This is a genomic window from Variovorax sp. NFACC27 (assembly GCF_048301545.1).
In the GTDB taxonomy this organism is placed as follows: domain Bacteria; phylum Pseudomonadota; class Gammaproteobacteria; order Burkholderiales; family Burkholderiaceae_C; genus Variovorax; species Variovorax gossypii.
Genome location: NZ_CP157613.1, coordinates 220001 through 276975, shown reverse-complemented (window position 1 = coordinate 276975; position 56975 = coordinate 220001). Strand labels below are relative to the sequence as shown.

Below are 56975 nucleotides of genomic sequence, written 5' to 3'. Positions count from 1 at the left end.
GCGCGTTGATCACCGGGATGACTTCGTTGCCGCCCTTCACCGCGAGCGTGCCGCCGTCGAGAAAACAGTTCTGCACGTCGACCACGATCAGCGCCGCCTTGGCGCCGGGCTTGATCTTGCCGGCCGCGAAGGCGTTGAAAGCGACACTGCCGAGGCCACCGGCCAGCCCGAGGGCGGCGGCGGATTTCACGAGGGTTCTGCGATGCATGGCGTGGACTCCTGGTAGGAACTGGAAGAGGAACTTGAATCAGGACAAGGGAAACTTTCCAGGAACACCACGGAACCGGCTTTGCCGGGCCGTCGGTGTTGCCCCCTGCAAGGGGGTTGGCGAAGCGACACGAAGTGCGCGAAGACTGGGGGTGTGCTTCATGCTAGACGCTGAGGTAGGCGCGGCGCACCTCGTCGTTGGCCGCAAGTTCGGCCATCGTTGCGTGATAGCGGATCTGGCCCTTCTCGAGCACATAGGCGCGGTCGGACACCAGCTCGGCGAAGTGCATGTTCTGCTCCGACAGCAGGATGCTCACGCCCTGCGCCTTGAGCTCCAGGATCATGTTGGCCATCTGCTCGACGATCACCGGCGCCACGCCTTCGGAAGGCTCGTCGAGCAGCACGAGGTACGGATTGCCCATGAGCGTGCGCGCGACCGTGAGCATCTGCTGCTCGCCGCCGCTCATGCGCCCGCCGGGACGGTTCGGCATCTCGCCGAGGTTGGGGAAGAGCTTGAACAGGCGTTCGGGCGTCCACAGCGGCGCGTCGCTGCCGTCGGCCCAGCGGCGCGCGGCCTGCTTGCCGACCTCGAGGTTCTCCATCACCGTGAGGTCGGTGAACACGCGGCGGTCTTCGGGCACGAAGCCCAGGCCCAGGCGCGCCGCATGGTGCGGCTCGCTCTTCGAGATGTCGTGGCCCAGGAAGCGCACCGCGCCGCGGCGCTTGGCCAGCATGCCGATCAGCGCCTTCAGCGTGGTCGACTTGCCCGCGCCGTTGCGGCCCATGAGCGCGACCACTTCGCCGCGACGCACTTCGAGGTCCACGTCGTAGAGGATCTGCGCAGCGCCGTACCAGGCGCACAGGGCCTTGGCCTGAAGCAGGGGTTCATGCGTGCTCATGCGGCTTCTCCTACGGCTGCGGCCTTCTTCTCGAATGTCTTGCCCGTGCCGAAGTACACCTCCTGCACCTTCGGATGGTCGCGGATCTCCAGCGGCTTGCCCTGCGCGATGAGGCGCCCGCGCGCCAGCACGATCATGCGGTCGGCGTACGCGAACACCACGTCCATGCTGTGCTCGGTGAAGAGCACGGCCATGCCGCGCTGGATGACGAGCTCCTTGGTCAGCGCCATGAGCGAGTTGCGCTCCTTGGGCGCCATGCCGGCGGTGGGCTCGTCCATCAGCAGCAGCTTGGGCGAGTTGGCCATCGCGATGGCGAGTTCGACGCGCTTCACGTCGCCGTAGGCCAGCACGCTGCAGGGCCGGTCGGCCTGCGACTTCATGCCGACCTGGTCGAGCAGGGCCAGCGCCTCGTCGCGCTTGTGGTCGGCGGCGCGGCGCCATGTGGAAAACAGCTTGCGGTCGTGCGAGAGCAGCGCCATCTGCACGTTCTCGACCACGGTGAGCGAAGCGAAGGTCTCGGCGATCTGGAAGGTGCGGCCCACGCCCATGCGCCAGATCTCGCGCGGCTTGCGGCCCACGAGTTCCTGGCCGTCGAGCGTGATGGAGCCCTGGTCGGCCTTGAGCTGGCCGTTGACCATGTTGAAAGTGGTGGACTTGCCGGCGCCGTTCGGCCCGATGAGCGCGAGCAGTTCGCCGGGCGGCAGCTCGAAGCTGATGCCGTCCACGGCCTTCACGCCGCCGAAGGACTTGCCGAGGTTCTCGACCTTGAGGAGCGTTCCGGTCATGCCTTCACCTCCTCGAGCTTGGCCTTGGCTTCGGTCTTTGCAACTTCGTCTTCCTTCGGCGCGCGCCACCGGTCGGCCAGCTGCTTGATGGAGCCCGCGATGCCCTGCGGGAACAGCAGCACCAGGATCAGGATGATGGCGCCCAGCATCGCGCGCCAGTAGTCGGTGTTGCGCGCCACGGTGTCATGCAGCCAGGTGAAGGTGACGGCGCCGACCACCGGGCCCGCGAGCGTCTGGATGCCGCCGAGCAGCACCATCACGAGGCCGTCGACCGACCGGCCGACCGACAGCGTCTCCGGCGAGATGCTGCCCTTGGAGAAGGCGAAGAGCGCACCCGCCAGGCCGGCCACAGTGCCGGCGATGACGAAGGCAGCCCACTGCATGCGCTTAACGTCGATGCCGATGGCGTCGGCGCGAAGCACCGAGTCGCGGCCCGCGCGCAGCGCATAGCCGAAGGGCGAGAACAGCACGCGCCGCAGCCACCACACGCCCGCGCCCACGAGCACCAGCGTGAGCCAGTAGTAGGCCCGCTTGTCGGAAAGCCACTCGGAGGGCCACACGCCGGTCAGGCCGTTGCTGCCACCGGTGAAGCTGTCCCACTGGTAGGTGACGGCCCAGGTGATCTGCGCGAAGGCCAGCGTGAGCATCGCGAGGTACACGCCCGACAGCCGTACCGCGAACCAGCCGTAGACGAAGGCGCCGAGCGCGGCGATCAGCGGTGCGACGACCAGCGCGAGCTCCATCGGCAGGTGCAGCGCGCGCACCAGCAGCGCCGCGCCGTAGGCGCCGAGGCCGAAGTACGCGGCATGGCCGAAGGAATGCATGCCGGCCGGTCCCATGATGAAGTGCAGGCTGGTGGCGAAGAGGGCCGCGATCATCAGGTCGATCATCAGCACCGTGGTGTAGGGCGAGTTCACCGTCAGGAACGGCACCACGGCCAGCAGCAGCGCGAGCACGGCTGCGGCCACCATGTAGGCGTTGCTCGGGCGGCGCAGCGGTTCTTCCTGCATGCCGACGTAGCGGCTCGGCGCCTGCGGGCGGCCGAACAGGCCCCAGGGGCGCCACACCAGCACGATGGCCATCACCAGGAAGTCGACCATCAGCGTGAGCTTGGAAAACGACACGTCGATGCCGAAGATCTGCACCACGCCGAGCCAGATGCAAACCGCCTTGATCTCGGCGATGAGCAGCGCGGCCATGTAGGCGCCGGGCAGCGAGCCCATGCCGCCCACCACCACGACCACGAAGGCGGCGCCGATGGTGTTCAGGTCCATCTCGAGCGTTGCGGGCTCGCGCGGCAGCTGCAGAGCGCCGCCGAGGCCGGCGAGCAGCGCACCGAGCGCGAACACGGCCGTGAAGAGCCAGGCCTGGTTGACGCCCAGCGCGCTGACCATCTCGCGGTCTTGCGTGGCGGCGCGCACCAGCGTGCCGAAGCGCGTGCGGGTGAGCAGCAGCCACACGAGGCCGAGCACCACCGGGCCGATCACGATCAGGAACAGGTCATAGGAAGGAAACTGCCGCCCGAGGATCTCGACCGAGCCCTTGAGGCCGGGCGCGCGCGGGCCGAGCAGTTCGTCGGGACCCCACAGCCACAGCACCGCGTCCTTGATGACGAGCACCAGCGCGAAGGTGGCGAGCAGCTGGAACAGCTCCGGCGCCTTGTAGATGCGGCGCAGCAGCAGCACCTCGATCAGCGCGCCGAGCACGCCGACCGCCAGTGCCGCGATCAGCAGCGCGGGCCAGAAGCCCAGGCTCGAACCCAGCTTGTCGACGAGCGTGTACGCGAGGTAGATGCCCACCATGAAGAACGATCCATGGGCGAAATTGACGATGCGCGTCACGCCGAAGATCAACGAGAGACCGGCCGCCACGAAGAAGAGCGAGGACGCGCCGGCCAACCCGTTGAGCAACTGAACAACGAAGCCTGAGAAACTCATAAGGACCCTGAGGAAACTGGAGACATCCGCATCCGCGCCTTGGTGCAAGGGCTGCGGATGCAGTGCAGGAGCCGCGCGATCAGTCGGCGGGGCGCATCTTCTTCACTTCGTCATCGCTCGGCTGGAACTTGGCGCCGTCGAGGTAGACATAGTCGACCATCACGCCCTTGCCACCGTCGTTCTTGGTCTTGCCCACGTACGCGCCCATGGTGGACTGGTTGTCCTGCGCGCGGTAGCTGATCTTGCCGAAGGGCGTGTCGACCTGCAGGCCCTTGAAGGCGGCCACGAGTTTTTCAGTGTCAGTGCCGCCGGCCTTCTTGATACCGGCCGCGATCGAGTGGATGGCGCTATAGCCGACCACCGAGCCCAGGCGCGGGTAGTCCTTGAACTTGGCCTGGTAGGCGTCGAGGAAGGCCTTGTGCTCGGGCGTCTTCACGCCGTTCCAGGGATAGCCGGTGACGATCCAGCCGTTGGGCGCTTCGTCTTTCAGCGGGTCGAGGTACTCGGGCTCGCCGGTCAGCACGCTCACCACCTCGCGGTCCTTGAACAGGCCGCGCGTGTTGCCCTCGCGCACGAACTTGGAAAGGTCGGCGCCGAACAGCACGTTGAAGATGGCATCGGGCTTGGCATCGGCCAGGGCCTGCACCACGCTGCCCGAATCGACCTTGCCCAGCGGCGGCGCCTGCTCGGCGACGAACTCGACGTCGGGCTGCGCGGCCTTCAGCAGCGTCTTGAAGGTGGCGACCGACGACTGGCCGTATTCGTAGTTGGGATACACGAGCGCCCAGCGCTTCTTCTTGAGCTTGGCGGCCTCGGGCACCAGCATCGCGACCTGCATGTAGGTCGAGGGACGCAGGCGGTAGGTGTACTTGTTGCCGTTGCTCCAGACGATCTTGTCGGTGAGCGGCTCGGCGGCGAGATAGAAGAACTTCTTCTGCTTGGCGAAGTCGGTCAGCGCCAGGCCGGTGTTCGACAGGAAGGCGCCGGCCAGCACGTCGATCTTCTCGCGCGAGATGAGTTCTTCGGCCACGCGCACGGCGTCGCCGGGGTTGGCGTTGTCGTCGCGGCTGATGAGCTCGATCTTCTTTCCGTTGATGCCACCCTTGGCGTTGATCTCGTCGACCGCGAGTTCCATGCCCTTCTTGTAGGGCTCGAGGAAGGCGGGTTGCGCCTTGTAGCTGTTGATTTCACCGATCTTGATCACGCCCTGCGCGTGCGCGGGAACGAGGGCCGTGGCCAGCGTGACGACGGACGCGGCGCAGAAAACATGGCGCAATGGATTCATCGAGAAGCTCCTAGGGGTTAAGGCAGAAAGAATTCGAGTTGTTAGGGCGCGGGACTATGGCTGGACGATGCGGCGCGTCTCAGCGCAGGCCGTCTTCGCCCTTGATCTCGCTGACCTGCAGGCCGCCGATGCGCGGCAGCGGACGGCCGCTGTCGGTGACGGCCACAGCCACCACGATCTCGTTGGCGCGCGGCGCGTCGCTCACGCGGGCTTCCACTGCGTCGAAGTGGCTGCGCACGAAGGCGGCGTCCTTGTGGCCCAGCGGCACGTCGATGGCGGTGCCCAGCGTGCCCTGCTTCTTGGCCGAGGGCACGAGCGCCGCGCCCTTCTCCACTGCCACGCGCAGCGGCGCGCCGAGCTTGGGATGCAGGATGGCGGCGGCATGCTCGAGCTCGCCGCGCTCGCCGACGATGGCAGCCTTGCCGTAGCTCTGTGCCTGGCCGGGCTCGATGCCCAGCGCCTTCACGGCCTTCTGGCCCAGCAGCGCGCCGAGCTCCTCGCCGATGGCGATGAGTTCGTCGAGGCTCTCGCTGTAGCGGCCCGCGTAGGGGTTCTCGATGACGGCGATGGCGACGGCGCGGCGCGTGGGCGGCGCGATGTCCTTGCCCATTTCCTTGCGGGTTTCGTCGACCTGGATGACGAGCTTGCGGATGTTGGCGGTCATGTTCTGTGTGTTCCTTGTCTGTCTTGTCTCTTTGCGGGTCAGCGCAGGCCGTCCCACTTGCTGATGTCCTTCGCGAGCAGCCCGCCCACGCGGGCATGCACGCGGTAGCCCGTGCTCATCGCGAGGATGAAGACGATCTCGTCGGCCGCCGGCGCGCCGGGCACGCGCACCTCGATGGCGTCGAACTGGCCGCGCACGTAGCTGGCGTTGATGTTGGTGAGCGGCACGTCGAGCGCGGCGCCGGGTGGGCCGACCTTCTTGGTCGAAGGCACGATCGAGAGCGCGTTGCCGGGCTGGCCTGTCTTCTCCTCGGCCTTGCCCGCGGTGTAGGCGGCGCGGCTGCCCTTCCAGCCGAGCAGTTCGCGCATGGCGTAGCCGCCGGGCACGTGCCAGAGCGCTCCATGCTCCAGCTCGCCGTCAGCGCCGACGATGGCGCCCTTGCCGTAGGTAGCGATCTGCTCCAGCGGCACATCCATCGCGGCGTGCAGCTTGTGCGCCATGTCTACGCCCACGGGGTCGAGCAGCGCCATCATCGGCAGGATGTCGGGTTCGTAGCGGCCCGCGAACGGATTGGTCAGCACCGCGCCGATGGCACCGCGCACCAGCGGGGTGTCGGCGCGCGGTCCGAACTCGTGGTGGATGTGCTCGACATGGGTGAAGACGCGGCGGATTTCGATCATGAAAAAGAACCTTGCTTTTCGTTAAGCAAATACTGAACCAACGGATTTCGGCAGCTCTGTGTCGAGCGCCTTCGAGCATAAGGGCTCGACAAGTCTCCACTGCCCCTGACAAACGAGTAGAGCGGCCCAGACGAGCCCTCCTTTTTGCAGGACCTTGGCGCACACCACGCCCGTATCGAGTGCGCTGCGCACCTGCGCGGGGGCCAGCGTCGGCACGTCGACGGTGACGAGCGTGTCGCCGAGATCGCTGTCGTCCTTGCACTCGTTCGCGGGGCGGCGCGCGATGGCATCGTCGTCCACGTCGACGGCATTGGCGATCACTGTCGCGGCGGCATCGGCCTGCGCTGCCGTGGCGGCCAGCACCGTCACGCTGTCGGCGATGCCCAGCGAGAAACTGCGCCCGCGCCAGCCGCTGGTGGCGACGCCGCGCACGGGCTGGTCGGCGCGCAGCTCGAACTGGCCATCCGTCGTGAGGATGCCGCTACTATCTCGCCAGTCGAAACGCGCGATGTCGGCGAACACCCCCACGCGCGCGGACTGCCCGGGCGCGAGGTGCAGCGCGATGTCGCCGCCGTTGTTGATCCACGCGCGCTCGATGCCGGGGCGCTCGTAGAAGGCGATGAGCTCCTGCGCGACCGAACCGGCCACCGCCGCCATCGGCGTGATGAACATCGGAGAGAACGCGGCGCAGGCATCCCACATGCGACGGGCCACCACGTTGCGCGGCCGCATCTTTTCAGTGACGGGCAGACGCAGCAGCGGCAGTTCGCGCACCAGTTCGTCGAGCACGTGGACGAAGCGCGCCCAGGCAGCGTCGTGCGCAGCGGCCACGGCGTACGGGTCGCCGTACGCCTCGGCCACGATGTCGATCGGGCCGTGGTTGAAGTGCCAGCGGCTCTTGTCGAGCGCACTGCGTTGGGCGGACATGATCAGCCCAGCATCGGGGCGTGGCCGAGCGGCCACGGGTTGGCGTCGTCCACCGCGAGCCATTGGCGCGCAAGCGGTGCGCCGTCTTCCTGCCATGCACCACGCGCGAGCGCCTGTTCGAGCGGGAAGATGTGTTCGACGTGGCCGCCGAGCGCCTCGTAGTCGTCGCGCCGCATGCTGAACTCGATGGGCGCGACGATGGCCGGAGTGGGCACGGTGCCGAAGCTGTTGTCGGGCATGCGCATGACGTCGGCCATCACCGTGATGCCGCCGCCCGGCCACACGTAGGCCGGCGCACCGCCGCAGGTGACGTTGACCAGCGCGCGCTTGATGGCGCGCGTGAGCAGCACCGGGTTCTCGGTGACCCCCGCGCGCAGGCTGCCGCCTGCACCGCCGAGGAACAGCACGGTGCACAGCGAGGGTTCGCAGTTCTCGCCGATGCGATCGACGATGCGCTTCACCTCGGGCGGCATGGGCTGCTCGACGGGCTTGAGCGCGTCGTCGAGCACGTACCACTGCGCATGCTCACCGGTGGTCGAAGTCATGAGCAGGCGCAGGCCGGGGCGCGCGACGCCCTCTTCCCAGCCTTCGATGATCGCGAGCGGATCGGCGATGTCGGTGCCGCCCCAGCCGTTGCCCGGGTTCGCCACCTGGAAGTAGCGCCCCGGCGTGGACTTGCGCCCCAGCATCTGGATGCCCGAGGGCGCCATGTCGAGGCAGCGGCCGGCCTGGTGCTCGGTGAGCACGCCGGTGATGTGGTCGTCGACCACCACCACCTCGTCGGCCACGCCGGCGAACTGGCGCGCGAAGATGCCGACCGCCGCCGAGCCGCAGCCCACGCGCATGCGCTGCTCTTCCACGCCGTTGACGATGGGCGCCTTGCCCGCCTGGATGACGAGGGTGGAGCCGCCGTCGATGGTGCACTCCACCGCCTTCTTGTTGCCCAGCAACTGCATCAGCTCGGCCGTCATGCGGCCTTCCTTCTTGCTGCCGCCGGTGAGGTGATGAACGCCGCCGAGCGAGAGCATCTGCGAGCCGTATTCGGCCGTGGTCACGTGGCCCACGACCTCGCCGCGGTAGCGCACGTTGGCCTGCTCGGGGCCCAGGAAGCGGTCGGTGTCGATCTTCACCTTGAAGCTGCAGTAGCTGAAGATGCCTTCGGTGACGACGGTGACCATGTCCACGCCCCGGGCCTTGGAGGCCACGATGAAGGGGGCGGGCTTGTAGTCGGGGTAGGTGGTGGAGGAGCCCACGCCGGTGACGAAGACTTCGTCGGAGTGCAGCAGGTCGCCGTTCCAGTCGGGGGCGGCATCGGCCGACTCGGCAGCTTCGGCGCCCGGGCGGTCGAAGGGCACCAGCACGGGCGCTTCGCTCTCTATCGTGCGGCGCAGCAGCACCACGGGATCGACGCGCACCAGCACGCCCTCTTTATTGGCATAGCGGTCGCAGGCGCCGGTGCGGCCGTCGGAGATCTGGCACAGCACCGGGCAGGCGTTGCACTCGACCTTGGCGGAGCTCATGCGCTCGTTGCGCAGCGGTGCCTTGCCGAAGGCGCTGCTGCCGGCTTCGGCCACCACGGGCATGTCCATGCCCGGGAGGCCGTCTGTCTTGGTGTGTTCTGTCATCGGGGCGATCTCTTGGCGTTCGGTCGTGTGCGAAGGTGCAATTGCAGGCTGCCGGGGTTTGCAACAAACGTGCCGTCCGCCCGCTTGTGCATCGACTTCCGTTTGTGTAGCATTCCCTACACTTTCATGTTGCATTCACTACATCAAAGGTCAATGTAGCAAACGGGCCCGATGCTTGCAATGGTGTTTTCTCGCGGTGTTCATCGGGGTTTCTCCGACCAACGACAATGGAGGGTTCGGAGCCGGCCGGCGGCTTTCGCCCCAAAGGCGTGCACGCAGGCTAAGCCAACCTCCCTAGTTACCAACCAACTCTTGAGTTCCGTATGAGTGCATTCAGCGAAGAACGCGTCCTGAGCGTCCACCACTGGACCGACCGCCTGTTCACCTTCACCACCACGCGCGACCCGGCGCTGCGCTTCTCGAACGGTCATTTCACGATGATCGGCCTGAAGGTCAACAACAAGCCCCTGCTGCGCGCCTACAGCATCGTGAGCCCGAACTACGAGGAGCATCTCGAGTTCCTGAGCATCAAGGTGGAAGAAGGCCCGCTGACCTCGAAGCTGCAGCACATCCAGGTGGGCGACACCATCATCGTGGGCCGCAAGCCCACCGGCACGCTGCTGATCGACTACACGCTGCCGGCCAAGCGCCTGTACCTGTTCGGCACCGGCACCGGCCTCGCACCGTTCATGAGCATCATCCGCGACCCGGACACCTACGAGAAGTTCGAGCAGGTCATCCTGGTGCACGGCGTGCGCCAGGTCGACGAGCTGGCCTATCACGACCTCGTGACCGACCACCTGCCCAAGCACGAGTTCCTGGGCGAGATGATCGCCAAGCAGCTGCTGTACTACCCGACGGTCACGCGCGAGGAGTTCCGCAACCAGGGCCGCATCACCGACCTGATCGAGAGCAACAAGCTCACCGACGACCTCGGCCTGCCGCCGCTGAACGTCGAGGAAGACCGCGTCATGCTGTGCGGCAGCCCCGGCCTGCTGGTCGACCTGAAGCACATCCTCGAGAAGCGCGGCTTCAAGGAAGGCAACACCAGCACGCCGGGCGACTTCGTCGTCGAGCGCGCCTTCGCCGAGAAGTAAAGAAGCACGGCATCGCGCGCGCAGACAGATAGATGGCCGACAACAGCCGCTCCGCCTCCCACAAGCCCAAGCCGCAGCGCCGCACGGGCGTGCGCGAGGCGGCTGCCCAGGCCACGCGCGACAGCATCCTGAAGGCGGCGACCAAGGTCTTCGCCAGATACGGCTACGACGGCGGCAGCGTGGAGAAGATCTCCAAGGCCGCGAAGTCGTACGACCGGATGATCTACTACTACTTCGGCAGCAAGGAAGGCCTCTTCATTGCAGTGCTCGAAGGCATCTACCAGCGCATGGACGACGCCGAAGCGGCCATCGCGCTCGACGCCTCGCGGCCGGTGGACGCGCTCACCGAAGTCATCCGCTTCGTGCTGGGCTACTACCGCAAGAACCCCGAGTTCGTCACGCTGCTGAACACCGAGAACCTGCACAAGGGCCGGCACATTTCGAAGTCGCTGCGCGCCCGCGAGTACTCGTCGCGCGCGGTGGCGATCATTGCGGAGATCCTGGCGAGCGGCGCCTCGCAGGGCCTGTTCCGCAAGGATCTGGTGGCACGCGACATCTACCTGCTGATCGCGTCCACGGGCTACTTCTACACATCCAACCGGCACACGCTCACCGCCTTCCTCGGTGAACCGCTGGAGTCGCCCGAGGCCATCGCGCACTGGGAAGACTTCGTGATCGAGACGCTGCTGCGCACGGTGCGCGCGGACGCCGACGAGCCGCAGGACGACGAGAACAACTCCACCACATCCCACGAGGACACATCGAAATGGCAGAAATCGCAGCCGGCGGCAAGTCGGGCAAGGTCGTCATAAGGAACATCGGGCTGCTGCTCTCGGGCGACATCGACAAGCCCATCCTCGATGCCGACACCATCGTCGTGAACGACGGCCTGATCGTCGCGGTCGGCAAGGAAAAGGACTGCGACCTCGAAGGCGCGGTCACCGTCATCGACGCGAAGAAGACCTGCGTGGCGCCCGGCCTGATCGACAGCCACGTGCACCCGGTGTTCGGCGACTGGACCCCGCGCCAGGGCCAGCTCGGCTGGATCGACTCCACCATGCACGGCGGCGTGACGACGATGATTTCCGCCGGCGAAGTGCACCTGCCCGGCCGCCCCAAGGACATCGTGGGCCTGAAGGCCCTGGCCATCACCGCGCAGCGCGCCTTCGACAACTTCCGCCCCGGTGGCGTGAAGGTGCTGGCGGGCGCGCCCGTCATCGAGAAGGGCATGGTCGAGAGCGACTTCAAGGAACTGGCCGAGGCCGGCGTGGGGCTGCTGGGCGAAGTGGGCCTGGGCTCGGTCAAGGCCGGCTACGAGGCCAAGGAGATGGTGGCCTGGGCGCGCAAGTACGGCATCCAGAGCACGATTCATACGGGCGGCCCGTCGATCCCTGGCTCGGGCCTGATCGACAAGGACGTGGTGCTCGAGGCCGATGCCGACGTCATCGGCCACATCAACGGCGGCCACACCTCGCTGCCCGAGGCGCACGTGTGCGAGCTGTGCGAGAAGAGCTCGCGCGCCATCGAGATCGTGCACAACGGCAACGAGAAAGTCGCCATCGCGGCGGCAAAGGCGGCACTTGAACTCAAGTGCCCGCACCGCGTGATCCTCGGCACCGACGGCCCTGCCGGTTCGGGCGTGCAGCCGCTGGGCATCCTGCGCATGGTAGCGATGCTGTCGTCCATCGCGAACATCCCTGCCGAGCTGGTGTTCTGCTTCGCGACGGGCAACACCGCGAAGATCCGCAAGCTCAACTGCGGCCTGGTCGAGGTGGGGCGCGCCGCCGACTTCGTGTTCATGGACCGCGCCCAGCATTCGCCCGCGCCGGGGCTGCTCGAGAGCGTGCAGCTCGGCGACATCCCGGGCGTGGGCATGGTGATGATCGACGGCATCGTGCGCTGCGGCCGCAGCCGCAACACGCCGCCGGCGACCGAGATTCCGGTGGTCGTCTCGGGCGCGCACTGAGCACGATGCGGCGCAATGCGCCGCATCGCCGGCCTCAGCCGTTGCGGTGCGAGCGAAAGACCAGGTAGCGCGCCGACAGGAAGTTGGCGCTCATGCCCGCGAGGCTGCCGAGCGCCACGCCCAGGGCCGCGGCCCAGCGGCCTTCCACCCAGTGCAGCGTCAGCACATAGGCGCCGTAGTTGAGCACCGCGCCGGCCGCCATGGTCGCCAGGTAGCCCAGGTACTCGCGCCAGATCGAGCGGCTGGCGGCCGCGCTCGCCGCGAAGGTGTAGCGGCGGTTGAAGGCCCAGGTGGTGGTGGCCGCCGCGAGGAACGACACCACCCGCGCGACATACCAGCCCAGCAGCGGCGCCAGCAGGTACAGCACCACCACGTCGACCACGAGCCCGATCACGCCGACGGCGGCGAACGCGAGAAACTCGCGGCCGATCTTCATCGCGAGGCCTGCTCACGCACGCTGGGGATCGCGAGATAGCTCAGCCGCTTGGCCTCCCGCCGCCCCAGGGTGATGGCCTGCATGATGACGCCGCACACGAAGGACAGCATGGCCGCCAGCATCGCGCCGGTGGCCAGCACCGCCGTGGGGAGCCGGGGCACCAGGCCGGTCTGCATGTAGGTCATGAAGAGCGGCACGACCAGTGCCACCGACATCAGCACCAGCAGCCCGCCGATGATCGAGAAGAACTGCAGCGGCCGCTCGCTCACGAACAGCTTGCAGATGGTCTTGAGGATGCGCCAGCCGTCGCGATAGGTCGAGAGCTTGCTGACCGAGCCTTCGGGCCGCGTGCTGTAGGCGGTGGCTTCCTCGGCATAGGGCATGCGCAGCTCGAGCGCGTGCACGGTGAGCTCGGTCTCCGTCTCGAAGCCCCGCGACAGCGCCGGGAACGACTTGGCATAGCGCCGCGAGAACACGCGGTAGCCCGAGAGCATGTCGGTGAGGCCACCGCCGAAGAGCTGCGCCACCGCGCCCGTGAGCATGCGGTTGCCGAAGCGATGGCCGGCGCGGTAGGTGTGCGCGTCCTGGCCGTCGTCCACGCGGCTGCCGACCACCATGTCGAGGTTGTCGTGCACCAGCCGTTCGACGAGGCGCGGCGCGGCGCCGGCGTCGTAGGTGGCGTCGCCGTCGGTCATCACGTACACGTCGGCATCGACGTCGGCGAACATGCGCCGCACCACGTTGCCCTTGCCGCGCAGCGCCACGTGCGTGACGGTGGCGCCGGCCGCGCGCGCCACGGCGGCCGTGTCGTCGCTGGAGTTGTTGTCGAAGACGTGGATCTCGGCCCCGGGCAGCGCGGCACGAAAACCCTGCACCACCTGCGCGATAGCCAGCGCCTCGTTGTAGCAGGGGATGACCACGGCGATGCGCAGGCCGCTGCTGCTGCTGCTGCGGATCGGGCTGCTGGAGAGGTCTGCGTCGTCGGTCATGGTGCGACGGGAAGGATACGGTAGACGCGGCTGCCGTCCTTCTCGTATTCCACGGCGAAGTACTTGTCGAAGTCGATGCGCGCGCTGAACACCGGCGCCACCGAGTCGGGCAGCACGACCGCGACGAAGCCCATACCCGAGAGCTTTCGTGCGAGGTCGCCGCCCGACAGGCGCCCGAAGTCGGTATAGCGCCAGGGCCCGAGGGTGTCGCCCCAGATGGGGTTGGGGCCGTAGTAGATCGCCTCGTTCAACGCGACCTGGTAGACGCGGCCCTTGGCGGTCCGGCGCAGGTAGTCCATGACGGCATAGCCCGGCACATGCTTGCGCAGCACGGCCTCGCGGGCCTCGGGCGTGACCGCGACCATCGAGACCTTGACCGCGGTCTGGCGCACGGAGACGGCGGCCATCGCGGCCAGCAGCAGCACGAGCACCCAGTCGCCCACGCGGGCGCCGGAGCGCGCCACGGTGGGACCGGCATCCTGCGGCTGCGGCGCCTTCGCACCGAACAGCCGCTTCACGCCCGACGCCGCCCAGCCGAACAGCACCTGCCAGCCGATGGCCGCGATGGCCGCCAGCAGCGGGAACGAAGCCGTCAGGTAGCGCGGGTAGCGCGAGGTCGCGACCCACACCACCAGCGAGTACAGGCAGAACCAGCCGGCGGCGCGCACGGCCGCGGAGCGCTTCCAGAGCACGCTGAACGGCGCGAAGAACACGGACCAGATCAGCGCGTTGGGCAGCTCGGCATGCACGCGCACGTCGGCCACCTGCTGCACGTAGTCGGCCGGCGTCCATTCTGTGAAGCCGAACACCCGCGCGCCGATGGGGTTGAAGGGGTCGCCCGTCATGATGGCGTTGCGCGCATACCAGTACACGCAGGGAATCAGGAAGCAGACGAACACCAGCGCCCAGGCCTTGGGGCTGCGCTCGTGGCGGAAGACGAACGGCGCCACCAGCGGCAGGAAGACCAGCGCCTGGTACTTCGAGCCCGCGGCCACGCCGAGGCAGAACGCCGCCAGGCCGAGCCAGCGGATGCCGCCGTGCGTGGGCTTGCCGGGCTCCGATTCGCGCCACCACCACAGCGCCACGCAGGCCGACAGCACGAACAGCGCCACGCCCATGTCGATCAGCGCGTTGGAATAGTCGCCGAGCCCCAGCCAGATGGCCGCGCCGATGCATGCGGTGAGCCGGTTGGCGTGCAGCATGCCGAGGCGATAGATCATCACGACCGACAGCGCGCCGGCCAGGGCGTTCAGGAAGTGCGGCAGCACGTCGTCGCCCAGCTGCAGCGCGGCGGCGTACAGCAGGTTGTAGTTGTACGGGAACCAGGGGTAGCGCAGCCAGTCGTGGATGCCCAGCGAGCCCTGCTGCGCCACCTGGCGCGCGTAGGGCAGGTGGTACATCAGCTCGTCGAAGGCGATGGGCGGCGCGAGCGGCGCCACCAGCGCCGGCAGCACGACCAGGGCCAATGCGATCGCCGCGACGCGTTCCGGATAGCTCCAGGGCACGGCCTGCACGTTGGCGAGCAGCGCGCGCCGCTCGCGCAGCCACGCCGGCAGCTGCACCGCCGCAGCCAGCACGCCCACCACGACGAGGGCCACGGTCGCGCCGACCTTGAAGGCTCCGAAGATGGCCAGCGCCTGGAACGCGCAGATGAACAGGCCCACGCCAAGCGCCACGGCCATGGCGGCCTCGAGCCCCGCATCGCGGCGCGGCGGCGGCGCCAGGCGGCCCAGCAGCGCGCGTCCATAGCCCCAGCAGCCCACCACGAAGACCGCCAGTGCCGCGTACTGCGCGGCTGCAAACATCAGCTTCTGAATAACAACTCCCCGGGCCGGGCGGCCGCACCGGCCGGCAGGTTCAAAGATTGGGCGCGAGCAGGCGCTCGAGGTCGGCTTCGCTTTCCTTGCGCCGCGCGGCCTGGTCCTGCAACTGGTCGTGCCCGATCTTGCCGACGTTGAAGTACGTCGAATCGGGGTGGCTCAGGTAGAACCCGCTCACGCTGGCGGCGGGCATCATAGCGAGGCTTTCCGTCAGGCTCATGCCAATGTCCGCGCAGTTCAGAAGGTCGAACATGGGCTTCTTCACGCTGTGGTCGGGGCATGCCGGATAGCCGGGCGCGGGGCGGATGCCGCGGTACTTCTCCGCGATCATGTCGTCGTTGCTCAGGCTCTCGTCGCTCGCGTAGCCCCAGAGGTCGGTGCGCACGCGGTGGTGCAGCGCCTCGGCGAAGGCCTCGGCCAGCCGGTCGGCCAGGGCCTTGAGCATGATGGCCGAATAGTCGTCGAGGTCGTCGACGAAGTACTTTTCCTTCTTCTCCACGCCCAGGCCGGCCGTGACGGCGAACATGCCGACGTAGTCCTTCACGCCACTGTCCTTCGGCGCAACGAAGTCGGCCAGGCAGCGGCTCGGGCGCATCACGCCGTCGATCTCGTGCTTCTCGGTCTGCTGGCGCATGCCGTACCAGGTGAGCGCAACCTCGCTGCGCGACTCGGCGGTGTACAGCTCGATGTCGTCGTCGTTCACCGTATTGGCGGGCCAGAAGCCGACCACGCCGCTCGCGCTGAGCCAGCGGCCCTCGATGAGGCGCTTGAGCATGCGCTGGCCGTCGCCGTACACGCGCACGGCCTCGGTGCCGACGATCTCGTCCTTCAGGATGGCCGGGAACGGGCCCGCCAGGTCCCAAGTCTGGAAGAACGGGCCCCAGTCGATGTACTTCGCGAGCTCGGTCAGGTCGAAGTTCCTGAACACGCGCCGCCCGATGAACTTGGGCACCGGCGGCAGGTAGTTCGCGAAGTCGACGGGCGTCTTGTTGGCGCGCGCCTTGGCCAGCGGCCACAGCGGCACCTGCTTCTTGTTGGCGTGCTGCTCGCGCACCTTGTGGTAGTCGGCGTTGATCTCGTCGATGTACGCCGTGGCCTGGTCGCTCAGCAGGCTCTGCGCCACGCTCACGCTGCGCGAGGCGTCGGGCACGTAGACCACGGGGCCCTCGTAGTGCGGCGCGATCTTCACGGCCGTGTGCACGCGGCTGGTGGTGGCGCCGCCGATCAGCAGCGGAATCTTCTTGATGCGGAAGTGGTCGTCCTTCTGCATCTCGCCGGCCACGTACTGCATTTCTTCCAGGCTCGGCGTGATGAGGCCCGACAGGCCCACGATGTCCGCGCCCTCGACCTTCGCCTTGGCCAGGATTTCGTGGCAAGGGACCATCACGCCCATGTTCACCACTTCGAAGTTGTTGCACTGGAGCACGACGGTGACGATGTTCTTGCCGATGTCGTGCACGTCGCCCTTCACGGTGGCGATGATGATCTTGCCCTTGGTGCGCACGTCGCGGCCCGCGGCCTCGTCCTGGCGCTTTTCTTCCTCGATGTAGGGAATGAGGTGGGCCACGGCCGACTTCATCACGCGCGCCGACTTCACCACCTGCGGCAGGAACATCTTGCCCTGACCGAACAGGTCGCCCACGATGTTCATGCCGTCCATCAGCGGGCCTTCGATCACGTGCAGCGGACGGCCGCCGGTGGCGAGGATCGCGCGGTAGGCCTCTTCCGTGTCTTCGACGATGAAGTCGGTGATGCCGTGCACCATCGCGTGCGACAGGCGCTGGTTGACCGGCACCGGGTTTTCCGGCGTGCCGCGCCATTCGAGCTTCTTGCTGTCGTCCTTGGCGCCACTCTTGGCGGTCTCGGCCACTTCGACGAGGCGTTCGCCGGCATCGGGGCGGCGGTTGAGCACCACGTCTTCGACGCGCTCGCGCAGGCCGGGCTCGAGGTCGTCGTACACGCCCACCATGCCTGCGTTGACGATGCCCATGTCCATGCCCGCCTTGATCGCGTGGTACAGGAACACGGTGTGGATGGCCTCGCGCACCGGGTCGTTGCCGCGGAAGCTGAAGCTCACGTTCGACACGCCGCCCGACACCTTCGCACCCGGCAGGTTCTGCTTGATCCAGCGCACGGCCTCGATGAAGTCGACCGCGTAGTTGTCGTGCTCCTCGATGCCGGTGGCAATGGCGAAGATGTTCGGGTCGAAGATGATGTCCTCGGGCGGGAACCCCACCTCGTCCACCAGGATGCGGTAGGCGCGCTCGCAGATCTCGATCTTGCGCGCGTAGGTGTCGGCCTGGCCCTTCTCGTCGAAGGCCATCACCACGGCGGCGGCGCCGTAGCGCTTCACCAGCATGGCCTCGTGCTTGAACTTGTCGACGCCCTCCTTCATGGAGATGGAGTTGACGATGCCCTTGCCCTGGATGCAGCGCAGCCCCGCCTCGATGACCTCCCACTTCGAGCTGTCGACCATCACCGGCACACGCGCGATGTCGGGCTCGCTGGCGATGAGGTTGAGGAAGCGGACCATCGCGGCCTTGCTGTCGAGCATGGCCTCGTCCATGTTCACGTCGATCACCTGCGCGCCGTTCTCGACCTGCTGGCGCGCCACGGCCAGCGCTTCTTCGAACTGGCCGTTGAGGATCATGCGCGCGAAGGCCTTGGAGCCCGTGACGTTGGTGCGCTCGCCGATGTTGACGAACAGCGTGCCTTCGCCGATGGAGACCGGCTCCAGGCCTGAGAGCTTCATGGGAGGCGGCATTGGGGAAGACATGGTTGGACTCGGGGGCAAAAGCGGTTATTCGTGCGCGGGTTGGGGGAGTCTATCGCCCTCGCATGCGCTGCAGTTACTGCAGGAGTAAGTCCGAATCATGAAAGGGAAAGTCCGGATCGCTCCCACCCCCGTCTGTTTCGCAGAATGAAAAGTGCACGCTCGTTCTTTTTTGCGTGCCCCCAAACCGATCAACCCACAAAGGGAGTTCCGATGATTCGACTGAAGAGGATTGCGGCTTCGAGGACCAAGACGACGGGCAGGAAGAACGGCACGGCACGGCGGACGGCCGGCGCGCTGCTGGTGTGCGGCATGCTGGCGCTCGCGCCCATGACGCAGACGGCGCAGGCGGCCAACACCAGCGCGCAGACGGCCTATCCGATCGTGCTGGTGCACGGCATGCTGGGCTTCGACACCGTCGCGGGCATCGACTACTGGTACGGCATCCCCGGCGAGCTGCGCGCCCAGGGCGCCAAGGTCTTCGTCGCCGAGGTGGCGGCCACCAACAGCAGCGAGGTGCGCGGCGAGCAGCTGCTCAAGCAGGTCAAGGACGTGCTGGCGCTGACCGGCGCGAGCAAGGTCAACCTGATCGGCCATTCGCACGGCGGCCCGACGGCGCGCTACGTCTCGGGCGTGGCGCCGCAGCTGGTGGCCTCGGTCACGACGGTGGGCAGCCCGCACAAGGGCAGCAAGGTGGCCGACGTGCTCGGAGACACGCTGCCGGACGGCAGCATCAGCCGGGCCGTGGTGGTGAGCGTGGTCAACGCCTTCTCAAGCCTCATCGGCATCCTCTCGGGCAACAACACGCCGCAGAACGGGCTGGGCGCGCTGAACTCGCTCAACACCGCCGGCTCGGCGAAGTTCAACGCCAAGTTCCCCGACGGCGTGCCCACCACGGCCTGCGGCAACGGCTCCGAGCTGGTCAACGGCGTGCGCTACTTCTCCTGGTCGGGCAACCAGCCGCTGACCAACGTGTTCGACGCGTCCGACTACCCGCTGTCGCTGGCGGGCGTGGTGCACGGCGAAGCCAACGACGGCCTGGTGTCGACCTGCAGCGCGCGCCTGGGCACCTACCTCGGCAGCTACCGGCAAAACCACCTGGACGAGGTCAACCAGATGCTCGGGCTGCGCGACCTGTTCTCGGTGAGCCCGGTGACGCTCTACGCGAACCAGGCGGCGAAGCTGAAGCAGCTCGGCCTCTGAGGAAACGATGCCCCGCAAGCTCCTGCGGCCGCTCGCGGCGGCCGCGGTGGTGCTGGCAGCGGGCGCGGCGTGGTGGCTGGCCGGCGGCGAGGAGGCGCCGGCTCCCTCGGTCGCTTCGGCGGCGAGGCCGGCCGCCTCGTCCGCGCTGCCGGCCGTCTCCACCGCCGCATCCGGCACAAGCGTCCACGCTCCCGATCCTCTGCTGACGCCCGGCCTGCTGCGCACCTTCGAGCAGATGCTCAACGACAGCCAGGCCCGCGACAAGGAAGGCCTGATGGCCGAGATGCGCGCGAAGATCGACAAATACCTGCCGCCCGAGTGGCGAGTGCGCGCGTTGGGCCTGCTGGAGCGGTACATCGACTACCGCAACGCGCTCGAGGCGCTGCCGGCGGCCGACATCGGCGATCCGGCGGGGCTGCGCAGGATCCTCGATGCGCGCGCAGGCATCAGGGCGCGCTACTTCGCTCCCGAAGAGGTCGAGGGCCTGTTCGGCGCCGAGGAGAAATTCGACCGATTCAGCGTCGAGAAGCTGGAGATCGAGCGCAACAGGAGCCTCACGCCCGAGCAGAAGCGCGAGGCCCTCGCGAAGACCGAGGAAACCTGGCTCACGCCCGAGCAGCGGGCCGACCGCGTGGCCAGCACCGCGCAACTGGCCGTGGGCGAGCAGACCGCCGCGCTGGAGGCGCGCGGCGCGAGCCCGCAGGAACGCTTCGCGGAGCGCTCCCAGCAATACGGCCACGAGGCGGCGCAACGGCTCGCCGCACTCGACCAGCAGGAGCAGGACTGGCAGAGCCGCCTCTCGCGCTACGCCGCCGCCGACGAAGCCACGCGGACGCAGCTGCAGGCCGAGCTCTTCACGCCGCAGGAGGCGCTGCGCCTTCAGGCCGCGCTCGAAATGCGGGCGGCCGGCGAGAAAAGAAAAACGCCCTCCCCGCCATGACCGGCAGGGAGGGCGACAGGAAAGGCGGAAAGGTCCGGCCCGGCCTCAGGCCGTGACCGGCACCTTGGCGGCGGCCGAGGCCGGCAGGCCGAACACGCGGTCGAAGCCCCAGTTGAAGACGAAGGTGTAGACCAGGAAGAACACCACCAGCCCCAGGTCCATCACCAGCGCCTGCCAGAGCGTGACGCCCAGGCCCCAGGCGAACATCGGCACCAGGAAGGCGATCAGGCCGCCCTCGAAGCCGATGGCGTGCGCGATGCGGCGGCGCAGGCTGCGTCCGCGCACGACCTGGCGCGACTCCCAGCGCTCGAAGAGCGAGTTGAAGATCAGGTTCCAGATCACCGCGATGACCGATGCGGCCACCGCCATCACGCCCGAATGGCCCAGGCCGGCGTCCGTCATCAGGGCCAGTCCGGCGCTGGCGGCCACGATGGCGATGCCTTCGTAGAGGCTGATGTAGACGATGCGACGCTGAATCCCTTGCATGGCTTTCTCTCTGTGTTCGTTGATGCGATGACTGGACTTTATTTGTTGTTCGCTGATATAAAAAGTTAACTTGTTTCAGTTTTATTGAAAGATCGGCGCCATGGCCTTTTCCAGCGACAACGTCGAAGTCTTCCTGGCCGTGATCGACCACGGCTCTTTCTCGGCCGCCGCGCGGGCGCTGGGCAGGGTGCCGTCGGCCGTGAGCATGGCCATCGCCAACCTCGAGGCCGAACTCGACCTGCAGCTGTTCGACCGCAGCGGCCGCGAGCCCCAGCCCACCCCCGCCGCGCGTTCGCTGGAGCCTCAGGCGCGGCTGCTGGCGGCCCAGCTGAAGCAGCTGCAGGTGCAGGCGCTGGCGCTCACGCAGGGGCTGGAAGACCGGCTCACGCTGGCCATCGCGCCCGAGCTGCTGGCCGCGCCCTGGAGCGGCCCGCTGGCCGAGCTGGCGCGGGAGCATCCGCTGCTGCAGGTCGAGGTGCTGGCGGCCCCGCAGGCCGACGCGCTGGCGCTGCTGCACAGCGGGCGCGCGCAGCTGGCGCTGGTGTTCGAGCGCCCCAGCCTCGACGGGCGCGAAGGCTTCCAGGAAGTGGGCAGCGAGCTCATGGTGGCGGTGATGGCGCCCGACCACCCCGTGCTCGCGGCCAACGGCGGCCGGCTGCGCGAGGATCACCTGACCAACACCCGCCAGATCGTCGTGGCCGGCCGCGACCTCGCCACCAGCGACCCGCGCTTCGTGTTCGCGCGCCACGTCTGGCGCACCGACAACGCGCTGGCCGCGCTGAGCCTGATCACCGCCGGATTGGGCTGGGGCTGGCTGGCGCGCAACTTCGCCGGGCCGCACGTGGCGGCGGGTGCGCTGGTCGAGATCCCGTTCGAGAACCTCAGCAACGGGCTGGACCTGTGGGTGGACGTGGTGTGGTCACGTGAGCGCCCACTCGGCCTGGGAGCCCAGCATTTCGTGAATCTGATCGCCAAGGGCCGGGCACCGGCCGGTGAATGCAGCCCCAAGACAGGCGGAATCTGAGCGACTAGACGACTGGTCTAATTGCCGCTAGAGTGCGGTCCATGAACGCGATCGCCCCCATCACAGACGTCCGCCAGCACATCCTCGACGTGGCCCACCCGCTGCTGCTGCGGAAGGGCTTCACCGGCGTCGGGCTGGCCGAAGTACTGGCGGCGGCGAAGGTGCCGAAGGGCTCGTTCTATCACTACTTCGGCTCCAAGGAAGTCTTCGGCGAGGCGGTGCTGGAAGCCTATTTCACCGAGTACCTGGGGCGCACCGACACCCTCCTGACCGAGGGGCCCGGCACCGCCGCCCAACGGCTGATCGCCTATTTCGACGACTGGCTCGACTCGCAGACCGGCGACGAGGCGCAAAGCCGCTGCCTCGTCGTCAAGCTCGGCGCGGAGGTCTGCGACCTGTCCGAGAGCATGCGCTCGGCGCTCGCGCGCGGAACGCGCGGCATCACCGACCGGCTTGCAGGCTGCATCGAGGCCGGGCGGGCCGACGGCTCGATCGGGTCGTTGTCGCAGGGGCAGGACGCCCAGGGCGTCGCCATCGCGCTCTACCAGCGCTGGCTCGGCGCCAGCCTGCTGGCCAAGATCACGCGCGACCGCTCGTCGCTGGACGCAGCCATGCGCGACACCCGGCAGCAGTTGGGCCTGTCTTCGGACCACTGAAACCCCCGAAGCGGGAGGCGAGCGCGCTCCCGCTTTTTTTCGCCCATTCACTAGACGACTGGTCTATTCACCAAGGAGCCACGACCCATGTCCCAGAGCAACGTCAACCGCCGCATCGTCCTCGCCGCCCGGCCGCGCGGCCTTCCCACGCCGGAGAACTTCCGCCTCGAGGAAAGCCCCCTTCCCACGCCCGGCGACGGCCAGGTGCTGCTGCGCACGCTGCACCTGTCGCTCGATCCGTACATGCGCCAGCTGATGGACGAGATCCCGCCGCTCTACGCGCCCGCCTCGGTGCAGGTGGGCGAGGCGATGCCGGGCGGCACGGTCAACCGCGTCGTCGTTTCAAGGAATCCGCAGTTCCGGCCCGGCGATCTCGTGCTCGGCAACGCCGGCTGGCAGGACTACGCGCTGTCCGACGGCCAGGACCTGATGCCGCTCGGCGACATGGCGCGGCCCTCGCTGGCACTGGGCGGGCTGGGCATGCCGGCGTTCACCGCGCATGTGGGCCTGCTCGACATCGGCCAGCCGAAGCCCGGAGAGACCGTGGTGGTGGCCGCGGCGACCGGCGCGGTCGGCTCGGTGGTCGGGCAGATCGCCAGGCTCAAGGGCGCGCGCGTGGTCGGCATCGCGGGCGGGGCGGACAAGTGCCGGTACGCGGTCGAGACGCTGGGATTCGACGCCTGCCTCGACCGCCACGACCCGGAGTTCGCCGCACGCCTCGCCGCCGCCTGCCCCGAAGGCATCGACGTCTATTTCGAGAACGTCGGCGGCGCGGTGTTCGACGCGGTGCTGCCGCTGCTCAACGTCGGCGCGCGCGTGCCGGTGTGCGGGCACATCGCCGACTACAACAGCGAGGAACTGCCCTCCGGCCCGAACCGGCTGCCGCTGCTGACGGCGGCGCTGCTGCAGAAGCGCATCCGCATGCAGGGCTTCGTCATCCTCGACCACTACGGCGAGCGCTTCGACGCCTTCCGCCGCGAGATGGACGAATGGGTCGCCGCCGGCCGCGTCACGCTGCGCGAGGACCGCGTCGACGGCCTGGAGAACGCGCCGGCCGCATTCATCGGCCTGCTTCAGGGTCGCAATTTCGGCAAGCGCGTGGTGCACGTCGCCGGAGATTGAGGACGGTGGCGGCACTCAGTTCCGGTGCCCGCCTCCGTGGCCGCCGCCGCGACCCTCACCACGACCGTCACCGCGGCCATCGCCGTGACCGCCCCCGCGATGCCCGCCCCCACCCGGATGCGGATGCGGCATGCCCGGCGGCGGCCCCGGACGGAATCCCGGCTGCGGCCGTGGCGGCCTGACGCCCGGATCGACCGGCGGACGAACGCCGGGCGGATGCGGCGGCCGGACTCCCGGGCCGGGCGGCGGGCGGAAACCCGGACCCGGTGGACGGAAACCGGGCCCCGGCTGCCACGGATGCGGCTGCCACCCCGGCCGCACCGGCGGCGGCGGACGCCAGCCCGCCACGGGCGGCGGAGGCGGCCTGCTGCCCCACCAGCGCCGGTCGCCGTACCACGGCCGGTCGCGGTAGTAGTCGGCCCAGTAGCTGCCGATCGCGAAGCCGATGATCGGCACGCCGATCAGCGCGCCGTAGGTGACCAGCGGCACGCGCTGCTCCTGGTAGGCGTAGTCGAGGTTGCGCGCCCAGATCCAGCCGCGCCCGCCGTCGGGCAGCACCACGTCGCACCAGCCATAGCCGCTGGTGCAGCCGACCACCTCGAGCGGCTGGCCCGGTCCGAGCCGCGCCACCAGCGGATAGTCGCCCGAAGGCCCGGCGCGCAGGTTGACCGCGCCGCGCGTGAAGGCCTGCTGCGCCTGCGCCGCGAGCGGAAGCGCCAGGGCAAGCGCGCCGACGGCGGCCCAGCGTTGTGCGAGTGAGTTCATGGCAAGGCTCCTTGCGCCCAGCCTAGGCCGGGGGCCCCAGCCCGTCAATCAGCGCAGGCCTGATTCCAGGAACACCGTGGAACCGGCTTCGCCGGGCCGCAGGTGTTGCCCCCGGAAGGGGGTTGGCGCAGCGACGCGAAGTGCGCGAAGCCTGGGGGAGAGCCAGCTACGCAGCCTCTTTGTAGAAGCCGGCGGCGTTGCTGCTGCCGAGGGCACGGCCCGCAACAGGCGCCACTGCCTTGCCGATCGCCGCGATGTGATCCGGCGTCGTGCCGCAGCAGCCGCCCACGATGTTCACCAGCCCCTCGGCCGCGAACTCGTGCAGCAGCCGCGAGGTGACATCCGGCGTCTCGTCGAAGCCGGTGTCGCTCATCGGGTTGGGCAGGCCCGCGTTCGGATAGCAGCTGATGAAGGTGTCGCCGGCCACGCGCGCCAGCTCCTGGATGTACGGGCGCATCAGCGCCGCGCCCAGCGCGCAGTTCAGGCCGATGGCCAGCGGCTGCGCGTGGCGCACGCTGTGCCAGAAGGCGGTGACGGTCTGGCCGCTGAGGATGCGGCCCGAGGCGTCGGTCACCGTGCCGCTGATGATGAGCGGCAGGCGCTGCCCGCTGTTGTGGAAGTACTCGTCGACCGCGAACAGCGCGGCCTTGGCGTTGAGCGTGTCGAAGATGGTCTCGACCAGGATCACGTCGGCGCCGCCTTCGACCAGCGCCTCGGTCTGCTCGTAGTAGGCCGCGCGCAGCTCCTCGAAGTTGACGTTGCGCGCGCCCGGGTCGTTCACGTCGGGGCTGATGCTCGCCGTCTTGGGCGTCGGGCCGAGGGCGCCGGCCACGAAGCGCGGCTTGTCGGGCGTGCTGAACTTGTCGCAGGCAGCGCGCGCGAGCTTCGCGGATTCGAGGTTCATCTCGCGCGCAAGGTGCGCCATCTTGTAGTCCTCCTGCGCGATGGTGGTCGCGCCGAAGGTGTTGGTCTCGATCAGGTCGGCGCCGGCCGCGAGGTAGCCCTCGTGGATGTCGCGGATCACGTCGGGCCGCGTGAGCGACAGCAGCTCGTTGTTGCCCTTGATGTCGCGATCGAAATCCTTGAAGCGCTCGCCGCGGTACTGCTCCTCGGTGAGCTTGAAGCGCTGGATCATCGTGCCCATGGCGCCATCGAGGATGGCGATGCGCTTGGCGAGGATGCCGGGCAGTGCCTGGCCGCGGGTGTAGACGAGGGGCTTCATAGGCCCCGATTGTAGGAAGAGGCCCTGTCCCTGCCCGCCGTCAGTTCTTTGCGCGGCCTTCGACGAAGGCCAGCACCGCCTCGATCATGCGCCGCACATGCGGCTGCACGCCCGCCGCCACCTCGGGCAGGTAGTCGAAGGGCAGCTTTTCCTGCATGTAGCTCGACTGCGTCATCTCCAGCTGCACCGCGTGCACGTTCTGCGCGGGGTTGCCGTAGTTGCGCGTGATGTAGCCGCCGGTGAAGCGGCCGTTGAGCACGCCGGTGTAGCCGGTGGCGCTCTCGGCGATGCCCAGCAGCGTCTGCGCCAGCGCCGGGTCGCAGCTGATGCCCTTACCTGTGCCCAGGTTCAGGTCGGGCAGCTTGCCTTCGAAGAAGCGCGGCAGCACCGAGCGGATGGAGTGCGCGTCCCACAGCGCGGCCACGCCGTGCTGCGCGCGGATGCGGGCGAGTTCTTCGGCCAGCTTGGCGTGGTACGGCTGCCAGATGGCGTCGCGGCGCTCGGCGACTTCGGCCTCGCCCGGCACGTCGGCGGCGTTGGCGTACAGCGGCGTGTCGTCGAAGGTGTCGACCGGGCAAAGGCCGGTGACGCTCTGGCCCGGGTACAGGCTCGCGCCGTCTGGCGGACGGTTCAGGTCGATCACGTAGCGCGAATGCGTGGCGACGAGCACCGATGCGCCCAGTTCGTCGGCGAAGTCGTAGAGCCGCTCGAGGTGCCAGTCGGTGTCGGGCACGTGGCGCGCCTCTTCGGTGAGCCGGGCGGCCAGCGCGGGCGGCACATGGGTGCCGACGTGCGGCATCGAGATCAGCAGCGGGCGCGTGCCCTGGCGGAAGCGGAACGGCGGCTCGTTGGTGGTGAAGGCCATGGTGGGGATCAATCCTGTAGCAGTTGGGTACGCGCGGCCACGAAGGCAGCGGCGGCTTCGTCGTGCAGCGCGTGGCGGCCGGCCGAGACGCGGGGGTGGCCCGCCACCCATACGCTGTCGATGGCCGAGGTGCGGTGGCTCGCGAAGACGTGGGCGGACAGCATATCGGGCGCCGACAAGCCCTGCAGCGCGACGTGCGAGGCATCGAGCACCGCGAAATCGGCCTGCTGCCCCGACGCGAGACCGGCCACGGCACGGCCCGAGGCTCGCGCCCCGCCCTGCACCGCCTCCAGCGTCAGCGCGGTGGCGACATGCGGCTGCGCCGCGCTGGCCCCGACGTTGCGCTGGCGCCGGGCCAGGCGCTGGCTGTATTCGAGCATCAGCAGTTCCTCGGCCGCGTTCACGCTCGCGTGGCTGTCCGAGCCCACGCCCCAGGCGCCGCCATGGCTGCGCCACTTGGCGAAGTCGAAGATGCCGTCGCCGAGGTTCGCCTCGGTGGTCGGGCACAGGCCCGCCACCGCGCCGCTGCGGGCCGCGTATTCGTACTCGGCGTCGTTCATGTGGGTGGCGTGCACGAGGCACCAGCGCCCGTCGACCGGCGCGTGGTCGAGCAGCCACTCCACCGGACGCAGGCCGCTCCAGGCCACGCAGTCGTCCACTTCCTTCGTCTGCTCGGCGATGTGGATGTGGATGGGCGCGGTGCGGTCGATGGCTTCGAGCCCCGCGATCGCATCGCGCAAGCCTTCGGGCGGCACGGCGCGCAGCGAATGCGGCGCGAGGCCGAGGCGCGCGCCCTGTGCATCGCACACCGGCTTGAGCGCTTCGAGCAGGCGCAGCATCGATTCGGTCGAGCGGACGAAGCGGCGCTGTCCCTCCGTGGGCGGCTGCTCGCCAAAGCCGCCGGTCTGGTAGAGCACCGGCAGCAGCGTGAAGCCGATGCCGGCCTTCTTCGCGGCGCGCAGCAGTGCGAGGCTCAGCGTGGCGTCGTCGGCGTACGGGCGGCCGTCCACGTCGTGGTGCACGTACTGGAACTCGCACACGCCGGTGTAGCCCGCTTCCAGCATCTCGGTGTAGAGCCAGGTCGCGATGGCTTCCATGTGCTGCGGGCCGAGCCGCGCTGCGAAGCGGTACATCAGCGTGCGCCAGCTCCAGAAGCTGTCGTGCTGCTCGGCGCGATGCTCGGTGAGGCCCGCGAAGGCGCGCTGGAAGGCGTGCGAATGCAGGTTGGGCGTGCCGGGGATCACGGGGCCGCGCGCGGCCTCCGTGTCGGCGGGCCGCGACGCATTGGCCTGCACCTGCGTGAGCCGGCCCGCGTCGTCCCAGGCCAGCAGGACGTTCCTGGCCCAGCCCTCGGGCAGCAGCGCATCGGCCGCGAAAAGAGTGTTTGTCGTCATGCGTTGGCTCCAATGGCGATGCGCCCCTGCCGCACCACCGTGCGCACGGGCTGCTGTCCGAACCAGTAGGCGAGCTCGGCCGCTTCGCGCACGTTCCACAGCACGAAGTTGGCGGGCATGCCGGGCGCGATGGCACCGTGCGTGTCCTGCAGGCCCAGCGCGCGCGCCGCGTGCACGGTGACGCCGTCCAGCGCCTCGGGCACCGTGAGGCGGAACAGCGTGCAGGCCATGTTCACCATCAGCAGCAGGCTCAGCGCGGGCGAGGTGCCGGGGTTGTGGTCGGTGGACACCGCCATCGGCACGCCCGCGGCGCGCAGCGCGGCGATGGGCGGCAGGTGCGTGTCGCGCAGCGTGTAGTAGGCGCCGGGCAGCAGCACGGCCACGGTGCCGGAGCGGCGCATCGCCTCGATGCCTTCGGCCGACAGGTGCTCGATGTGGTCGCACGACAGCGCGCCGTAGCGCGCGGCCAGCGCCGCGCCGCCCATGTCCGAGAGCTGCTCCGCATGCAGCTTCACCGGCAGGCCCAGTGCCTTCGCGGCCTTGAAGACCTGCTCGGTCTCGGCGAGCGAGAAGGCGATGCGTTCGCAGAACACGTCGACCGCGTCGACCAGCCCTTCGGCCGCGAGCGCGGGCAGCATCTCGTTGCAGACGAGGTCGATGTAGTCGCCACTGCGGCCTGCGTACTCGGGGGGCAATGCATGCGCACCGAGGAATGTCGTGCGCACCGTGACGCCATAGGCTTCGCCGAGGCGTCGTGCCACGCGAAGCTGCTTGCGCTCGTACTCCAGCGAAAGGCCGTAGCCCGACTTGATCTCGACGGCGCACACGCCGTCGGCCAGCAGCTGCTCGAGCCGTGGCGCGGCTTGCGCGAACAGCGTGTCCTCGTCAGCCTCGCGCGTGGCGCGCACCGACGAGACGATGCCGCCGCCGGCCTTCGCCACTTCTTCGTACGTGGCGCCTGCGAGCCGCATCGCGAATTCGTTGGCGCGCTGGCCGCCGTAGACGAGGTGCGTGTGGCAGTCGACGAGCCCCGGCGTGACCAGCGCACCGCCGCCGTCGTGCTTCTCGAGTCCGGCGAATTCGGCGGGAAGCACGCTGCGGGCGCCGATCCAGCGGATCGCGCCCTGCTCCACCACGATGGCGCCTTCCACGTTCGCATCGGTGGCAAGGCGGATGCCGGTCCAGAGCCCATCGGCCGAGGGGAATTCGTTGATGACGGGTTTCATCGTCGTTCCTGTTGTTGCGTCTGCAGGTTACGCCGGCAGGATGCGCACCGCGAGCAGCCGTGCATCGGCGCCCTCGGGCATCGCCTGCCAAGCCCGTGCCACATCGGCCCACTGCAGGCCCTCGCCTTCGCGGCAGGTTTCATCGTTCAGGCGCCATGCGCCGCGCAGCGCCAGCAGCACGCCGTGCGGTGCGGCCTCGATGGCCGTGGCGCCGTCCAGCACGCGCACGTCGGCGCGCCACTGGCCGCGCCGCGTCATTACGTTGAAGTCGTTGGAAGCGCCGCCGAGCAGCGTGCAGTCGATGGCCTCGTCGCCGCTGAAGGCAAAGGGCCGGTGCGACACGTCGAGCCGATGGTCGATGCGCCCGTCGTGCGTGAAGAGCCGCACGCCGTCGCCTTCGAGCAGCGTGATGCTGCGGTCCACGCCCGCGAACACCGAGAACGGCCCCGCCGCCGCGATGGTGGCGATGCTCACGCGCCAGCCGAAGCTGTCGAGCCCCGCGCCCTGCGGCCAGCTGGCGACTTCCTGCGTGGTGCCGCCGCCGTTCTTCCATGGCGTCACGGGCAGCGAGGCGCGCGAGAAATGACGAAGCACGCCGCCGCTCATCGCACCATTCCGCCCTGGCGCAGCCGCTGTTCGAAGTGCCGCAGCACCAGCGTCATCGTGCCGGTGAGCACGAAGTACACGACCGCGATGGCGAGGTACACCTCCAGCGAGCGGTACGACACGCTGATGATCTTCTGCCCCTCGTGCATCACGTCGTGAATCGTCAGCAGCGACACCAGCGCCGAGTTCTTGATCAGCGCGATGAACTCGTTGCCCAGCGGCGGGATCATGCGCACCACCGCCTGCGGCAGCACGATGTGGCGCATCGCGAGGCCGGGCGTCATGCCCAGCGACTGCGCCGCCATGGTCTGCCCCTTGTCGATCGACTGGATCGCGCCGCGCACGATCTCCGACACGTAGGCGCCCGAATACACGCCGAGCCCCAGCACGCCGCACACGAAGGCCGGCAGCAGGATGCCGAAGTGCGGCAGGCCGAAGAACAGAATGAACAGCTGCACCAGCAGCGGCGTGCCGCGGATGGCCGCCACGTAGGCGGTGCATGCGCCATAGAGCCAGCGCCGCTTCGGGTTCAGCCGGCCGATGCCGACCAGCAGGCCGAGCACGCAGCCCAGTGCGAGTGCGCAGGCGGTGATCTCCACCGTGACCAGCGCGCCGCGCAGCAGGTCGGGCCAGCCTTCCCAGACTGGCGAGAAATCGAGATCCATGGCGGGCTTACTTCGCGCTGGCGCTGAACCACTTCTTGACGATCTGGTCGTAGGTGCCGTCGGCCTTCAGCTTCTCGATCGCGCCGTTCACCGCCTTGGTCAGCTCGGGCGTGTCCTTGCGGATGGCCATGCCGTATTCCTCGGTGGTGATCTGCTCGGGCAGCACCTTCAGACCGCCGCGCGTGCGCACGTACTGGTAGGCGGCGGGCTTGCCGGTCACCGCGGCGTCGGCGCGGCCGATGTCGACGAGGTTGAACATCTCCTGGTTCTTCTCGACTTCCATCAGCTGCACCTGCGGGAATTTCTCCTTCGTGTAGCTCACCGACTTGGTGCCCACCTGCACGCTGACCTTCTTGCCGTTGATGTCGGCCGGCGTCTTGATCGCCGTGTTGCCGTCCTTCACCATCACCACGAGGCCGCCCGCGTAGTAGGGCACGGTGAAGTCGACGACCTTCTTGCGCTCGTCGGTGATGTAGATGCCCGAGACGGCCATGTCGAAGCGCTTCGAAATGAGGCCCGGCACCAGGCCCTTGAAGTCGATGTCGATCCACTCGATCTTGCGGCCCAGCGTCTTGCCGATGGCCTCGACCAGCTCCACGTCGAAGCCGGTGCGCTTGCCGTTCTCCACGAATTCCATGGGCGGGAAGGTGGCGTCGGTGGCCACGCGCAGCGGCTCGCCCTGCGCGTGCGCGGCACCCGCGAAACCGAAGATGGCAAGGCCGGAAAGAGCGGCGGCGACGATGGAGCGGCGGGTGTTCATGGCAGGGACTTTCGTGGTGTGAATGAAGGAGGAAGAAGAAAAGAAGCGGCAGCGGCTACTGCAGCGCCCGCGAGATGCGGGCCGCCGTGACGACGGTCATGTGGAGCAATGCAGCTTCCATGCCCTCGACGCGCGTGAGCGGCGCCATCAGCGTGATCGCGCCGCGCAGGCGCCGGCCCGGGGAAAGCACCGGCGCGCTCGCACCCCACACGCCGGCATCGACCTCGCCGTGGGTCACGGCATGGCCGGCTTCGCGGATGGCGTCGAGTTCGGCGGCGCGCTCGGCGCGGCGCTCGGGGCTTTCGGCGAGCCCGTCGAGCAAGGCGTCGCGCTGGTCGAGCGGCATGTGGGCCAGCAGGCACTTGGCGCTGGCGCCATCGCGCGCGGGCACGCTGCGGCCGCGGTCGAAGGAGCAGCGCAGCGACTGCTCGCTGTCGATCATCTCCAGGCACACGACGCGGTCGTTCACGGCCGTGACCAGCGCCACGCTCTCGTGGCTTTGCTGCGCCAGCGCGCGCATGTCGGCGCGCGCGGCGATCACGAGGTCGGAGTTGCCGTCGAAGCCGGTGGCCAGCTGCACGCTGACCGGGCCCGGCGAGTAGCGGCCGTCGGACTCCATCACGAAGCCCCAGCGGCGCAGCGTGGCGATCTGCCGGTACAGCGTGCTCTGCGACAGGCCGGTGGCTCGCACCAGCTCGGCCGCGGTCATCGCCGCCTTGCTCTGCGCCAGCACCGACAGCACGAAGAGCGCGCGGTCGTTGGCGGGGGCGTCGGGCGGGGTCGTCATGCGGTCGATCGGATGAATGGAACCGGCGTGCAGTATCTTGCCCGCCGTTCCCACTTCCAAGCCTTCATTCCCAGCGAGTGGGAATGGGCCTGTTTTTTCTTTCTACCTTCGGCTTAAAGCGGAGCTAGCCCACCAGCAGCGGGAAGCGCGCGTCGTCCATGGGCGCGCCCGCCGGCAGCGTGTCGGCCAGCCCGGGGAAATCGGGCGATGTCCTCCAGCTGCGCGGCGCGTGGCGGATGTCGTCGCCCAGGAAGCGCACCGAGAACACGCGGCGCCGGTTCGGCCCTTCCACGCCGGCCGCCGCATGCAGCGTGAGCATGTGGAAGCAGACGAAGTCGCCGGGCTCGATGTTCCAGCCCACGATGGGAAAGCGCTCGCGCGCGCCCTCGATGTCGGGCAGGTCTTCCAGGCTGCCTTCGGGGAACCACTTGGCGTGGTTGTCCATGAAGGTCCGCGGCATCAGCCACGGCCCCTTGTGGGAGCCGGCCACGAACTCGAGCGTGGCGGCGCGCGACACCGGATCGACCGGAATCCACATGCTGACGTTCTGCTCGCCCTCGATGTTGTAGTAGGGCTGGTCCTGGTGCCAGGGCGTGCGCTGGCGCGTGCCGGGCTCCTTCACGAGCAGGTGGTCGTGGTACAGGCGCACGGTGTTCGAGCCCATCAACCGCTGCGCGAGTTGCGCGAGCGGCGCCTCGAAGATGAAGCGACGGAATTCGCCGATCTCCTGCCAGTTGCAGAAGTCCTCGAAAAAGCGGCCCGGATCGTCGGGCCGGCTCGCGATCTTGGCGCGCGGGCTGGGCGCGGCGAGGTTGGCCTCGATGCCGTCGCGCAGCAGCGCGAGTTCGTCGGGCGTGAGCAGCTGGCGGATGCAGACCGCGCCGTCGCGCTGGAATTGCGCGACGAGTTCGTCGTCCACGCGCTCCCGCACGCGGCGCTGCAATTCCAGGGCATCGGGCAAGGCTGCGCCTGCCATCACTTCACCATCGGCAGCTTCAGGCCCTGCTTCTTCGCGGTGGCCACGGCGATGTCGTAGCCCGCGTCGGCGTGGCGCATCACGCCGGTGGCCGGATCGTTGAAGAGCACGCGCTCGATGCGTTTGGCGGCCGCGTCGGTGCCGTCGCACACGATCACCACGCCCGAGTGCTGCGAGTAGCCCATGCCCACGCCGCCGCCATGGTGCAGGCTGACCCAGGTGGCGCCGCCCGCGGTGTTGAGCAGCGCGTTGAGCAGTGGCCAGTCGCTCACGGCATCGGTGCCGTCCTTCATGGCCTCGGTCTCGCGGTTGGGGCTGGCGACCGAGCCGGTGTCGAGGTGGTCGCGGCCGATGACGATCGGCGCCTTCAGCTCGCCGTTCTTCACCATCTCGTTGAAGGCCAGGCCCGCGATGTGGCGCTCGCCCAGGCCCAGCCAGCAGATGCGCGCGGGCAGGCCCTGGAAGGCGATGCGCTCGCGCGCCATGTCGAGCCAGCGGTGCGTGTGCTTGTTCTCGGGGAACAGCTCCTTGATCTTGGCGTCGGTCTTGTAGATGTCCTCCGGGTCGCCCGAGAGCGCCACCCAGCGGAACGGGCCCTTGCCTTCGCAGAACAGCGGGCGGATGTAGGCCGGCACGAAGCCCGGGAAGTCGAATGCGTTCTTCACGCCCTCGTCGAAGGCCACCTGGCGGATGTTGTTGCCGTAGTCGACCGTGGGAATTCCCATGGCCTGGAAGTCGAGCATGGCCTGCACGTGCACGGCGCACGACTTCGCGGCGGCCTTCTTCAGCGCGTCGTGCTGCGAGGCGTCCTTCATGGCGGCTTGCCATTGCGGCACGCTCCAGCCGGCGGGCAGGTAGCCGTTGATCAGGTCGTGCGCGGAGGTCTGGTCGGTCACGAGGTCGGGCTTGAGGCCACCGGCCTTCGCGCGCTTCACCAGCTCCGGCAGGATCTCGGCCGCGTTGCCCAGCAGCGCGATCGACACGGCTTCCTTCGCGTCGCAGTGCTGCTTGATGAGCTCGAAGGCGTGGTCGATGTCGCGCGCCTGCTTGTCGACGTAGCGCGTGCGCAGGCGGAAGTCGATGCTCGACTGCTGGCACTCGATGTTCAGCGACACCGCGCCGGCCAGCGTGGCCGCGAGAGGCTGCGCGCCACCCATGCCGCCCAGGCCGGCCGTGAGGATCCACTTGCCGGCCAGGCTGTTGTTGTAGTGCTGGCGGCCGGCTTCCACGAAGGTCTCGAAGGTGCCCTGCACGATGCCCTGGCTGCCGATGTAGATCCAGCTTCCTGCCGTCATTTGGCCGTACATGAAGAGGCCCTTGCGGTCGAGCTCGTTGAAATGCTCCCAGTTGGCCCACTTCGGCACGAGGTTCGAGTTGGCCAGCAGCACGCGCGGCGCGTTCTCGTGCGTCTTGAACACGCCCACGGGCTTGCCCGATTGAATCAGCAGCGTCTCGTCGTCATTCAGTTCCTTCAGCGAGGCGAGGATCTGGTCGAAGCAGGCCCAGTCGCGCGCGGCGCGGCCGATGCCGCCGTACACCACGAGGTCCTGCGGGCGCTCGGCCACTTCGGCATCGAGGTTGTTCTGCAGCATGCGGAAGGGGGCCTCGGTGAGCCAGCTCTTGCAGTTGAGCTCGCTGCCGCGCGGGGCGCGGATGACGCGCGTGGGGTCGTGGCGCGGGTCGGTGGCGGTGTTCAGGGCGAATTTGTCCGGAGCGTTCATGGCGTGGTTCTCCTAATCGGGGTGTGTTTTACGAGTGACTGGGCAGGATGTCGAGCAGCGCGGCCGGCAGTTCGGCCTTCAGCGCCCACAGGCGCATGGCTTCGATGTCGGGGGCGAGGTAGCGGTCGGTTTCCAGGAAGGCGACCTTCTGGCGGATGCCGGCGAATTCGGCTTCCACCAGCGGCGAGCTCTTGAGCTTGCGCTTGAGCTCGATGCCTTGCGCGGCCGCCATGGCTTCGATGCCGACCACCACTGCCGTGTTGTTCACCATGTCGGCCAGGCGGCGGCCCGCGAAGGTGGCCATCGACACGTGGTCTTCCTGGTTGGCCGAGGTCGGCAGGCTGTCGACGCTGGCGGGGTGCGCGAGCGACTTGTTCTCCGAGGCGAGCGCCGCGGCCGTGACCTGCGCGATCATGAAGCCGGAGTTCAGGCCGCCGTCGCGCACGAGGAAGGGCGGCAGGCCCGACAGGCCGCTGTCGAGCAGCAGCGCGAGGCGGCGCTCGGAGATCGCGCCCACTTCGCTCACGGCCAGCGCCACGATGTCGGCCGCGAAGGCGACGGGCTCGGCGTGGAAGTTGCCGCCCGAGATGACTTCGCCCGTGTCCGTGAAGACCAGCGGGTTGTCCGATGCGGCATTGGCCTCGATGACCAGCACGCGCGCGGCGTGCGCGAGGTTGTCGAGGCAGGCGCCCATCACCTGCGGGATGCAGCGCACCGAGTACGGGTCCTGCACGCGACCGCAGTCGGCGTGCGAGGGAACGATCTCGCTGCCTTCGAGCAGCGTGCGCACGGCGCCCGCCACGGCGATCTGGCCCGGCTGGCCGCGTGCGGCGTGGATGCGCGCGTCGAAGGGCTTGATGGAGCCCTGGATGGCTTCGAGCGAGAGCGCGCCCGACATCAGGGCCGAGGCGAACACGTCTTCCGCGCCGAAGAGGCCCGCCAGCGCCAGCGCGGTCGACACCTGAGTGCCGTTCAGCAGCGCGAGGCCTTCCTTGGGGCCGAGCACGAAGGGCTCGAGGCCGATGTGCTTCATCGCCTCGGCGCCGCTGACCACGCTGCCGTCGGCCAGCGTGGCCTGGCCCTCGCCGATCAGCACGCAGGCCAGATGCGCGAGCGGCGCGAGGTCGCCCGAGGCGCCGACCGAGCCCTTGGCGGGGATGCGCGGCATCACGCTCGCGTTGAACAGCGCCAGCAGTGCGTCGGCCAGCGCAGGCCGTACGCCCGAGTGGCCGCGCGCCAGGCTCACCGCCTTGGTCGCGAGGATCATGCGCACGACGGGCGCGGCCAGCGGCTCGCCCGTGCCCACGCTGTGCGAGAGCACCAGGTTGCGCTGCAGCTCGGCGAGGTGGTCGTTGCCGATGCGCGTGCTGGCGAGCTTGCCGAAGCCGGTGTTGATGCCGTAGACGACCTGGTCGTTCTCGACGATGTGGCGCACGGCGGCTTCGGCACGAAGCATGCCATCGCGCACCGAAGCGTCGAGCGCGAGCCGCACGCCGCCGGCCTGGATGCGACGCAGCGTCGCGAGGTCGACCTTGCCGGGCACGAGGGTCAAAGTGGCATCTGGATTGGCGGTGTGTTTGCTTGGCATGTGAACCTGTCTATACAAGTAGTTGCGAGTGAAATCGGAGGTCTCTGAGGACGAAAAAATCAGCCGAAGCTGGGGTTGCCGTCGGCCTTGAAGCGGCTTCCCAGGCTGTATCTCGAAGCGGGATGCAGGCAGCGCACCCAGGTCACGGGGACGTTGCGCGACCAGGTGCGGCGCGTGAGCAGCAGGCAGGGGTCGGTGGGCGTCATCGCGAGCCGCTCGGCCTGCTCGGCGTTGGGCAGCACGGCGTCGACCACGTGCTCGATCTGGTCGAAGGGCACGTTTCGCACGAGGTACTCGCTGGGCGGCGTCGCGCCGAAGTCCTGCTCGAGGTAGTCGGGCACCACCTGCGGATTGACGAAGCGCTCCTCGAGCTGCACCGGCGTGCCGTTCTCCAGGTGCAGGCACACGCTGTGGAACACCGAGTCGCCGGCGCGCTTGTCGAGCCACGCGGCCACGTCGGGCGAGGCGGCGATGCGCTCGACCGCGATCATCTCGCAGCGGTAGTCGTGCCCGCGCTGGCGGATCTCGCTGGCGATGTTGGCGATCTGCAGCAGCGTGGACTGCGGCTTGTTCTCCGCCACGAAGCTGCCGACGCCCGCCACGCGCACGATGCGCCCCTGCTCCACCAGCTCGCGCAGCGCGCGGTTCACCGTCATGCGCGCCATGCCGAACTGCGCGACCAGCTCGTGCTCCGACGGCAGGCGGTGGCCGGGCGGCCACGTCCCGTCCTGGATCTTGCGGGAGATGTGATCCATGACTTGCGCGTAGAGCGCGAGGGTCGGCAGGTCGCGTTTCATCGTGTCTTCGGTCAATGCTCCGCCGCGGCCATCGATTCGGCGCGGATCTCTTCAGTCAGGCGTGCCTTGATTTCCATGAACTCCGGCGAGGTCTTGATGGTGTAGCTGCGCGGGTGCGGAAAGTCGACCGCGATCTCGGTCTTGATGCGACCGGGACGCGCGCTGAACACCGCCACGCGGTTGGCCATGAAGATCGCCTCGTCGATGTCGTGCGTGACGAACAGCACCGTCTTCTGCGCCGATTCCCAGATGCCCAGCAGCAGCTCCTGCATGAGCACGCGGGTCTGGTTGTCGAGCGCGCCGAAGGGCTCGTCGAGCAGCAGCATCTTGGGGTCGTTGGCGAGAGCGCGCGCGATCGCCGTGCGCTGCTGCATGCCGCCCGAGAGCTGCTTCGGAAAGTGGTTCTCGAAGCCGCGCAGGCCGACCTTGGCGATGAAGAACTCGCTGCGCTCCTTCTGGTCGGCCTCGCTCATGCCGCGCTCGCGCAGGCCGAAGCGGATGTTCTGCGCCACCGTGAGCCACGGAAAGAGCGTGTAGCTCTGGAACACCACGCCGCGGTCGGCTCCCGGGCCCTCGATGCGCTCGCCGTCGAGCAGCACCTGGCCGGTGGTCGGGAAGTCGAGCCCCGCCACGATGCGCAACAGCGTCGACTTGCCGCAGCCCGAGGGGCCGAGGATGGTGACGAAGTCGTTCTCCTTCACCTCGAAATCGATCGGCTGCAGCGCCTGCGTGCGCTGGCCCTTGGTGCCGGTGAAGACGCGCGAGACGCCCTGGATGGAAAGTTGGTTCTGCGACATCACAGTGCGGCCCATGCGAACAAGCGGCGGTTGATTGCCTTGAAGGCGAAGTCGGAAAGCAGGCCGATGACGCCGATCACGATGATCCCGAAGATGATCTGGCCGGTGTTCAGCAGCGCCTGGCTGTCGGTGATCATGTGGCCGATGCCCGAGGAGGAGCCGATCAGCTCCGCCACGATCACGTAGGTCCATGCCCAGCCGAGCACGAGGCGCAGCGTTTCGGCGATGCCCGGCGCGGCCCCCGGAATGAGCACGCGCGCCACGATGCCGCGGCTGTTGGCGCCCAGCGTGTAGGCGGCCTCCACGAGGTCGCGCCGCGCGCCGCCCACGGTGACGGCCACCATCAGCACGATCTGGAAGAAGGAGCCGATGAAGATCACCAGCAGCTTCTGCATCTCGCCCAGGCCCGCCCACAGGATCAGCAGCGGAATGAAGGCCGAGGCCGGCAGGTAGCGGCAGAAGGAGACGAAGGGTTCGAAGAAGGCCTCCACGGCCTTCCAGGTGCCCATGGCGATGCCCAGCGGCACCGCGAACACGGCCGCCAGCAGGAAGCCGCCGAACACGCGCCACACGGTCATGCCGATGTCGCCGATGAAGCCGTACTCGGTGAAGAGCAGCCAGCCTTCCTTGACCATGGTCGGCGGGCTCGCGAGGAAGGTCGGCGGCACGAAGCCGCCGAGCGTGGCGACGGCCCACACGAGCACGAAGACGACGAAGAACGCGAGCCCCAGCAGCACGCGGGCGCGCGTGCCGATGGGTTCGAGCGGCGCGAGCGCGCGGCGGCGGGCGGGCGCGACGACCGGCGCCGCGGCCCTGGCGGCCTGCTGCGGTGCAGGCGCCGCGACCACTGATGCGGAAGGCATCTGCGCCATGTTCTTACTTGACGAAGCTTGCATCGAAGGTGACCGAGAAGTCCTCGGGCGCCTTGCGGATCACGCCGGCTTCCAGAAGGATGGGCGCGGCCTCCTTCATGAAGCTGGTGAGCTCGCCCGCGAAGAACTTCTGGTTGGCGGCCTTGTCCTGCCAGCGCAGGAAGGCAGCCGACTTGGCGAACTGCTCGCCGCTCTGCTTCACGGCGGAGCCCATGAGCTCGTTCGACTTCTCGGGCTCGGCCTTGATCATGTCGAGCGCGTCGAAGTACGACTTGGTGAGCGCGGCGGCGGCCTTGGCGTTGGCCTTGAGCCAGGTGGGCGCGCAGCCGACGGTGTCCATCACCATCGGGTAGTCGAGCGTGGTGGCCAGGATCTTGCCGGCGGCGGGGCTGGCGCGCACGGTGGAGAGGTACGGCTCGTAGGTCATGGCGGCGTCGTTCTGGCCGGCCACGAAGGCCTGGGCCGAGGCCTGCGGCGACAGCGTGGTGGTCTTCACGTCCTTCAGCGTCATGCCGTTCTTGCTGAGCATCCAGGCCAGGCCGAAGTAGGGGGCGGTGCCGGGGGCGTCGACGCCGATGGTCTTGCCCTTGAGGTCGGAGAACTTGCTCACGTCGCCGCGCACCGCGAGGCCGTCGGCGCCGTAGGACTTGTCCATCTGGAAGATCTGCACGATCGGCACGCCGTTGGCGTTCCAGGCCACGTGCGTCTCGACGGTGGTGGCCGCGCACTGGATGGCGCCGGAGGCCAGCGCGAGGTGGCGGTCCTTCTGCGGGATCATCTTGAGTTCGACGTCGAGCCCGTTCTTCTTGAAGATGCCGGCCTTGTCGGCCAGCGAGAGCGGCGCGAAGCCGGTCCAGCCCGACATGCCGAGCGAGATCTTCGTCACTTCCTGGGCGGCGGCCGTTCCGGCCATGCCCGCTGCACATGCACCTGCTGCAAGCAGCGAAGCGACTTTCACAACTACCGTCTTGACCATGGGTACTCCTGGGTCTGTTCTTGAGGGGAAAAAAGCTCGGCGGCGGGCCCGATGGCCGGGTAACGCACGCCTCGCATTGTTGCCAGGCGCCCCAACTTGTATATACAGGATAACCCGAAAGGTCATTTTTGGTGCACTTCCTTGGGAAATGCACCCATTTGCTGTCTAGACAGGAAAGGACGCAGGACGGCGGCCACCATTGCAAACCTCGTGCCACAGTCATATCTGCGGCGCTGGGGGACAATCGGCGGCCGCCCTCTTTCTCCCCCTTCCCCTCCTTTTCCGACCTCCCCGCCCGCTGCCTGTGTCCTCTCTCGCCCCCCAACCCATCGACATCTCCGGCAGCAGCGCCCCCTCCGACATCCTCCACGAGGTCTTCGGCTATGCGCAGTTCCGGGGGGCCCAGCAGGACATCGTCGATCACGTGGTGGGCGGCGGCGACGCGCTGGTGCTGATGCCCACGGGCGGCGGCAAGTCGCTGTGCTACCAGATCCCGGCCATCGCCCGGCAGCGCGCGGGGCGCGGCGTGGCGATCGTGGTGTCGCCGCTCATCGCGCTGATGCATGACCAGGTGGGCGCGCTGCACGAGGCCGGCGTGAGCGCGGCCTTCCTCAATTCCACACTCGACTGGGAGGAGACGCAGGACGTAGAGCGCCGCATGCTGCGCGGCGAGATCACGCTGCTGTACGCGGCGCCCGAGCGCGTGAACACGCCGCGCTTCCTGTCGCAGCTCGATTCGTTGAAGGAGCGCGGCAAGCTCTCGCTCTTCGCCATCGACGAGGCGCATTGCGTGAGCCAGTGGGGTCACGACTTCCGCCCCGAGTACCGCGCGCTCACCGTGCTGCACGAGCGCTACGCCGGCGTGCCGCGCATCGCGCTCACGGCCACGGCCGACGCGCTCACGCGCGCCGACATCGTCGAGCGGCTGCAGCTGGAGGACGCGCGGCAGTTCGTCTCCAGCTTCGACCGGCCGAACATCCGCTACACCATCGTCGAGAAGAAGGACGCCACCACGCAGCTGCTGCGCTTCATCGAGCGCGAGCACGAGGGCGACGCCGGCGTGGTCTATTGCCAGTCGCGCAAGCGGGTGGAAGACGTGGCGGTGTCGCTGCGCGACGCGGGCATCAATGCCCTGCCCTATCACGCGGGCCTGGACGCGTCGGTGCGCCAGCAGCACCAGGACCGCTTCCTGCGCGAGGAAGGCATCGTGATGGTCGCGACCATCGCCTTCGGCATGGGCATCGACAAGCCCGACGTGCGCTTTGTCGGCCACCTCGACATGCCCAAGAACATCGAGGGCTACTACCAGGAAACAGGCCGCGCCGGCCGCGACGGCGGACCCGCCGACGCCTGGATGGCCTACGGCCTGCAGGACGTGGTGAACCAGCGCCGCATGATCGACGAAAGCCCCGCCGGCGAAGAGTTCAAGCAGGTGATGCGCGGCAAGCTCGACGCCCTGCTCTCGCTGGCCGAGGCCAGCGACTGCCGGCGCGTGCGCCTGCTGGGTTACTTCGGCGAGAAGAGCACGCCCTGCGGCAACTGCGACAACTGCCTGAACCCGCCGCAGGTGTGGGACGGCACCGATGCCGCGCGCAAGCTGCTGAGCACCATCTACCGCGTGCAGCAGCTCAGCGGCATCAGCTTCGGCGCGGGGCACATCATGGACATCCTGCGCGGCAAGCCGACCGAGAAGGTCAAGCAGTTCGGCCACGAGCGCATCAGCACCTACGGCATCGGCGCCGAGTTCAGCGAGGTGGCGCTGCGCGGCGTGCTGCGCCAGCTGATCGCCACCGGCGCGCTGGCGGTGGACGCGGAAGCCTTCAACACGCTGAAGCTCACCGAAGGCTCGCGCTCGGTGCTCAGGGGCGAGACGCAGGTGACGCTGCGCGAATCGGTGTCGTCACCGGCGGAGCGCAAGCCCCGGCGCGAGAAAACCGCCAAGGGCGCGCCGCCGCCGGCCGCGGCCAAGCTCGACGACATGGGCAGGAAGCGCTTCGACGCGCTGAAAGCCTGGCGCGCCGAGGTCGCGAAGGAACACAACCTGCCGGCCTACGTGATCTTCCACGACGCCACGCTCGCGGCCATTGCCGAGCGCGCGCCCGCGACGCTCGAAGACCTGCAGGGCATCAGCGGCATCGGCACCAAGAAGCTCGAGGCCTACGGCAGCGAGGTGCTGCGCGTCTGCGAGGCGTTCTGAGGCCGTAGGAAAAAGGCGCGGCCGTGGACACCCGCCAGATGCGCTGCGTGATCGCGATCGCCGAGGCGGGCAGCCTCACGAAGGCGGCCGAGCGGATGGGCCTGGCGCAGCCGGCGCTCACGCAGACGCTGAACCGGCTCGAACAGGAGCTCGGCACGCGGCTCTTCACGCGCTCGCGCCGCGGCGCCACGCTCACCGACGCAGGGCTGGCCGTCATCGACGACCTGCGCGCCAGCCTGGCATACGGCGACGCGGCCACCGAGCGTGCCCGCGCGATCGGTGCCGGCCGCGCGGGCCGGTTGACGATCGGTTTCGTCACGCACGCGGTCTACGAGGTGCTGCCGAACGCGCTGCGCCGGCTGCGCGCCGAACATCCGCAGCTCGACGTGGTGCTGCGCGAGATGAGCAATGCCGAGCAGGTGGCGGCGCTGGAAGGCGGGCGCATCGACATCGCGCTGCTGCATCCGCCGGTATCTGTCACGGCCCGGGTGCACGAGCTGCGGCTGGGCGAGGAGCCGATGATCGCGGCGCTGCCCGCCGCATGGCCGCTTCATGAGGACGGCTGCGTGTCGCTCGCCGACGTCGCACGACACGGCCTGGTGTGGTTCCCGGAACAGCAGATCCCGGCCCTGCGCGCGCAACTGCTGGGCGCGCTGCGCCGCGCCGGTCACGAGACGCGCGTGGTGCAGGACGCCAACCGCACGCTGACGGTGCTGGCCTGTGTGGCCGCGGGGCTGGGCTGGTCGCTGCTGCCGCGCTCGGTGCGCGCGCTGCAGCACGAGGGCGTGCGCTATGCCGAAGTGCGCGACGGCGCGGGGCTGCCGGCCTTCGAGCTCTCGGCGCTGTGGCTGGCGCGCTCGCGGCCGACCTTCGCCGACGCCTTCGCGGCCATGCTGCGCGGCTGACGCGGCCTCAATCCAGCTGGATCCTGTTGTCCTTCGCGACCTTGGTCCACTTGGCGATCTCGGCGCGGCGGAAGCTGTCGAGTTCGGCGGGGCTAGAGCCGATCACCTCGGCGCCCAACGCTTCGAGCCGGCCGCGCACTTCCGGATCCTTGAGCGTGGCCGCGAGTTCCTTCGAGAGCCGCTCGGCCACCGGCGCGGGCGTGCCGGCCGGCACGAACACCGCATTCCATTCGTAGACCTCGTAGCCGGGCAGGCCGGCCTCCGCCACGGTGGACAGCTGGGGCAAGGCGGACGAGTGCGTCTTGCCCGTGACCGCCAGCGGGCGCAGCTTGCCGCTCTGGATGAAAGGCAGGCTCGAGGCGATGCTGGCGAAGAACACCGGCACATGCCCCGACATCACGTCGGTGAGCGCGGGGCCGCCGCCCTTGTAGGCCACGTGCGTCATCTGGACACCCGCCATCGAGGTGAACAGCTCGCCCGCGAGGTGCTGCGCCGAGCCGTTGCCCGACGAGGCGTAGTTGATGCCGCCCGGCTTCGCCTTGGCCTGTGCGATCAGGTCGGCCACGCTCTTCATCGGCGCCGAGGGGTTCACCACCAGCACGTTGGGCACCTTCACCAGCAGCGACACCGGTGCGAGTTCGCGCAGCGTGTCGAAGGGCATCTTGCGCAGCGCCGGGTTCTGCGCGTGGTTGGAAGCGTCGAGCAGCACGGTGTAGCCGTCGGGCGCGCTCTTGGCGACGAGGTCGCCGCCGATGGCACCGCCGGCGCCGCCCCGGTTGTCGATCACCACCGGCTGGCCCAGCTTCGCCGAGAGCTTGGGCGCCACGATGCGCGCCACCGCGTCGACCGTGCCGCCGGGCGGGTAGCTCACGACCAGCCTCACCGGCTTGGACGGCCACGCCTGGGCATGCGCACCCAGGCTGCCCAGCAGCAGGGCCGCGCCGGCGAGCGCGAGCGGAACGGCGCGCAGCAGTCGCGCGCGAGAGATTTCATTGGTCATCGGTGATGTCTCCTGTCTTGAACTTGAAGAGCCGCGCCGGCGTGTCGACCAGGATGCGGCGGCGCGCAGCGGCGTCGGGTACCCAGTCGGCCAGCGCCGCATGGGCGGTGGTGTAGTCGGCGATTTCGCGGTGTTGCGTGTGCGGCCAGTCGCTGCCCCACACGAGGCGTTCGGGGCCGAAGGCCTTCAGCAGCGCCTGCGCGGCTTCGTGTGCGCGCACATCGGTGGTGGCCGCGGGCCAGTTGCGGTAGGCGGCCGAGAGCTTGACCCAGATGCGCCCGCAGGCGGCGGCGCCGAGCAGCCAGGCAAAGCCTTCATCGTCGGCGGGCGCCGATGCGGGCCGGCCGAAGTGGTCGACGACCAGCGCGCATCCGGCGTCGAGCACGGGCCGCGCCGCCTGCGGGAGGTCTCGCGATTCGCGATGCAGCTCCACGTGCCAGCCCAGCGCACGCACGCGGGCGAAGAGCCGCTGCCAGTCGGGCCGCGAGAGGTCGGGCAGCGGCATGCCCACGATGTTGAGGCGGATGCCGACGATGCCGGCCTCGGTCATGGCGCGCAACGTGGCGTCGTCCACCTGCGGGTCGACCACGGCGACGCCGCGCAGGCGCCCCGGGGCGGCGCGCAGCGCATCGATCAGGAAGCTGTTGTCGGTGCCGAGAAAGCTGGGCTGCACCAGCACGCCGTGCGAGACGTCGTGCGCGTCGAGCAGCGCGAGGTACGCGGCCAGCGTGGCGTCGTAGTCGGGCGCATGCCGGCGGGCCGCCGCCAGGGGCAGGCCACGCACGAACACATGGGCGTGGCTGTCGACGGCGGCAATGGCGGCAATGGCGGCGGACAGCACGGCGTTGTCTCTGTCGGATTCGTTGTGCGTCCGCGGGAATGCGGACGTGGGCGAGTATCCGAAGGGCAGCGCCTGCCGGGAACGGGTCTCCCGGTTGTGTTTGGATAAGCGCGGCTTATGACGACGACGCTCAGTTCGTCGTCGCGGGCAGCGTGATGGGCACCGGCCGCGTGAGCAGGTCGACGTAGAGCTCGAAGAAGCGCGCGCTGTCGAACTTCTTCACCACCGTCATCTTCTGCAGCGTCGCGCCGGCTGGCTGCGACGAGTAGCCGATCGAACGGCCGTTGTCGGCCGCGCCCGGCTTGGCGATCACATCGACGTAGCGCTCGACGGTCTGCGTGGCGTAGCTCGGGTCGATCAGGTAGGCCAGCGTGAGGGTGTCCCAGATGTTCTGCGTGTAGTTCGGGTTGTTCTCGAAGCCGTTCTTGCCGTCGAAGCCGTAGCCGTTGAGCTTCTGGAACACGTCGGTCACGGCGGTGGGCTTGGCCGGGTGGGCGATGCGGTCGTAGATGGGCTTGGTGAGGAACACGGTGTCGGTCACGTCCAGCGGCACCACCACCTGCGGAATGGGCAGGCGCACCACGAACTGCGCGGCATCGGGGTCGAACCACCAGTTGAACTCGGCGGCCTTGGTGGTGTTGCCCGGCACGTCGACGGCGCCGCCCATGTAGATGATCTTCTTGATGAGCGGCACGATCTCGGGGTTCTGCTTCACCGCGAGCGCGATGTTGGTGAGCGGGCCGATGGCCAGGATGGTGATCTCGCCGGGGTTGGCCTTCACGGTGTCGACGATGAAGTCGACCGCGGTCTTGCGCTGCACCACCGTGCGTTTCGCGAAGCCGTCGGGCGAGGGCTTGAGATCGGCGTCGGTCTTGGGCTCGGGGCCGCCCCAGGCGCCGAGGTAGCCGTCGCCGCCGGCACCGGCGGCCATTTCGGCTTCGACGTCGGCATAGGTGTGGTTGAGCGCGTAGTTCGCACCCGAGTAGACGCCGATGCGGTCGCCCACGCCGAGGCGCTCCACCGACATCAATGCATCGGCCACGCCCTGCTTCAGCCACTGGTTGCCCGAGACCACGCTGATGCCCATGACCTGGACCTTACCGTCGGCCTGCAGCTGGGCGGCCATCACGCCGAGCTGGCCGTCGTCGCTCATGGTGTTGTAGTCGCTGTCGATGATGATCTTCTGCGCGCCGGAACCGCCGCCCGATCCGCCGCCACCACCGCCCCAGCCCGGGCCGAGGCCGATGCCGATGCCTCCGCCCCCGTTGCCGCCGCCTCCGCAGCCCGCCAACACCGTGATGACGGCGATGAACATCGCCCCGATCCATTTGCGCATCTTCTCTCTCCTGGTACTAGGAAGTTGGTTCTCAGGCCGGGCAAGTCCTGCCCGCCCGAGATACAAACGTTTGCGCAAACCTTTGCGCAAACGTTTAACTCACTCTACGGCGCGAGCGACAGGGGTGGCAAGCGCCAGCGCTAGGGGTTTTCCGCGAGCCCGGAGGAGAGCCGGGGCCAGCTCTCAGGGGAACCCAGGGCAGTTCAGGCCGGATCGGGCAGGCCGATCAGGCGGTTCTCGCGCAGCGGCGAGCGGCCCGGCAGGTAGGGCTGCTCCGCTCCGGGCCCGGCGGCCTTCTCCAGGCCCTCGACGGCGGTCTTGGTCGAGACGGGGCAGGAGCCCGTGCTGCGCAGCGCGAGCGCCGCGGCGAGCCGCGCCTCGGCCTTGTCGCCGAGCTGGTGGCCGAAGTCGTCGGCCACCGTGCAGCCGGCGGTGGGCGTGAAGCCGTCGCTGTAGTCGCCGTAGCCCTGCTGGTTCACGCCCTTGAACTGGATCGCGAAGTAGGTGGTGCCGCAGTTGTCCTGCGGATAGAAGCCGTAGGGCTTGCCGCAGGTGGTGCCGCCGACCAGGTTGACGGTGACGCCCACGCCGCGCAGGCTGTTGATGACCGATTCGCTCGCCGAGCAGGTGTCGGGGCCGGTGAGCACCGTGACGCGCGAAAGGCCGAGCGTGGGCAGTGCCTGGCCGCTGCGGCTGGTGGTGACGAAGGGCGTGAGCGTCTGCGAGGCCGTCAGGTGGAACGGGTTCTTGTCGTTGAAGACCAGCTGTTCGAAGGTCTTGCCGGTCGTCGCCGAGGGCGACGCGATCATGTAGGCCAGCCGGCTCGCGATGAGCAGCTGGCCGCCGCCGTTGTAGCGCATGTCGAGCACGAGGTCCTGGATGCCTGCGCCCTGCTTGAAGGTGTTCACCGCATTGATGAGCAGCGACTCCGACGTGGTGATGTGGTCGTTGAACAGCAGGTAGCCCACGCGGCCGCTGCCGGTGTCGATGACCTGCACGTTCTGCACCGGCGTGCTGGTGATCTTCGCGGCCGTCAGCTGTACCGGCGACTGCGCCACGCCGTTCACCTCGAAGGTGAAGGTGTGCGACTCGCCGGCGGCCTTGGGCGACAGGGCGGCATTGATCGCGTTGACGTTGGCGGTGCCGGTGCTGCTGACGACGTTGATGCCGTCGATCGTGAGGATCTTCGCGCCGCGCTGCAGGCCCGCGTTGGTGGCGGGCGAGCCGGGCTCGACGAAGGCGATGCGGATGTCGCGCGGCGGCGAGCTGCGCACCGACGCCGTCTCCATGCCGTAGCCGGCCGAGACGCCGCCCTGCGTGAGCTGGCGGTAGACCTCGGTGTCGTAGGTGAAGTGGAAGCGGTCCTTGGCGCGGCCCGACGCCGTGGTGGCCGTCGTCTTGAGGACGTTGAACCAGGTGACGGGCGTGGCGTAGTCGGCGGCCTTGAGGGTGGTGGGCACTTCGCCGTACCAGAGGTAGGTTTCGTCGATCCAGCCGCGCACCCAGCTCTTCTCGTTGTCGATCGTGCCGCTGCGGTCGGGGTAGGCCGCATTGGTGTCCGGGTTGATGCCGCTGCGCGGCGATGCGCACAGGCCCGCGACGGTGACCGAGGCGACGATGCCGTCGCCGCCGCTCGGGGTGTTTGTCGGTGGCGTCGTGGTGCCCGGGATCAGGCCGATCGGCAGGCCACCGCCGCCGCCCCCTCCTCCACCGCCTCCGCAGCCCGCCAGAAGGAAAGCGGCAGCGAGCGCCGCGCCGGCGGCAGCCCATGCACCAGGACGCGGCAACCGCCGCGCGTCGTCGACCTTGCGAGAACCCACCATGCGCTCCTCCTCGTGCCCGCATCGACGGGCGGATGTTTTCGTTCTGCGCGGCGACGGCCGCCCCGAGCCTTCGGCTTGCCGCCGCCGGTGCTACTGCACGAAGCCCATGCCGCGCGACTCGCGCACTTCGGGCTTGATGCGGTGCTCGGCCTCGAGCTGGTCGAGAAACTCGCTCGCGGAGAACTCCGCGGCGAGGATATCGGTCTGCCGTTTCACTGCCGCGAAATCCCCCGGGCACAGCTGTGCAAGCTGCGCGAGCCGCGAACGCATGGCATTGGTCATGAGTTCGGCGTCGCCCGCGAGCGCCTCGGTGATGAACATGCGCTCGCGCTGCGCGGCGGTGAGCGGCATGAACTTGATCTTGAAGGTGAAGCGCCGCAGCGCCGCCTGGTCGAGCCGGTCGAGCAGGTTGGTGGTGCAGACGAAGACGCCGTTGAAGCGCTCCATGCCCTGCAGCATCTCGTTGACCTCGGTGACCTCGTAGGTGCGCTGCGCGCCGCGGCGGTCCTGCAGGAAGCTGTCGGCCTCGTCGAGCAGCAGCACGGCCTTTTCGGTCTCGGCCTCGCGGAACATGGCGGCCATGTTCTGCTCGGTCTCGCCGACGTACTTGCTCATGAGGTCGCTGGCCTGCTTGACGATCAGCGGACGGCCCACGGCCTTGGCGATGTGCTCCGCCAGCGCGGTCTTGCCGGTGCCGGGGGCGCCGTAGAAGCACAGCGTGCCGTGGCCGCGTGCCTTCAGCGCCTCGACGATGCGCGGGATCTCGAAGCGGGTCTCGACGTTGAGCATGTCGAGGTCGTAGGTGGTGACGCTGTGGCGCTCGCCGCGCGCGGCGTCGGCGGTGCCGAGAGCGAGGTCGGCATTGCGCAGCTGGCGCTCGATGAGCGTTTCCATCGAGGCGTCGTCCTCGGTACGGGCCAGCCCAGCGAAGCGCACCGCCGTGCGGATCTGCGCGGGCGTGAGGCCCTTGCGCCCGGCCAGCTTGGCGGTGAAGGCCTCGGACACGACCACGCCTTCGAGCGTCTTCTTCACGAGCTGCTCGCGCGCGCCGGGCGGCGGCGACTTGAGCTCGAGGTGATAGGCGAAGCGGCGACGGAATGCCGGGTCTATCTGCTCGATGCGGTTGGTGACCCACAGCGTGGGCACGGGGTTGGCCTCCAGGATCTGGTTGACCCAGGCCTTTCCGCTGACGCTGCCGCTGGTGGGCGCCGGGATCTGCTCGGCGCGCGCCATGAACTGCGCGGCCTCGGTGCTGATGGGCGGGAACACGTCCTCGACCTCGTCGAACAGCAGCGCGGCCTGCGCGCTGCCCTTGAGGAACACCTGCGCGATCTGCAGCGAGCGGTAGCGGTCGCGGCCGCTGAGCGAATTGCCGTCGCGGTCGGCGTACTCGACTTCGAAGAGCTCGAGCCCGGCGGCCTGCGCGACCACCTTGGCGAGCTCGGTCTTGCCGGTGCCGGGCGGGCCGTAGAGCAGCACGTTGACGCCCGGCTCCTTGCGCGCAACCGCCGCGCGCAGCAGCCTGACGAGCATCTGCGCGTCTTCCTGCACGAAGGAGAAGTCATGCGGCGTGAGCGCGCTCTTGGCCGAGGGGCGCGTGAACACGGCCATCAGCTCGTTGTGATCGCGGTACTCGCGCATGAGCACCGGCGGCAGCTTCTCGCTGACCTTCATCAGGTCGGCGAGGTCGGTGATGTTGTGCTCGGAGATGAGGTTCTCGACGAGCCCGATGCGCTCGAGCCGCGAGCCCGCGCGCAGCGCCTCGCCCACGTCGCTCGCGTTCACGCCGGCGATGTCGGCGATGGCGGCGTAGGCCTCGGGCGCGTTGTTGACCTTGAACTCGACCAGCAGCGAGCGCAGGTCGCGCTGGTAGCGCGCGAGCGTGCCGTAGAGCAGCAGCGCACGCTCGGCCTTGTTGAGCTGCAGCAGGCCCGCGAGGGCGTCGATGTTCTTCTCGACCAGCGTCGACTGCTTGCGCAACGCGTGCGTGAGCCAGTCGCGCGTGACAGCGAGCACAGATAGCAGGTCCTTGGGCTGGTCCTTCGCGTATTCGTCGAGATAGAAGAAGAGCGTGCCTTCCTCGTACGGTCCGCGCCACACGCCATGGCGCTCCAGCAGCGTGCGGCCGTCGAAGTCTTCCACGCCCTTCCAGGCTTCGTTGCCCGCGCAGCGGCGGCCGAGAAACTCGCGCAGCCGCTGCAGCACGGCGGCAGGCCACACCAGGTGCCGCCCCGTGAGCGAGAGCAGGCCGTTGATGTCGCGCCGCACGTTGAAGCGCGGCCCCTGCTTGGCGGCCAGGGTCAGCACGAAGTGCGAGCACATGAGCTCGAGCACCGGCGCCTCCTTGAGTCCAGGCGACGGCAATGCCTGCCCGCGTACCGCAGCAGCCACGACATCGACACCCGCACGCTTGGCCATCAGGCAACCTCCAACGAGGACAATTTCGGACAGACCATAACGCAGACTTTTGGCTTCGGGAAGACCGTGAAAGGGTAAAAACCCTGATGGGTGCGATTCCAGCCACAATGCGCGCCATGGTCGGAATCCAGGAAATCGAGCGCGCCGCGGCGCGCCTGCAAGGTCAGGTGCTCAACACGCCGTGCGTGGAGTCACGCACCCTGTCGGAAATCGTCGGCGCGCAGGTGTTCCTGAAATTCGAGAACCTGCAGTTCACATCCTCGTTCAAGGAACGGGGCGCATGCAACAAGCTGGTGGATCTTTCCGAGAACGGTACACGCGGAGTGATCGCCATGTCTGCCGGCAACCATGCGCAGGGTGTGGCCTATCACGCGCAGCGGCTCGGACTGCGGGCGCTGATCGTGATGCCGCGCTTCACGCCCGGCGTGAAGATCGAACGCACGCGCGGCTTCGGCGCCGAGGTGGTGCTGCACGGCGACACGCTGGAAGCGGCGCGAACCCATGCCTTCGAGCTTGCTCAGCGCGAGGGGCTGACCTTCGTGCATCCCTACGACGACGAGGCGATCATCGCGGGCCAGGGCACGGTGGCGCTGGAGATGCTCGACGCAGTGCCCGATCTCGACGCGCTGGTGATATCGGTGGGCGGCGGCGGGCTGATCGCCGGCATGGCGGTGGCCGCGCGCGAACGCAAGCCCGACATCGAGATCGTCGGCGTGCAGACGACGCGCTTTCCGGCGATGGTCAATGCGGTGAAGGGCACGCACCACGCGCAGGGCAACAGCACGATCGCCGAGGGTATCGCGGTCGGCACGCCGGGCGTGCTGACGCAGCAGATCATCGCGAGCAAGGTCGACGACCTGCTGCTGGTGGACGAAGGCGACATCGAGCAGGGCGTGCTGATGCTGCTCGAGATCGAGAAGACTCTGGTCGAAGGCGCCGGCGCGGCCGGGCTGGCGGCGCTGATCCGGCATCCGGAGCGCTTCCGGGGCAAGCGCGTGGGGCTGGTTCTGTCCGGGGGCAATATCGATCCGCTGCTGCTCGCGGCGATCATCGAGCGCGGGATGGTCCGGGCCGGGCGACTGGCCCGGGTGCGTGTCAGCGCGCGCGACGTGCCCGGCTCATTGGCCCGGATCACGGCCACCGTGGCCGAAGCGGGCGCTAACGTCGACGAGGTTCACCATCAGCGCGCCTTCACCATGCTGGCAGCGCAGAACGTCGACGTCGAGCTGGTGCTGCAGACGCGCGGGCGGGCCCACTTGGCCGGCGTGCTGGCCGCGCTGAAGGACGCGGGCTTCGAGGCGGAAGAGCAGCATTGAGGGGCGAGATCAACCCCAGAATGCCCCATTCGGGGGCTCGCAACCCCCTAGACCGGCTGGAGACGCCCCGCCGGTAAAATGCCATCAGTTTGTCAATTGCGTATTCGAGGAATTTCCCGATGTCCAATCCCACTCCCGTCGAGCCGAGCCAAGGCGCGGCCGTCGAACACGACGCCGTAGAGTCGGTCGTTCACCTGATGCCGCTGGTGCTTCCCCTGGCCGGCGGCGTGCTGATGCTGCTGCTGGCATCCATCGCCGTCTTCATGGCCTGACGCTGACAGGCGTTAGCGCCTTTGTCTGCGGGCGGTGCGGCCCGCACTGACGCAATCTCCCGAAGCGAAACGTTTTCTCAAACGGACCTCCGTGCCTGAGCTGGCGCGGCGTCCCGTTCGGAAAGACGATTTTTCAACTTAGGAGATTTTCCGATGAACGCACCCACGATGAAGGGCCTCACCATTCAGGCGCCCTCATACGTCAAGAACGCAAAGCTGATTGCCTGGGTGGCCGACATGGCCGCGCTGTGCAAACCCGAAGCCATCCACTGGTGCGATGGGAGCAAGGAAGAGTACGACCGCCTCTGCCAGCAACTGGTGGACGCCGGCACCTTCCGGAAGCTCAACCCGGCCAAGCGCCCCAACTCCTTCCTCGCGGTGTCCGATCCGAGCGACGTCGCGCGCGTGGAAGATCGCACTTACATCTGCTCCGAGCAGAAGGAAAACGCCGGCCCGACCAACAACTGGATGGCCCCCGCCGAGATGCGCGCGACGCTGCAGCCGCTGTTCGACGGCTGCATGAAGGGCCGCACGATGTACGTCGTGCCGTTCAGCATGGGCCCGCTGGGCTCGCCGATCGCGCACATCGGCATCGAGCTTTCCGACTCGCCCTACGTGGCGGTCAACATGCGCATCATGACCCGCATGGGCAAGGCCGTTTACGAGGTGCTGGGCGCCGACGGCGAGTTCGTGCCCTGCGTGCACACCGTAGGCGCGCCGCTCGAGGCTGGCCAGAAGGACGTCGCCTGGCCCTGCAACAAGACCAAGTACATCGTCCACTACCCTGAGACGCGCGAGATCTGGAGCTATGGCTCGGGCTACGGCGGCAACGCGCTGCTGGGCAAGAAGTGCTTTGCGCTGCGCATCGCCTCCAACATGGGCCGCGACGAGGGCTGGCTGGCCGAACACATGCTGATCCTGGGCGTGACGAACCCCGAGGGCAAGAAGTACCACGTGGCCGCCGCTTTCCCCAGCGCCTGTGGCAAGACCAACTTCTCGATGCTGGTGCCGCCGGCAGGTTTCGAAGGCTGGAAGGTCACGACCATCGGCGACGACATCGCCTGGATCAAGCCGGGCAAGGACGGCCGCCTGTATGCCATCAATCCCGAGGCGGGCTACTTCGGCGTGGCGCCCGGCACCAACATGCTGACCAACCCGAACTGCATGGACAGCCTGCACCACGACGTGATCTTCACGAACGTCGCGCTCACCGATGACGGCGACGTCTGGTGGGAAGGCATGGAGCAAGACACCAAGACACTGCCCGAGCACCTGACCGATTGGCAGGGCAAGGACTGGACGCCGCAGATCGCGAAGGAAACCGGCGCCAAGGCTGCGCATCCGAACTCGCGCTTCACCGTGGCTGCGACGAATAACCCGGCGCTCGACGATGCCTGGGACGATCCGAAGGGCGTGGCCATCGACGCGTTCATCTTCGGCGGCCGTCGTTCGACCACCGTTCCGCTGGTGACCGAGGCCCGCAACTGGGTCGAAGGCGTCTATATGGCCGCGACCATGGGCTCGGAAACCACCGCAGCTGCCGCTGGTCAGCAGGGCGTGGTGCGGCGCGACCCGTTCGCGATGCTGCCGTTCATGGGCTACAACATGAGCGACTACTTCCAGCACTGGCTCAACCTGGGCAAGAAGCTGGAGGCCGCGGGCGCCAAGCTCCCGAAGATCTACACGACCAACTGGTTCCGCAAGGGTGCTGACGGCAAGTTCGTCTGGCCTGGCTATGGCGAGAACATGCGCGTGCTGAAGTGGATGATCGATCGCGTCGAAGGTAACAAGACCGAAGGCGTGGATCACATCACCGGTGTGAGCCCGCGCTATGAAGATCTGAACTGGACGGGCCTGAACTTCAGTGCCGAGCAATTCGCGACGGTTACCAGCATCGACAAAGCGGCTTGGGAAGCTGAGTTGAAGCTGCATGCGGAGCTGTTCCAGCAGCTCGAGCATCATCTGCCAAAGGAACTGCCGGAGACGAAGGCGGCGATCGAGCAGCGTCTGGCAGCCTGATAGCCGACTGCTTCAAAGTAAAAAGCCCGATGGGGATTCCATCGGGCTTTTTTATTTCCGCTCGGAGCGCATTCGAACCAAATCAATTAGCTGAGGATTTTTTGTTGGATCTAGTAGCCGCAGGCGCAGCCGAGGTGAACATTTCAGGCCTGCACAATCTCTAGCTGCTTCTCGGTATTTTCCGTTTCCGCGACTGCAAAGCAAAAACCCCCAGCCGATATTCGACTGGGGGTTTCTGGGCTGTAAGAGCCTGACGATGACCTACTTTCACACGGGAACCCGCACTATCATCGGCGCTGAGTCGTTTCACTGTCCTGTTCGGGATGGGAAGGAGTGGGACCAACTCGCTATGGTCATCAGGCATAAAGGGTTGTCTGATTGATCACGTGATCAATCAAACGAATTCATAGAGTTTGGAATCAGCTTTGGCGAATTGTTTTGAATGCGTCAACTTGGCATAACACCTTGATCTGACTGATCAAAGTTATAGGGTCAAGCCGCACGAGCAATTAGTATCAGTTAGCTTAACGCATTACTGCGCTTCCACACCTGACCTATCAACGTCCTGGTCTTGAACGACTCTTCAGGGGGCTCAAGGCCCCGGCAGATCTCATCTTGAAACGAGTTTCCCGCTTAGATGCTTTCAGCGGTTATCTCTTCCACACTTAGCTACTCGGCAATGCCACTGGCGTGACAACCGATACACCAGAGGTGTGTCCACTCCGGTCCTCTCGTACTAGGAGCAGGCTTCCTCAAATCTGCAGCGCCCACGGAAGATAGGGACCAAACTGTCTCACGACGTTTTAAACCCAGCTCACGTACCTCTTTAAATGGCGAACAGCCATACCCTTGGGACCGGCTACAGCCCCAGGATGAGATGAGCCGACATCGAGGTGCCAAACACCGCCGTCGATATGAACTCTTGGGCGGTATCAGCCTGTTATCCCCAGAGTACCTTTTATCCGTTGAGCGATGGCCCTTCCATACAGAACCACCGGATCACTATGTCCTGCTTTCGCATCTGCTCGACTTGTCAGTCTCGCAGTTAAGCACGCTTATGCCATTGCACTATCGTCACGATGTCCGACCGTAACTAGCGTACCTTCGAACTCCTCCGTTACGCTTTGGGAGGAGACCGCCCCAGTCAAACTGCCTACCATGCACTGTCCCCGATCCAGATAATGGACCTAGGTTAGAACCTCAAACACACCAGGGTGGTATTTCAACGTTGGCTCCACAAGATCTAGCGACCCTGCTTCAAAGCCTCCCACCTATCCTACACAGATCTGTTCAAAGTCCAATACAAAGCTACAGTAAAGGTTCATGGGGTCTTTCCGTCTTTCCGCGGGGAGATTGCATCATCACAAACATTTCAACTTCGCTGAGTCTCAGGAGGAGACAGTGTGGCCATCGTTACGCCATTCGTGCAGGTCGGAACTTACCCGACAAGGAATTTCGCTACCTTAGGACCGTTATAGTTACGGCCGCCGTTTACTGGGACTTCAATCAAGAGCTTGCACCCCATCATTTAATCTTCCAGCACCGGGCAGGCGTCACACCCTATACGTCCACTTTCGTGTTTGCAGAGTGCTGTGTTTTTAATAAACAGTCGCAGCCACCGATTTTTTGCAACCCATTCATGCTCCGTTGTTCACTTCACACTAATAGGGCACACCTTCTTCCGAAGTTACGGTGTCAATTTGCCGAGTTCCTTCTCCTGAGTTCTCTCAAGCGCCTTAGAATACTCATCTCGCGCACCAGTGTCGGTTTGCGGTACGGTCGTGTGTAGCTGAAGCTTAGTGGCTTTTCCTGGAACCTCGTTCAGTCACTTCACCAGCAAGCTGGCTCGATCGTTGGCCTCGGTATATGTGCACCGGATTTGCCTAATGCACGCCTACATCCAACTAAACCGGGATATCCAACACCCGGATGACCTATTAAGATCCGTCCCCACATCGCACTACACATCGGTACAGGAATATTGACCTGTTTCCCATCAGCTACGCATCTCTGCCTCGCCTTAGGGGCCGACTCACTCTACGCCGATGAACGTTGCGTAGAAAACCTTGCGCTTACGGCGAGGGGGCTTTTCACCCCCTTTAACGCTACTCATGTCAGCATTCGCACTTCTGATACCTCCAGCACGCTTTACAACGCACCTTCACAGGCTTACAGAACGCTCTCCTACCACTTGCAATAAATTGCAAATCCGCAGCTTCGGTAACTGGCTTAGCCCCGTTACATCTTCCGCGCAGGACGACTCGATCAGTGAGCTATTACGCTTTCTTTAAATGATGGCTGCTTCTAAGCCAACATCCTGACTGTTTTAGCCTTCCCACTTCGTTTCCCACTTAGCCAATTTTAGGGACCTTAGCTGGCGGTCTGGGTTGTTTCCCTCTTGAGTCCGGACGTTAGCACCCGGTGCTCTGTCTCCCAAGCTGTACTCTTCGGTATTCGGAGTTTGCCTTGGTTTGGTAAGTCGCCATGACCCCCTAGCCAAAACAGTGCTCTACCCCCGAAGGTAATACTTGAGGCACTACCTAAATAGTTTTCGGAGAGAACCAGCTATTTCCAAGTTTGTTTAGCCTTTCACCCCTATCCACAGCTCATCCGCTAGTTTTGCAACACTAGTCGGTTCGGACCTCCAGTACCTGTTACGGCACCTTCATCCTGGCCATGGATAGATCACTTGGTTTCGGGTCTACACCCAGCGACTGATCGCCCTATTCGGACTCGATTTCTCTACGGCTTCCCTATTCGGTTAACCTTGCCACTGAATGTAAGTCGCTGACCCATTATACAAAAGGTACGCAGTCACCCTTGCGGGCTCCTACTTTTTGTAAGCACGCGGTTTCAGGATCTATTTCACTCCCCTCCCGGGGTTCTTTTCGCCTTTCCCTCACGGTACTAGTTCACTATCGGTCAATGATGAGTATTTAGCCTTGGAGGATGGTCCCCCCATATTCAGACAGGATTTCTCGTGTCCCGCCCTACTTGTCGTTAGCTCAGTACCACACAGGTCATTTCACGTACGGGGCTATCACCCGCTATGGCCAGCCTTTCCAAGCTGTTCCGTTATGTCTTGTGCTATCACTAACAGGCTTCTCCGATTTCGCTCGCCACTACTTTCGGAATCTCGGTTGATGTCTTTTCCTCGAGCTACTGAGATGTTTCAGTTCACCCGGTTCGCCTCGCATGACTATGTATTCATCATGCGATACCTTTCGGTGGGTTTCCCCATTCGGAAATCTCCGGATCAAAGCTAATTTGCCAGCTCCCCGAAGCTTATCGCAGGCTATCACGTCCTTCG

The 56975-nt window shown here is 67.4% G+C and carries 48 protein-coding genes and 2 rRNA genes (2 of these 50 running past the window's edge); 13 read left to right on the top strand and 37 right to left on the bottom strand.

From position 1 onward, the window contains the following. From pncA to ABL840_RS01320, 9 genes are all read right to left on the bottom strand, one after another. Positions 1 to 208, bottom strand: partial view of a bifunctional nicotinamidase/pyrazinamidase gene (pncA, locus tag ABL840_RS01360; RefSeq protein WP_093206765.1) — the 5' portion only. The gene continues 518 nt to the left of window position 1, outside the view; 208 of the gene's 726 nt are visible here — the first part of the coding sequence; the start codon lies at positions 206 to 208; its stop codon lies beyond the left edge, outside the window. 163 nt (positions 209 to 371) lie between these two features. Continuing rightward, the gene (locus ABL840_RS01355; RefSeq protein WP_019658423.1) at positions 372 to 1106 is read right to left on the bottom strand and encodes an ABC transporter ATP-binding protein; all 735 of its coding nucleotides are present in this window, start codon (positions 1104 to 1106) and stop codon (positions 372 to 374) included. Next, on the bottom strand, positions 1103 to 1891 hold the full coding sequence (locus tag ABL840_RS01350) for an ABC transporter ATP-binding protein (RefSeq protein WP_093206764.1): 789 nt from the start codon (positions 1889 to 1891) through the stop codon (positions 1103 to 1105). Before ABL840_RS01350 ends, ABL840_RS01355 begins: the two co-directional genes overlap by 4 nt. Next, complete coding sequence (locus ABL840_RS01345; protein ID WP_093206763.1) at positions 1888 to 3828, bottom strand: ABC transporter permease; 1941 nt, start codon at positions 3826 to 3828, stop codon at positions 1888 to 1890. Before ABL840_RS01345 ends, ABL840_RS01350 begins: the two co-directional genes overlap by 4 nt. Positions 3829 to 3907: 79 nt before the next feature. Beyond that, positions 3908 to 5113 (bottom strand): ABC transporter substrate-binding protein, encoded by a 1206-nt coding sequence (locus tag ABL840_RS01340; RefSeq protein WP_019658426.1) that lies wholly within the window; start codon positions 5111 to 5113, stop codon positions 3908 to 3910. Positions 5114 to 5192: 79 nt separating this feature from the next. Further along, complete coding sequence (locus tag ABL840_RS01335; protein ID WP_093307489.1) at positions 5193 to 5777, bottom strand: amino acid synthesis family protein; 585 nt, start codon at positions 5775 to 5777, stop codon at positions 5193 to 5195. A gap of 38 nt (positions 5778 to 5815) precedes the next feature. Next, positions 5816 to 6457, bottom strand: coding sequence for an amino acid synthesis family protein (locus tag ABL840_RS01330; RefSeq protein ID WP_093206761.1), 642 nt, complete (start codon positions 6455 to 6457; stop codon positions 5816 to 5818). 21 nt (positions 6458 to 6478) lie between these two features. Further along, a complete protein-coding gene (locus ABL840_RS01325) occupies positions 6479 to 7384 on the bottom strand; it encodes a UPF0280 family protein (protein ID WP_093307488.1) in 906 nt (301 codons plus the stop codon). 2 nt (positions 7385 to 7386) lie between these two features. Beyond that, a complete protein-coding gene (locus ABL840_RS01320) occupies positions 7387 to 9009 on the bottom strand; it encodes a 6-hydroxynicotinate reductase (RefSeq protein ID WP_093307487.1) in 1623 nt (540 codons plus the stop codon). A 323-nt stretch (positions 9010 to 9332) separates the two neighbouring features. On the opposite strand from ABL840_RS01320, the gene ABL840_RS01315 reads away from it, so the two are divergent. Genes ABL840_RS01315 through ABL840_RS01305 form a run of 3 tightly spaced genes read left to right on the top strand, consistent with a single transcriptional unit; the run spans position 9333 to position 12072 of the window. Continuing rightward, positions 9333 to 10106: a ferredoxin--NADP reductase gene (locus tag ABL840_RS01315; RefSeq protein WP_093206758.1), complete on the top strand. Its 774-nt coding sequence runs from the start codon at positions 9333 to 9335 to the stop codon at positions 10104 to 10106. A 32-nt stretch (positions 10107 to 10138) separates the two neighbouring features. Continuing rightward, positions 10139 to 10918, top strand: a complete 780-nt coding sequence (locus ABL840_RS01310; protein WP_093307486.1) for a TetR family transcriptional regulator — start codon at positions 10139 to 10141, stop codon at positions 10916 to 10918. Next, a complete protein-coding gene (locus tag ABL840_RS01305; protein ID WP_093307485.1) occupies positions 10873 to 12072 on the top strand; it encodes an amidohydrolase family protein in 1200 nt (399 codons plus the stop codon). The genes ABL840_RS01310 and ABL840_RS01305 overlap by 46 nt, the downstream gene beginning before the upstream one ends. Positions 12073 to 12106: 34 nt before the next feature. Here the strand turns inward: ABL840_RS01305 and ABL840_RS01300 are convergent, their stop codons facing one another. From ABL840_RS01300 to metH, 4 genes are read right to left on the bottom strand one after another with little or no spacing between them, the layout of a single operon-like run. Further along, positions 12107 to 12508, bottom strand: coding sequence for a GtrA family protein (locus ABL840_RS01300; protein ID WP_093307484.1), 402 nt, complete (start codon positions 12506 to 12508; stop codon positions 12107 to 12109). After that, the gene (locus tag ABL840_RS01295) at positions 12505 to 13497 is read right to left on the bottom strand and encodes a glycosyltransferase family 2 protein (protein ID WP_093307483.1); all 993 of its coding nucleotides are present in this window, start codon (positions 13495 to 13497) and stop codon (positions 12505 to 12507) included. Before ABL840_RS01295 ends, ABL840_RS01300 begins: the two co-directional genes overlap by 4 nt. Next, a complete protein-coding gene (locus ABL840_RS01290) occupies positions 13494 to 15302 on the bottom strand; it encodes an ArnT family glycosyltransferase (protein WP_093307482.1) in 1809 nt (602 codons plus the stop codon). The genes ABL840_RS01295 and ABL840_RS01290 overlap by 4 nt, the downstream gene beginning before the upstream one ends. A gap of 52 nt (positions 15303 to 15354) precedes the next feature. Further along, the gene (gene metH / locus ABL840_RS01285; RefSeq protein ID WP_093307481.1) at positions 15355 to 18093 is read right to left on the bottom strand and encodes a methionine synthase; all 2739 of its coding nucleotides are present in this window, start codon (positions 18091 to 18093) and stop codon (positions 15355 to 15357) included. Positions 18094 to 18402: 309 nt separating this feature from the next. Between metH and ABL840_RS01280 the strand changes: the two genes are divergently transcribed. Both ABL840_RS01280 and ABL840_RS01275 read left to right on the top strand, forming a co-directional pair. Beyond that, positions 18403 to 19293, top strand: coding sequence for an esterase/lipase family protein (locus tag ABL840_RS01280; protein ID WP_093307513.1), 891 nt, complete (start codon positions 18403 to 18405; stop codon positions 19291 to 19293). A gap of 7 nt (positions 19294 to 19300) precedes the next feature. Next, entirely contained in the window at positions 19301 to 20233 is a 933-nt protein-coding gene (locus tag ABL840_RS01275) for a lipase secretion chaperone (protein ID WP_093307480.1), read from the top strand. 45 nt (positions 20234 to 20278) lie between these two features. On the opposite strand, the gene ABL840_RS01270 is transcribed toward ABL840_RS01275, so the two are convergent. Next, positions 20279 to 20719, bottom strand: coding sequence for a PACE efflux transporter (locus ABL840_RS01270; RefSeq protein WP_093206750.1), 441 nt, complete (start codon positions 20717 to 20719; stop codon positions 20279 to 20281). A 100-nt stretch (positions 20720 to 20819) separates the two neighbouring features. Here ABL840_RS01270 and ABL840_RS01265 point away from each other — a divergent pair, with 100 nt between their 5' ends. The 3 genes from ABL840_RS01265 (at position 20820) to ABL840_RS01255 (ending at position 23521) form a co-directional block, all read left to right on the top strand. After that, complete coding sequence (locus tag ABL840_RS01265) at positions 20820 to 21743, top strand: LysR family transcriptional regulator (RefSeq protein ID WP_093307479.1); 924 nt, start codon at positions 20820 to 20822, stop codon at positions 21741 to 21743. Positions 21744 to 21784: 41 nt separating this feature from the next. Continuing rightward, entirely contained in the window at positions 21785 to 22399 is a 615-nt protein-coding gene (locus tag ABL840_RS01260) for a TetR/AcrR family transcriptional regulator (protein ID WP_093307478.1), read from the top strand. An 87-nt stretch (positions 22400 to 22486) separates the two neighbouring features. Further along, on the top strand, positions 22487 to 23521 hold the full coding sequence (locus ABL840_RS01255; RefSeq protein WP_093307477.1) for an NADP-dependent oxidoreductase: 1035 nt from the start codon (positions 22487 to 22489) through the stop codon (positions 23519 to 23521). 15 nt (positions 23522 to 23536) lie between these two features. Here the strand turns inward: ABL840_RS01255 and ABL840_RS01250 are convergent, their stop codons facing one another. The 16 genes from ABL840_RS01250 to ABL840_RS01175 all read right to left on the bottom strand — a co-directional run bounded on the left by ABL840_RS01250 (position 23537) and on the right by ABL840_RS01175 (position 39538). Beyond that, a complete protein-coding gene (locus ABL840_RS01250; protein WP_093307476.1) occupies positions 23537 to 24286 on the bottom strand; it encodes an SH3 domain-containing protein in 750 nt (249 codons plus the stop codon). A 166-nt stretch (positions 24287 to 24452) separates the two neighbouring features. Continuing rightward, positions 24453 to 25508 carry a homocysteine S-methyltransferase family protein gene (locus ABL840_RS01245; protein ID WP_093206745.1) on the bottom strand — a complete coding sequence of 352 codons (1056 nt, stop codon included), beginning with the start codon at positions 25506 to 25508 and terminating at the stop codon, positions 24453 to 24455. Between the two features lie 40 nt (positions 25509 to 25548). Further along, a complete protein-coding gene (gene hutG / locus ABL840_RS01240; protein ID WP_093307475.1) occupies positions 25549 to 26373 on the bottom strand; it encodes an N-formylglutamate deformylase in 825 nt (274 codons plus the stop codon). 8 nt (positions 26374 to 26381) lie between these two features. Next, positions 26382 to 27767: a formimidoylglutamate deiminase gene (locus tag ABL840_RS01235; protein WP_093307474.1), complete on the bottom strand. Its 1386-nt coding sequence runs from the start codon at positions 27765 to 27767 to the stop codon at positions 26382 to 26384. Further along, the gene (gene hutI, locus ABL840_RS01230; RefSeq protein WP_093307473.1) at positions 27764 to 28993 is read right to left on the bottom strand and encodes an imidazolonepropionase; all 1230 of its coding nucleotides are present in this window, start codon (positions 28991 to 28993) and stop codon (positions 27764 to 27766) included. The genes ABL840_RS01235 and hutI overlap by 4 nt, the downstream gene beginning before the upstream one ends. A gap of 27 nt (positions 28994 to 29020) precedes the next feature. Further along, on the bottom strand, positions 29021 to 29599 hold the full coding sequence (locus ABL840_RS01225; RefSeq protein ID WP_093307472.1) for a HutD family protein: 579 nt from the start codon (positions 29597 to 29599) through the stop codon (positions 29021 to 29023). Next, positions 29596 to 30264, bottom strand: coding sequence for an amino acid ABC transporter permease (locus tag ABL840_RS01220; protein WP_093307471.1), 669 nt, complete (start codon positions 30262 to 30264; stop codon positions 29596 to 29598). Before ABL840_RS01220 ends, ABL840_RS01225 begins: the two co-directional genes overlap by 4 nt. Before the next feature lie 7 nt (positions 30265 to 30271). Then, positions 30272 to 31024: a transporter substrate-binding domain-containing protein gene (locus ABL840_RS01215; RefSeq protein WP_093206739.1), complete on the bottom strand. Its 753-nt coding sequence runs from the start codon at positions 31022 to 31024 to the stop codon at positions 30272 to 30274. Positions 31025 to 31079: 55 nt separating this feature from the next. Next, entirely contained in the window at positions 31080 to 31811 is a 732-nt protein-coding gene (locus ABL840_RS01210) for an IclR family transcriptional regulator (RefSeq protein WP_093206958.1), read from the bottom strand. 124 nt (positions 31812 to 31935) lie between these two features. Beyond that, positions 31936 to 32787 carry a phytanoyl-CoA dioxygenase family protein gene (locus ABL840_RS01205; protein WP_093307470.1) on the bottom strand — a complete coding sequence of 284 codons (852 nt, stop codon included), beginning with the start codon at positions 32785 to 32787 and terminating at the stop codon, positions 31936 to 31938. Continuing rightward, entirely contained in the window at positions 32787 to 34508 is a 1722-nt protein-coding gene (gene hutU, locus ABL840_RS01200) for a urocanate hydratase (RefSeq protein ID WP_093307469.1), read from the bottom strand. Before hutU ends, ABL840_RS01205 begins: the two co-directional genes overlap by 1 nt. A gap of 28 nt (positions 34509 to 34536) precedes the next feature. Next, the gene (gene hutH / locus ABL840_RS01195) at positions 34537 to 36096 is read right to left on the bottom strand and encodes a histidine ammonia-lyase (RefSeq protein WP_093307468.1); all 1560 of its coding nucleotides are present in this window, start codon (positions 36094 to 36096) and stop codon (positions 34537 to 34539) included. Positions 36097 to 36155: 59 nt separating this feature from the next. Then, positions 36156 to 36893 carry a histidine utilization repressor gene (gene hutC, locus ABL840_RS01190; protein WP_093307512.1) on the bottom strand — a complete coding sequence of 246 codons (738 nt, stop codon included), beginning with the start codon at positions 36891 to 36893 and terminating at the stop codon, positions 36156 to 36158. A gap of 11 nt (positions 36894 to 36904) precedes the next feature. Continuing rightward, entirely contained in the window at positions 36905 to 37705 is an 801-nt protein-coding gene (locus tag ABL840_RS01185; RefSeq protein ID WP_093206734.1) for an ABC transporter ATP-binding protein, read from the bottom strand. Next, positions 37690 to 38586, bottom strand: coding sequence for an ABC transporter permease (locus ABL840_RS01180; RefSeq protein ID WP_093307467.1), 897 nt, complete (start codon positions 38584 to 38586; stop codon positions 37690 to 37692). Before ABL840_RS01180 ends, ABL840_RS01185 begins: the two co-directional genes overlap by 16 nt. After that, a complete protein-coding gene (locus tag ABL840_RS01175; protein ID WP_093307466.1) occupies positions 38567 to 39538 on the bottom strand; it encodes an ABC transporter substrate-binding protein in 972 nt (323 codons plus the stop codon). The genes ABL840_RS01180 and ABL840_RS01175 overlap by 20 nt, the downstream gene beginning before the upstream one ends. A 304-nt stretch (positions 39539 to 39842) precedes the next feature. Here ABL840_RS01175 and recQ point away from each other — a divergent pair, with 304 nt between their 5' ends. Together recQ and ABL840_RS01165 are read left to right on the top strand one after the other, a co-directional pair. After that, a complete protein-coding gene (recQ, locus tag ABL840_RS01170; protein WP_093307465.1) occupies positions 39843 to 41735 on the top strand; it encodes a DNA helicase RecQ in 1893 nt (630 codons plus the stop codon). Positions 41736 to 41758: 23 nt separating this feature from the next. Next, positions 41759 to 42640, top strand: coding sequence for a LysR family transcriptional regulator (locus ABL840_RS01165; RefSeq protein ID WP_093307464.1), 882 nt, complete (start codon positions 41759 to 41761; stop codon positions 42638 to 42640). Between the two features lie 7 nt (positions 42641 to 42647). Here ABL840_RS01165 and ABL840_RS01160 read toward each other — a convergent pair whose 3' ends face one another. The 5 genes from ABL840_RS01160 to ABL840_RS01140 form a co-directional block, all read right to left on the bottom strand. After that, positions 42648 to 43640, bottom strand: a complete 993-nt coding sequence (locus tag ABL840_RS01160; protein ID WP_093307463.1) for a tripartite tricarboxylate transporter substrate binding protein — start codon at positions 43638 to 43640, stop codon at positions 42648 to 42650. Continuing rightward, complete coding sequence (locus ABL840_RS01155) at positions 43630 to 44481, bottom strand: amidohydrolase family protein (protein WP_418116169.1); 852 nt, start codon at positions 44479 to 44481, stop codon at positions 43630 to 43632. The genes ABL840_RS01160 and ABL840_RS01155 overlap by 11 nt, the downstream gene beginning before the upstream one ends. Positions 44482 to 44611: 130 nt before the next feature. Next, entirely contained in the window at positions 44612 to 45817 is a 1206-nt protein-coding gene (locus ABL840_RS01150) for a nucleoside hydrolase (RefSeq protein WP_093307462.1), read from the bottom strand. Between the two features lie 203 nt (positions 45818 to 46020). After that, complete coding sequence (locus ABL840_RS01145; RefSeq protein WP_093307461.1) at positions 46021 to 47640, bottom strand: S41 family peptidase; 1620 nt, start codon at positions 47638 to 47640, stop codon at positions 46021 to 46023. A gap of 90 nt (positions 47641 to 47730) precedes the next feature. After that, positions 47731 to 50058 (bottom strand): ATP-binding protein, encoded by a 2328-nt coding sequence (locus ABL840_RS01140; protein WP_093307460.1) that lies wholly within the window; start codon positions 50056 to 50058, stop codon positions 47731 to 47733. Positions 50059 to 50174: 116 nt separating this feature from the next. On the opposite strand from ABL840_RS01140, the gene ABL840_RS01135 reads away from it, so the two are divergent. The 3 genes from ABL840_RS01135 to ABL840_RS01125 all read left to right on the top strand — a co-directional run bounded on the left by ABL840_RS01135 (position 50175) and on the right by ABL840_RS01125 (position 53665). Continuing rightward, complete coding sequence (locus ABL840_RS01135) at positions 50175 to 51374, top strand: threonine ammonia-lyase (RefSeq protein WP_176947657.1); 1200 nt, start codon at positions 50175 to 50177, stop codon at positions 51372 to 51374. Positions 51375 to 51493: 119 nt separating this feature from the next. Then, complete coding sequence (locus ABL840_RS01130; RefSeq protein WP_170217208.1) at positions 51494 to 51646, top strand: hypothetical protein; 153 nt, start codon at positions 51494 to 51496, stop codon at positions 51644 to 51646. Between the two features lie 153 nt (positions 51647 to 51799). Beyond that, positions 51800 to 53665: a phosphoenolpyruvate carboxykinase (GTP) gene (locus ABL840_RS01125; protein ID WP_093307458.1), complete on the top strand. Its 1866-nt coding sequence runs from the start codon at positions 51800 to 51802 to the stop codon at positions 53663 to 53665. A gap of 248 nt (positions 53666 to 53913) precedes the next feature. Here the strand turns inward: ABL840_RS01125 and rrf are convergent. Next, positions 53914 to 54026 (bottom strand): 5S ribosomal RNA (gene rrf, locus ABL840_RS01120). A 127-nt stretch (positions 54027 to 54153) separates the two neighbouring features. Next, positions 54154 to 56975: ribosomal RNA gene (locus ABL840_RS01115) — 23S ribosomal RNA — on the bottom strand (it continues 49 nt past the right edge of the window).

Coding starts and splice junctions, on each gene's coding strand:
- ABL840_RS01330 (WP_093206761.1), bottom strand. CDS start 6,457: ATGATCGAAATCCGCCGCGTCTTCACCCATGTCGAGCACATCCACCAC.
- hutC (WP_093307512.1), bottom strand. CDS start 36,893: ATGAAACGCGACCTGCCGACCCTCGCGCTCTACGCGCAAGTCATGGAT.
- ABL840_RS01275 (WP_093307480.1), top strand. CDS start 19,301: ATGCCCCGCAAGCTCCTGCGGCCGCTCGCGGCGGCCGCGGTGGTGCTG.
- hutH (WP_093307468.1), bottom strand. CDS start 36,096: ATGCCAAGCAAACACACCGCCAATCCAGATGCCACTTTGACCCTCGTG.
- hutG (WP_093307475.1), bottom strand. CDS start 26,373: ATGGCCTTCACCACCAACGAGCCGCCGTTCCGCTTCCGCCAGGGCACG.
- ABL840_RS01305 (WP_093307485.1), top strand. CDS start 10,873: ATGGCAGAAATCGCAGCCGGCGGCAAGTCGGGCAAGGTCGTCATAAGG.
- metH (WP_093307481.1), bottom strand. CDS start 18,093: ATGTCTTCCCCAATGCCGCCTCCCATGAAGCTCTCAGGCCTGGAGCCG.
- ABL840_RS01255 (WP_093307477.1), top strand. CDS start 22,487: ATGTCCCAGAGCAACGTCAACCGCCGCATCGTCCTCGCCGCCCGGCCG.
- ABL840_RS01345 (WP_093206763.1), bottom strand. CDS start 3,828: ATGAGTTTCTCAGGCTTCGTTGTTCAGTTGCTCAACGGGTTGGCCGGC.
- ABL840_RS01315 (WP_093206758.1), top strand. CDS start 9,333: ATGAGTGCATTCAGCGAAGAACGCGTCCTGAGCGTCCACCACTGGACC.
- ABL840_RS01340 (WP_019658426.1), bottom strand. CDS start 5,113: ATGAATCCATTGCGCCATGTTTTCTGCGCCGCGTCCGTCGTCACGCTG.
- ABL840_RS01280 (WP_093307513.1), top strand. CDS start 18,403: ATGCTGGCGCTCGCGCCCATGACGCAGACGGCGCAGGCGGCCAACACC.
- ABL840_RS01130 (WP_170217208.1), top strand. CDS start 51,494: ATGTCCAATCCCACTCCCGTCGAGCCGAGCCAAGGCGCGGCCGTCGAA.
- hutU (WP_093307469.1), bottom strand. CDS start 34,508: ATGAACGCTCCGGACAAATTCGCCCTGAACACCGCCACCGACCCGCGC.
- ABL840_RS01290 (WP_093307482.1), bottom strand. CDS start 15,302: ATGTTTGCAGCCGCGCAGTACGCGGCACTGGCGGTCTTCGTGGTGGGC.
- ABL840_RS01350 (WP_093206764.1), bottom strand. CDS start 1,891: ATGACCGGAACGCTCCTCAAGGTCGAGAACCTCGGCAAGTCCTTCGGC.
- ABL840_RS01180 (WP_093307467.1), bottom strand. CDS start 38,586: ATGCAAGCTTCGTCAAGTAAGAACATGGCGCAGATGCCTTCCGCATCA.
- ABL840_RS01235 (WP_093307474.1), bottom strand. CDS start 27,767: ATGACGACAAACACTCTTTTCGCGGCCGATGCGCTGCTGCCCGAGGGC.
- ABL840_RS01140 (WP_093307460.1), bottom strand. CDS start 50,058: ATGGCCAAGCGTGCGGGTGTCGATGTCGTGGCTGCTGCGGTACGCGGG.
- ABL840_RS01135 (WP_176947657.1), top strand. CDS start 50,175: ATGGTCGGAATCCAGGAAATCGAGCGCGCCGCGGCGCGCCTGCAAGGT.
- ABL840_RS01175 (WP_093307466.1), bottom strand. CDS start 39,538: ATGGTCAAGACGGTAGTTGTGAAAGTCGCTTCGCTGCTTGCAGCAGGT.
- ABL840_RS01205 (WP_093307470.1), bottom strand. CDS start 32,787: ATGGCAGGCGCAGCCTTGCCCGATGCCCTGGAATTGCAGCGCCGCGTG.
- ABL840_RS01150 (WP_093307462.1), bottom strand. CDS start 45,817: ATGCGCAAATGGATCGGGGCGATGTTCATCGCCGTCATCACGGTGTTG.
- ABL840_RS01265 (WP_093307479.1), top strand. CDS start 20,820: ATGGCCTTTTCCAGCGACAACGTCGAAGTCTTCCTGGCCGTGATCGAC.
- hutI (WP_093307473.1), bottom strand. CDS start 28,993: ATGAAACCCGTCATCAACGAATTCCCCTCGGCCGATGGGCTCTGGACC.
- ABL840_RS01355 (WP_019658423.1), bottom strand. CDS start 1,106: ATGAGCACGCATGAACCCCTGCTTCAGGCCAAGGCCCTGTGCGCCTGG.
- ABL840_RS01145 (WP_093307461.1), bottom strand. CDS start 47,640: ATGGTGGGTTCTCGCAAGGTCGACGACGCGCGGCGGTTGCCGCGTCCT.
- ABL840_RS01245 (WP_093206745.1), bottom strand. CDS start 25,508: ATGAAGCCCCTCGTCTACACCCGCGGCCAGGCACTGCCCGGCATCCTC.
- ABL840_RS01210 (WP_093206958.1), bottom strand. CDS start 31,811: ATGACGACCCCGCCCGACGCCCCCGCCAACGACCGCGCGCTCTTCGTG.
- ABL840_RS01125 (WP_093307458.1), top strand. CDS start 51,800: ATGAACGCACCCACGATGAAGGGCCTCACCATTCAGGCGCCCTCATAC.
- ABL840_RS01185 (WP_093206734.1), bottom strand. CDS start 37,705: ATGGGCCGCACTGTGATGTCGCAGAACCAACTTTCCATCCAGGGCGTC.
- ABL840_RS01320 (WP_093307487.1), bottom strand. CDS start 9,009: ATGACAGAACACACCAAGACAGACGGCCTCCCGGGCATGGACATGCCC.
- ABL840_RS01300 (WP_093307484.1), bottom strand. CDS start 12,508: ATGAAGATCGGCCGCGAGTTTCTCGCGTTCGCCGCCGTCGGCGTGATC.
- ABL840_RS01220 (WP_093307471.1), bottom strand. CDS start 30,264: ATGGATCTCGATTTCTCGCCAGTCTGGGAAGGCTGGCCCGACCTGCTG.
- ABL840_RS01335 (WP_093307489.1), bottom strand. CDS start 5,777: ATGACCGCCAACATCCGCAAGCTCGTCATCCAGGTCGACGAAACCCGC.
- ABL840_RS01250 (WP_093307476.1), bottom strand. CDS start 24,286: ATGAACTCACTCGCACAACGCTGGGCCGCCGTCGGCGCGCTTGCCCTG.
- ABL840_RS01295 (WP_093307483.1), bottom strand. CDS start 13,497: ATGACCGACGACGCAGACCTCTCCAGCAGCCCGATCCGCAGCAGCAGC.
- ABL840_RS01160 (WP_093307463.1), bottom strand. CDS start 43,640: ATGACCAATGAAATCTCTCGCGCGCGACTGCTGCGCGCCGTTCCGCTC.
- ABL840_RS01260 (WP_093307478.1), top strand. CDS start 21,785: ATGAACGCGATCGCCCCCATCACAGACGTCCGCCAGCACATCCTCGAC.
- ABL840_RS01225 (WP_093307472.1), bottom strand. CDS start 29,599: ATGAGCGGCGGCGTGCTTCGTCATTTCTCGCGCGCCTCGCTGCCCGTG.
- ABL840_RS01325 (WP_093307488.1), bottom strand. CDS start 7,384: ATGTCCGCCCAACGCAGTGCGCTCGACAAGAGCCGCTGGCACTTCAAC.
- ABL840_RS01310 (WP_093307486.1), top strand. CDS start 10,139: ATGGCCGACAACAGCCGCTCCGCCTCCCACAAGCCCAAGCCGCAGCGC.
- ABL840_RS01270 (WP_093206750.1), bottom strand. CDS start 20,719: ATGCAAGGGATTCAGCGTCGCATCGTCTACATCAGCCTCTACGAAGGC.
- ABL840_RS01215 (WP_093206739.1), bottom strand. CDS start 31,024: ATGAACACCCGCCGCTCCATCGTCGCCGCCGCTCTTTCCGGCCTTGCC.